50 protein-coding genes, 7 tRNA genes, 2 rRNA genes, 1 riboswitch and 1 other annotated feature (1 of these 61 running past the window's edge) are annotated in these 57,671 nt (G+C 38.9%); of the genes, 42 read left to right on the forward strand and 17 right to left on the reverse strand.

The genetic code is table 11. The features are described from left to right. The 12 genes from ACYQ03_RS02710 to dnaA all read right to left on the reverse strand — a co-directional run. Nucleotides 1–2,902 (reverse strand): 23S ribosomal RNA (locus tag ACYQ03_RS02710); the annotation flags it as partial. A gap of 124 nt (nt 2,903–3,026) precedes the next feature. Further along, nucleotides 3,027–3,102 (reverse strand) — tRNA-Ala (locus ACYQ03_RS02715). Nucleotides 3,103–3,108: 6 nt separating this feature from the next. Further along, nucleotides 3,109–3,185, reverse strand: a tRNA-Ile gene (locus tag ACYQ03_RS02720). Nucleotides 3,186–3,458: 273 nt separating this feature from the next. Next, nucleotides 3,459–4,988: ribosomal RNA gene (locus ACYQ03_RS02725) — 16S ribosomal RNA — on the reverse strand. A gap of 536 nt (nt 4,989–5,524) precedes the next feature. Beyond that, complete coding sequence (gyrA, locus tag ACYQ03_RS02730) at nt 5,525–7,957, reverse strand: DNA gyrase subunit A (protein WP_459907452.1); 2,433 nt, start codon at nt 7,955–7,957, stop codon at nt 5,525–5,527. Between the two features lie 232 nt (nt 7,958–8,189). Then, the gene (locus ACYQ03_RS02735; RefSeq protein WP_459907454.1) at nt 8,190–9,128 is read right to left on the reverse strand and encodes a methyltransferase; all 939 of its coding nucleotides are present in this window, start codon (nt 9,126–9,128) and stop codon (nt 8,190–8,192) included. A gap of 175 nt (nt 9,129–9,303) precedes the next feature. Beyond that, nucleotides 9,304–11,220: a DNA topoisomerase (ATP-hydrolyzing) subunit B gene (gyrB, locus tag ACYQ03_RS02740; protein ID WP_459907456.1), complete on the reverse strand. Its 1,917-nt coding sequence runs from the start codon at nt 11,218–11,220 to the stop codon at nt 9,304–9,306. A gap of 170 nt (nt 11,221–11,390) precedes the next feature. After that, nucleotides 11,391–11,651 (reverse strand): extracellular matrix regulator RemB, encoded by a 261-nt coding sequence (gene remB / locus ACYQ03_RS02745; RefSeq protein WP_459908716.1) that lies wholly within the window; start codon nt 11,649–11,651, stop codon nt 11,391–11,393. Continuing rightward, complete coding sequence (gene recF, locus ACYQ03_RS02750; RefSeq protein ID WP_459907457.1) at nt 11,651–12,766, reverse strand: DNA replication/repair protein RecF; 1,116 nt, start codon at nt 12,764–12,766, stop codon at nt 11,651–11,653. The genes remB and recF overlap by 1 nt, the downstream gene beginning before the upstream one ends. A gap of 10 nt (nt 12,767–12,776) precedes the next feature. Next, the gene (locus tag ACYQ03_RS02755; protein WP_459907459.1) at nt 12,777–12,989 is read right to left on the reverse strand and encodes an RNA-binding S4 domain-containing protein; all 213 of its coding nucleotides are present in this window, start codon (nt 12,987–12,989) and stop codon (nt 12,777–12,779) included. A gap of 13 nt (nt 12,990–13,002) precedes the next feature. After that, nucleotides 13,003–14,100 carry a DNA polymerase III subunit beta gene (dnaN, locus tag ACYQ03_RS02760; protein ID WP_459907461.1) on the reverse strand — a complete coding sequence of 366 codons (1,098 nt, stop codon included), beginning with the start codon at nt 14,098–14,100 and terminating at the stop codon, nt 13,003–13,005. Nucleotides 14,101–14,329: 229 nt separating this feature from the next. Beyond that, on the reverse strand, nt 14,330–15,655 hold the full coding sequence (gene dnaA, locus ACYQ03_RS02765; RefSeq protein ID WP_459907462.1) for a chromosomal replication initiator protein DnaA: 1,326 nt from the start codon (nt 15,653–15,655) through the stop codon (nt 14,330–14,332). A gap of 380 nt (nt 15,656–16,035) precedes the next feature. Between dnaA and rpmH the strand changes: the two genes are divergently transcribed. The 8 genes from rpmH to rsmG all read left to right on the forward strand — a co-directional run bounded on the left by rpmH (nt 16,036) and on the right by rsmG (nt 22,211). Beyond that, on the forward strand, nt 16,036–16,170 hold the full coding sequence (gene rpmH, locus ACYQ03_RS02770) for a 50S ribosomal protein L34 (RefSeq protein WP_459907464.1): 135 nt from the start codon (nt 16,036–16,038) through the stop codon (nt 16,168–16,170). Between the two features lie 87 nt (nt 16,171–16,257). Next, a complete protein-coding gene (rnpA, locus tag ACYQ03_RS02775; RefSeq protein WP_459907466.1) occupies nt 16,258–16,602 on the forward strand; it encodes a ribonuclease P protein component in 345 nt (114 codons plus the stop codon). Continuing rightward, a complete protein-coding gene (gene yidD, locus ACYQ03_RS02780; RefSeq protein WP_459907467.1) occupies nt 16,602–16,811 on the forward strand; it encodes a membrane protein insertion efficiency factor YidD in 210 nt (69 codons plus the stop codon). Before rnpA ends, yidD begins: the two co-directional genes overlap by 1 nt. A 28-nt stretch (nt 16,812–16,839) precedes the next feature. Beyond that, nucleotides 16,840–17,529 (forward strand): YidC/Oxa1 family membrane protein insertase, encoded by a 690-nt coding sequence (locus ACYQ03_RS02785; protein ID WP_459907469.1) that lies wholly within the window; start codon nt 16,840–16,842, stop codon nt 17,527–17,529. Further along, nucleotides 17,504–18,124 (forward strand): RNA-binding cell elongation regulator Jag/EloR, encoded by a 621-nt coding sequence (gene jag, locus ACYQ03_RS02790; RefSeq protein ID WP_459907470.1) that lies wholly within the window; start codon nt 17,504–17,506, stop codon nt 18,122–18,124. The genes ACYQ03_RS02785 and jag overlap by 26 nt, the downstream gene beginning before the upstream one ends. A 75-nt stretch (nt 18,125–18,199) precedes the next feature. Beyond that, nucleotides 18,200–19,585, forward strand: a complete 1,386-nt coding sequence (mnmE, locus tag ACYQ03_RS02795) for a tRNA uridine-5-carboxymethylaminomethyl(34) synthesis GTPase MnmE (RefSeq protein ID WP_459907472.1) — start codon at nt 18,200–18,202, stop codon at nt 19,583–19,585. 10 nt (nt 19,586–19,595) lie between these two features. Further along, nucleotides 19,596–21,488: a tRNA uridine-5-carboxymethylaminomethyl(34) synthesis enzyme MnmG gene (gene mnmG / locus ACYQ03_RS02800; RefSeq protein ID WP_459907474.1), complete on the forward strand. Its 1,893-nt coding sequence runs from the start codon at nt 19,596–19,598 to the stop codon at nt 21,486–21,488. Continuing rightward, nucleotides 21,489–22,211, forward strand: a complete 723-nt coding sequence (rsmG, locus tag ACYQ03_RS02805) for a 16S rRNA (guanine(527)-N(7))-methyltransferase RsmG (protein WP_459907475.1) — start codon at nt 21,489–21,491, stop codon at nt 22,209–22,211. Between the two features lie 97 nt (nt 22,212–22,308). On the opposite strand, the gene ACYQ03_RS02810 is transcribed toward rsmG, so the two are convergent. Beyond that, nucleotides 22,309–22,734 carry a GNAT family N-acetyltransferase gene (locus ACYQ03_RS02810; protein ID WP_459907476.1) on the reverse strand — a complete coding sequence of 142 codons (426 nt, stop codon included), beginning with the start codon at nt 22,732–22,734 and terminating at the stop codon, nt 22,309–22,311. Between the two features lie 219 nt (nt 22,735–22,953). On the opposite strand from ACYQ03_RS02810, the gene ACYQ03_RS02815 reads away from it, so the two are divergent. The 6 genes from ACYQ03_RS02815 to ACYQ03_RS02840 all read left to right on the forward strand — a co-directional run bounded on the left by ACYQ03_RS02815 (nt 22,954) and on the right by ACYQ03_RS02840 (nt 27,576). Beyond that, nucleotides 22,954–23,715 carry a ParA family protein gene (locus ACYQ03_RS02815; protein ID WP_459907478.1) on the forward strand — a complete coding sequence of 254 codons (762 nt, stop codon included), beginning with the start codon at nt 22,954–22,956 and terminating at the stop codon, nt 23,713–23,715. Then, nucleotides 23,708–24,604 carry a ParB/RepB/Spo0J family partition protein gene (locus ACYQ03_RS02820; RefSeq protein ID WP_459907480.1) on the forward strand — a complete coding sequence of 299 codons (897 nt, stop codon included), beginning with the start codon at nt 23,708–23,710 and terminating at the stop codon, nt 24,602–24,604. Before ACYQ03_RS02815 ends, ACYQ03_RS02820 begins: the two co-directional genes overlap by 8 nt. 77 nt (nt 24,605–24,681) lie before the next feature. Further along, complete coding sequence (locus tag ACYQ03_RS02825) at nt 24,682–25,383, forward strand: DUF554 domain-containing protein (RefSeq protein WP_459907482.1); 702 nt, start codon at nt 24,682–24,684, stop codon at nt 25,381–25,383. Nucleotides 25,384–25,473: 90 nt separating this feature from the next. Beyond that, nucleotides 25,474–26,331, forward strand: coding sequence for a DegV family protein (locus ACYQ03_RS02830; protein WP_459907483.1), 858 nt, complete (start codon nt 25,474–25,476; stop codon nt 26,329–26,331). 61 nt (nt 26,332–26,392) lie between these two features. Next, nucleotides 26,393–26,899: a DUF4446 family protein gene (locus ACYQ03_RS02835; protein WP_459907484.1), complete on the forward strand. Its 507-nt coding sequence runs from the start codon at nt 26,393–26,395 to the stop codon at nt 26,897–26,899. Between the two features lie 38 nt (nt 26,900–26,937). After that, entirely contained in the window at nt 26,938–27,576 is a 639-nt protein-coding gene (locus ACYQ03_RS02840; RefSeq protein WP_459907486.1) for a phosphoribosyltransferase, read from the forward strand. Between the two features lie 97 nt (nt 27,577–27,673). Here the strand turns inward: ACYQ03_RS02840 and yyaC are convergent, their stop codons facing one another. Beyond that, entirely contained in the window at nt 27,674–28,276 is a 603-nt protein-coding gene (yyaC, locus tag ACYQ03_RS02845) for a spore protease YyaC (RefSeq protein ID WP_459907488.1), read from the reverse strand. Between the two features lie 260 nt (nt 28,277–28,536). Here yyaC and ACYQ03_RS02850 point away from each other — a divergent pair, with 260 nt between their 5' ends. The 19 genes from ACYQ03_RS02850 to ACYQ03_RS02940 all read left to right on the forward strand — a co-directional run bounded on the left by ACYQ03_RS02850 (nt 28,537) and on the right by ACYQ03_RS02940 (nt 42,409). Next, the gene (locus tag ACYQ03_RS02850) at nt 28,537–29,589 is read left to right on the forward strand and encodes a YkvI family membrane protein (RefSeq protein WP_459907490.1); all 1,053 of its coding nucleotides are present in this window, start codon (nt 28,537–28,539) and stop codon (nt 29,587–29,589) included. Between the two features lie 106 nt (nt 29,590–29,695). Next, nucleotides 29,696–30,448 (forward strand): CvpA family protein, encoded by a 753-nt coding sequence (locus ACYQ03_RS02855; RefSeq protein ID WP_459908718.1) that lies wholly within the window; start codon nt 29,696–29,698, stop codon nt 30,446–30,448. Nucleotides 30,449–30,528: 80 nt separating this feature from the next. Continuing rightward, nucleotides 30,529–31,926, forward strand: coding sequence for an aminopeptidase (locus ACYQ03_RS02860; protein ID WP_459907491.1), 1,398 nt, complete (start codon nt 30,529–30,531; stop codon nt 31,924–31,926). A gap of 34 nt (nt 31,927–31,960) precedes the next feature. Continuing rightward, nucleotides 31,961–32,830, forward strand: a complete 870-nt coding sequence (locus ACYQ03_RS02865; protein ID WP_459907493.1) for a mechanosensitive ion channel family protein — start codon at nt 31,961–31,963, stop codon at nt 32,828–32,830. Further along, nucleotides 32,823–33,020, forward strand: coding sequence for a DUF951 domain-containing protein (locus tag ACYQ03_RS02870; RefSeq protein ID WP_459907495.1), 198 nt, complete (start codon nt 32,823–32,825; stop codon nt 33,018–33,020). The genes ACYQ03_RS02865 and ACYQ03_RS02870 overlap by 8 nt, the downstream gene beginning before the upstream one ends. A gap of 179 nt (nt 33,021–33,199) precedes the next feature. Beyond that, nucleotides 33,200–33,487 (forward strand): 30S ribosomal protein S6, encoded by a 288-nt coding sequence (gene rpsF / locus ACYQ03_RS02875; RefSeq protein WP_459907497.1) that lies wholly within the window; start codon nt 33,200–33,202, stop codon nt 33,485–33,487. Nucleotides 33,488–33,521: 34 nt separating this feature from the next. After that, nucleotides 33,522–33,938, forward strand: coding sequence for a single-stranded DNA-binding protein (locus ACYQ03_RS02880; RefSeq protein WP_459907498.1), 417 nt, complete (start codon nt 33,522–33,524; stop codon nt 33,936–33,938). Nucleotides 33,939–34,087: 149 nt separating this feature from the next. Continuing rightward, a complete protein-coding gene (gene rpsR, locus ACYQ03_RS02885; RefSeq protein WP_459907500.1) occupies nt 34,088–34,321 on the forward strand; it encodes a 30S ribosomal protein S18 in 234 nt (77 codons plus the stop codon). Nucleotides 34,322–34,525: 204 nt separating this feature from the next. Next, nucleotides 34,526–34,936, forward strand: a complete 411-nt coding sequence (locus tag ACYQ03_RS02890) for a MarR family winged helix-turn-helix transcriptional regulator (protein WP_459907502.1) — start codon at nt 34,526–34,528, stop codon at nt 34,934–34,936. 167 nt (nt 34,937–35,103) lie between these two features. Next, a complete protein-coding gene (locus ACYQ03_RS02895; RefSeq protein ID WP_459907504.1) occupies nt 35,104–36,066 on the forward strand; it encodes a YybS family protein in 963 nt (320 codons plus the stop codon). 22 nt (nt 36,067–36,088) lie between these two features. Then, nucleotides 36,089–36,538, forward strand: a complete 450-nt coding sequence (gene rplI / locus ACYQ03_RS02900) for a 50S ribosomal protein L9 (RefSeq protein WP_459907506.1) — start codon at nt 36,089–36,091, stop codon at nt 36,536–36,538. 49 nt (nt 36,539–36,587) lie between these two features. After that, entirely contained in the window at nt 36,588–38,537 is a 1,950-nt protein-coding gene (lonC, locus tag ACYQ03_RS02905) for a Lon family ATP-dependent protease (protein ID WP_459907507.1), read from the forward strand. 230 nt (nt 38,538–38,767) lie between these two features. Then, complete coding sequence (dnaB, locus tag ACYQ03_RS02910) at nt 38,768–40,090, forward strand: replicative DNA helicase (protein WP_459907509.1); 1,323 nt, start codon at nt 38,768–38,770, stop codon at nt 40,088–40,090. 370 nt (nt 40,091–40,460) lie between these two features. Continuing rightward, nucleotides 40,461–41,744 (forward strand): adenylosuccinate synthase, encoded by a 1,284-nt coding sequence (locus tag ACYQ03_RS02915; protein WP_459907510.1) that lies wholly within the window; start codon nt 40,461–40,463, stop codon nt 41,742–41,744. Nucleotides 41,745–41,901: 157 nt separating this feature from the next. After that, nucleotides 41,902–41,977: transfer RNA gene (locus ACYQ03_RS02920), tRNA-Lys, on the forward strand. Between the two features lie 14 nt (nt 41,978–41,991). Further along, a tRNA-Glu gene (locus tag ACYQ03_RS02925) sits at nt 41,992–42,067 on the forward strand. An 8-nt stretch (nt 42,068–42,075) separates the two neighbouring features. Then, nucleotides 42,076–42,151: transfer RNA gene (locus ACYQ03_RS02930), tRNA-Lys, on the forward strand. An 18-nt stretch (nt 42,152–42,169) separates the two neighbouring features. Then, nucleotides 42,170–42,245, forward strand: a tRNA-Glu gene (locus ACYQ03_RS02935). A gap of 89 nt (nt 42,246–42,334) precedes the next feature. Next, nucleotides 42,335–42,409, forward strand: a tRNA-Gly gene (locus tag ACYQ03_RS02940). A 112-nt stretch (nt 42,410–42,521) separates the two neighbouring features. On the opposite strand, the gene ACYQ03_RS02945 is transcribed toward ACYQ03_RS02940, so the two are convergent. Further along, a complete protein-coding gene (locus ACYQ03_RS02945) occupies nt 42,522–42,677 on the reverse strand; it encodes a hypothetical protein (RefSeq protein WP_459907512.1) in 156 nt (51 codons plus the stop codon). A 227-nt stretch (nt 42,678–42,904) separates the two neighbouring features. Continuing rightward, nucleotides 42,905–43,489 (reverse strand): DUF421 domain-containing protein, encoded by a 585-nt coding sequence (locus tag ACYQ03_RS02950; protein ID WP_459907513.1) that lies wholly within the window; start codon nt 43,487–43,489, stop codon nt 42,905–42,907. Nucleotides 43,490–43,670: 181 nt separating this feature from the next. Between ACYQ03_RS02950 and scfA the strand changes: the two genes are divergently transcribed. The 6 genes from scfA to murA all read left to right on the forward strand — a co-directional run bounded on the left by scfA (nt 43,671) and on the right by murA (nt 49,784). Next, the gene (gene scfA, locus ACYQ03_RS02955) at nt 43,671–43,814 is read left to right on the forward strand and encodes a six-cysteine ranthipeptide SCIFF (RefSeq protein ID WP_459907515.1); all 144 of its coding nucleotides are present in this window, start codon (nt 43,671–43,673) and stop codon (nt 43,812–43,814) included. A gap of 89 nt (nt 43,815–43,903) precedes the next feature. Beyond that, a complete protein-coding gene (gene scfB, locus ACYQ03_RS02960; protein ID WP_459907516.1) occupies nt 43,904–45,256 on the forward strand; it encodes a thioether cross-link-forming SCIFF peptide maturase in 1,353 nt (450 codons plus the stop codon). A 169-nt stretch (nt 45,257–45,425) separates the two neighbouring features. Further along, nucleotides 45,426–46,772 carry a peptidoglycan DD-metalloendopeptidase family protein gene (locus ACYQ03_RS02965; RefSeq protein ID WP_459907517.1) on the forward strand — a complete coding sequence of 449 codons (1,347 nt, stop codon included), beginning with the start codon at nt 45,426–45,428 and terminating at the stop codon, nt 46,770–46,772. 88 nt (nt 46,773–46,860) lie between these two features. Continuing rightward, the gene (locus tag ACYQ03_RS02970) at nt 46,861–47,439 is read left to right on the forward strand and encodes a tetratricopeptide repeat protein (RefSeq protein ID WP_459907519.1); all 579 of its coding nucleotides are present in this window, start codon (nt 46,861–46,863) and stop codon (nt 47,437–47,439) included. 95 nt (nt 47,440–47,534) lie between these two features. Continuing rightward, a complete protein-coding gene (locus ACYQ03_RS02975; protein WP_459907520.1) occupies nt 47,535–48,413 on the forward strand; it encodes a peptidase MA family metallohydrolase in 879 nt (292 codons plus the stop codon). 117 nt (nt 48,414–48,530) lie between these two features. Further along, the gene (murA, locus tag ACYQ03_RS02980; protein ID WP_459907522.1) at nt 48,531–49,784 is read left to right on the forward strand and encodes a UDP-N-acetylglucosamine 1-carboxyvinyltransferase; all 1,254 of its coding nucleotides are present in this window, start codon (nt 48,531–48,533) and stop codon (nt 49,782–49,784) included. Nucleotides 49,785–49,832: 48 nt separating this feature from the next. Here the strand turns inward: murA and ACYQ03_RS02985 are convergent, their stop codons facing one another. Beyond that, the gene (locus tag ACYQ03_RS02985; RefSeq protein WP_459907524.1) at nt 49,833–51,497 is read right to left on the reverse strand and encodes a Na/Pi cotransporter family protein; all 1,665 of its coding nucleotides are present in this window, start codon (nt 51,495–51,497) and stop codon (nt 49,833–49,835) included. A gap of 279 nt (nt 51,498–51,776) precedes the next feature. Here ACYQ03_RS02985 and rlmH point away from each other — a divergent pair, with 279 nt between their 5' ends. The 3 genes from rlmH to ACYQ03_RS03000 all read left to right on the forward strand — a co-directional run. Beyond that, a complete protein-coding gene (gene rlmH / locus ACYQ03_RS02990; protein WP_459907526.1) occupies nt 51,777–52,256 on the forward strand; it encodes a 23S rRNA (pseudouridine(1915)-N(3))-methyltransferase RlmH in 480 nt (159 codons plus the stop codon). A gap of 118 nt (nt 52,257–52,374) precedes the next feature. Further along, nucleotides 52,375–52,459: riboswitch (cyclic di-GMP riboswitch) on the forward strand. Nucleotides 52,460–52,763: 304 nt separating this feature from the next. Continuing rightward, entirely contained in the window at nt 52,764–55,703 is a 2,940-nt protein-coding gene (locus ACYQ03_RS02995; protein WP_459907528.1) for an HD domain-containing phosphohydrolase, read from the forward strand. 183 nt (nt 55,704–55,886) lie between these two features. Beyond that, nucleotides 55,887–56,096: a binding site (T-box leader), on the forward strand. A gap of 166 nt (nt 56,097–56,262) precedes the next feature. Then, nucleotides 56,263–57,671, forward strand: partial view of an LUD domain-containing protein gene (locus tag ACYQ03_RS03000; protein ID WP_459907529.1) — the 5' portion only. Its footprint extends 760 nt past the window's final position; 1,409 of the gene's 2,169 nt are visible here — the first part of the coding sequence; the start codon lies at nt 56,263–56,265; the stop codon falls past the right edge of the window.

The raw sequence follows: 57,671 nt of genomic DNA on the forward strand, positions 1-57,671 counted from the left end.
TGAAAACATTACTGCTCTTACACTTCCGGCCTATCTACCATGTAGTCTTCATGGGATCTTATCTACTTGCGTAGTGGGAAACCTCATCTTGAAGGGGGCTTCGTGCTTAGATGCTTTCAGCACTTATCCCTTCCGGACTTAGATACCCAGCACTACCGTTGGCACGATAGCTGGTACACCAGCGGTCCGTCCATCCCGGTCCTCTCGTACTAGGGACAGCTCTTCTCAAGTTTCCTGCGCCTGCGACGGATAGGGACCGAACTGTCTCACGACGTTCTGAACCCAGCTCACGTACCGCTTTAATGGGCGAACAGCCCAACCCTTGGGACCTACTTCAGCCCCAGGATGCGATGAGCCGACATCGAGGTGCCAAACCTCCCCGTCGATGTGGACTCTTGGGGGAGATAAGCCTGTTATCCCCGGGGTAGCTTTTATCCGTTGAGCGACGGCCCTTCCACTCAGAACCGCCGGATCACTAAGCCCTACTTTCGTACCAGCTCGACTTGTTGGTCTCGCTGTCAAGCTCCCTTTTGCCTTTACACTCTAACGTGCGATTTCCTTCCGCACTGAGGGAACCTTTGGGCGCCTCCGTTACCTTTTGGGAGGCGACCGCCCCAGTCAAACTGCCCACCTGACACTGTCCTAAAACCAGCTTCATGGTCTATAGTTAGAATTTCAATATCTAAAGGGTGGTATCCCAACGTTGACTCCACCTACACTGGCGTGCAAGTTTCTCAGTCTCCCACCTATCCTGTACATCAAATACCAAAACCCAATGTCAAGCTACAGTAAAGCTCCACGGGGTCTTTCTGTCCTGTCGCAGGTAGACGGCATCTTCACCGTCATTACAATTTCACCGAGCCCCTCGTTGAGACAGTGCCCAAATCGTTACGCCTTTCGTGCGGGTCAGAACTTACCTGACAAGGAATTTCGCTACCTTAGGACCGTTATAGTTACGGCCGCCGTTTACTGGGGCTTCGGTTCTATGCTTCGATTGCTCTAACATTTCCCCTTAACCTTCCAGCACCGGGCAGGCGTCAGCCCCTATACGTCAGCTTTCGCTTTAGCAGGGACCTGTGTTTTTGGTAAACAGTCGCTTGGGCCTTTTCTCTGCGGCCTCTTCTCGCTCCAAACGTGTGTTTTTCACGATATCGAGGCACCCCTTCTCCCGAAGTTACGGGGTCATTTTGCCGAGTTCCTTAACGAGGGTTCTCTCGCGCGCCTTAGGATTCTCACCCCACCTACCTGTGTCGGTTTGCGGTACGGGCACCAGCTTACCTCGTTAGAAGTTTTTCTTGGCAGTTTGGGATCAGTTACTTCGCTACTTGTTTTCGCTCCCCATCACCTCTCAGGATATGTGTAAGGCGGATTTGCCTACCTTACTCCCTACGGGCTTGGACCAGCTTTTCCAGCCGCTGGCTTAACTTACCCTCCTGCGTCACTCCATCCTCAAACGGTATCTGGTGGTATCGGATTCTCAACCGATTGTCCATCGCCTACGCCTTGCGGCCTCGGCTTAGGTCCCGACTTACTCTGGGCGGACGAACCTTCCCCAGAAAACCTTAGGTTTTCGGCGGGCAGGATTCTCACCTGCCTTTTCGCTTACTTATACCGGCATTCTCACTTCTTACTACTCCACAGCTCCTTACGGTACTGCTTCAACGCTGTAAGAACGCTCCCCTACCAATGTATTACTACATTCCAAAGCTTCGGTGATATACTTAGCCCCGTTACATTTTCGGCGCAGGGTCACTTGACCAGTGAGCTATTACGCACTCTTTAAATGGTGGCTGCTTCTAAGCCAACATCCTGGTTGTCTTAGCAACCCCACATCCTTTTCCACTTAGTATATCTTTGGGACCTTAGCTGTTGGTCTGGGCTGTTTCCCTTTTGACTACGAATCTTAGCACCCGCAGTCTGACTCCCGGTTACAATATAGCGGCATTCGGAGTTTGATTGGGTTCGGTAACCCGTGAAGGCCCCTAGCCCATTCAGTGCTCTACCTCCGCTATTCTCACACCGAGGCTAGCCCTAAAGCTATTTCGGGGAGAACCAGCTATCTCCTGGTTCGATTGGCATTTCACCCCTACCCACACCTCATCCGCCTCCTTTTCAACGAAGGTCGGTTCGAGCCTCCACTTTATTTTACTAAAGCTTCACTCTGGACATGGGTAGATCACCAGGTTTCGGGTCTACTCCAACGTACATATCGCCCTATTAAGACTTGCTTTCGCTTCGGCTCCGGCTTTTCTGCCTTAACCTGCACGTTAGATGTAACTCGCCGGTCCGTTCTACAAAAAGTACGCCATTACACTTTTAATGTGCTCTGACAGCTTGTAAGCATACGGTTTCAGGTTCTATTTCACTCCCCTCCCGGGGTGCTTTTCACCTTTCCCTCACGGTACTGGTTCACTATCGGTCGCTATGAGTATTTAGCCTTGGGGGGTGGTCCCCCCTGATTCCCACGGGGTTTCTCGTGTCCCGCGGTACTTGGGATTCCCTCTGCAAGTTTCATCCTTTCGTCTACAGGTGTTTTACCTTCTGTGCAGCACCTTTCCAGGTGTCTTCGACTAGGACTATTCTTCACGTGATGAGGGTCCCGCAACCCCAGATTTCCGAAGAAATCTGGTTTAGGCTCGCCCCTGTTCGCTCGCCGCTACTTGGGGGTTCGATGTTTCTTTCTTTTCCTCCGGGTACTTAGATGTTTCAGTTCCCCGGGTGCCCTCCTCTATGCCTATATATTCAGCATAGGGTGACGGAGGTTTACTCCGCCGGGTTGCCCCATTCGGGTATCCACGATTCAATGCCTGCTTGCGGCTCCTCGTGGCTTTTCGCAGCTTACCGCGCCCTTCTTCGGCCCTTAGCGCCAAGGCATCCACCGTATGCCCTTTCTTTCTTGACCAAATCTTACTTGCTTGTTTCGGCTCGGTTACTTTTGGTAACCTACTGAAATTGTTTTTATGTCGACGCTTTACTTGTTTCGCTGTTCAGTTTTCAAAGAACAATACAAATATTTTAGATAAAAATGGTGGAGACAAGCGGGATCGAACCGCTGACCCCCTGCTTGCAAGGCAGGTGCTCTCCCAGCTGAGCTATGCCCCCACGATATGGTGGGACTAGGTGGACTCGAACCACCGACCTCACGCTTATCAGGCGTGCGCTCTAACCGGCTGAGCTATAGTCCCGTAGCTTATTTGCATTTCTTTTGGGTCTAGTCTTTAGCTTTTAGCTATTAGACTGGATTTATATTTTACTTCAAGAGACACATTAAATCAACCGGAAGTTTCTGGTTGAAGCTATTGGCCTTTGTCTTGCCACTTAGCCTAAAAAGCTAATGGCTAAAGGCTCATAGCAAGATCCCAGAGGAATCCCCCCCGGGCCTTGGTCTCTCAAAACTAAACAGATTAGATGATGAATGTCCGACCTTAGATAATCAGCTGTTGCTGATTTCTCCTTAGAAAGGAGGTGATCCAGCCGCACCTTCCGATACGGCTACCTTGTTACGACTTCACCCCAATCATCGGCCCCACCTTCGACGGCTGCCTCCTTACGGTTAGCTCACCGGCTTCGGGTGTTGTCAACTTTCGTGGTGTGACGGGCGGTGTGTACAAGGCCCGGGAACGTATTCACCGCAGTATGCTGACCTGCGATTACTAGCGATTCCGACTTCATGTAGTCGAGTTGCAGACTACAATCCGAACTGGGACCGGCTTTCTCAGGTTTGCTCCACTTCACAGCTTCGCTTCCGTCTGTACCGGCCATTGTAGTACGTGTGTAGCCCAGGACATAAGGGGCATGATGATTTGACGTCATCCCCACCTTCCTCCGTTTTGTCAACGGCAGTCACATTAGAGTTCCCATCTTTACATGCTGGCAACTAATGTTAGGGGTTGCGCTCGTTGCGGGACTTAACCCAACATCTCACGACACGAGCTGACGACAACCATGCACCACCTGTCTCTCTGCTTAACCGAAGTCAAGAAAACGTATCTCTACGCCTTTCAGAGGATGTCAAGCCCTGGTAAGGTTCTTCGCGTTGCGTCGAATTAAACCACATACTCCACCGCTTGTGCGGGCCCCCGTCAATTCCTTTGAGTTTCAGTCTTGCGACCGTACTCCCCAGGCGGAGTGCTTATTGTGTTAACTGCGGCACTGCAGGGGTCGATACCCGCAACACCTAGCACTCATCGTTTACGGCGTGGACTACCAGGGTATCTAATCCTGTTCGCTCCCCACGCTTTCGCGCCTCAGTGTCAGTTACAGTCCAGAGAGCCGCCTTCGCCACTGGTATTCCTCCCAATATCTACGCATTTCACCGCTACACTGGGAATTCTGCTCCCCTCTCCTGCACTCAAGTCCACCAGTATCAGAGGCAATCACGGGGTTGAGCCCCGAACTTTCACCTCTAACTTAATGAACCACCTACGCGCCCTTTACGCCCAGTAAATCCGGACAACGCTCGCTCCCTACGTATTACCGCGGCTGCTGGCACGTAGTTAGCCGGAGCTTACTCTTCAGGTACCGTCACTGACTTCTTCCCTGAAAACAGAGGTTTACAACCCGAAGGCCTTCTTCCCTCACGCGGCGTTGCTCCGTCAGGCTTTCGCCCATTGCGGAAGATTCCCCACTGCTGCCTCCCGTAGGAGTCTGGGCCGTGTCTCAGTCCCAGTGTGGCCGATCGCCCTCTCAGGCCGGCTACCCATCGTCGCCTTGGTGGTCCTCTACACCACCAACTAGCTAATGGGACGCGGATCCATCTGATAGCGTATGCGCTTTCCTTGCAGAGTCATGCGACTCCGCAAGCGTATCCGGTATTAGCAGCCGTTTCCAGCTGTTATCCCGGTCTATCAGGCAGGTTATCCACGCGTTACTCACCCGTTCGCCACTAAAATTAGAAATCGCAAGCTTCATTCTAATCTCCGTTCGACTTGCATGTGTTAGGCACGCCGCCAGCGTTCGTCCTGAGCCAGGATCAAACTCTCCGTAAAATATTTTAAAAATATCTTAAAGAGTTTTGGCTCTTTACTTATCCTAGATTTACTCGCTAGCGTCATTTAATAACGCTTGACGAGGATGTTTTTTGTGGTCGTCTTAGTTTCGAGTGTCTTATCCCCGTTAGGGGGTATCTCGACTTTTGACTTGACCTGTTTTTCATCCATCATCTTCTGTTTAGTTTTCAAAGACCATTTTGTTTTAACTTGTCCCGATCTTGCGACCGGAACTTTATCTTACCACGACTTTCACTGTTATTTCAAGTGAAAGTTTTTGGTAAATTCACTTCTCAAAATGCTTTTTTATAATACCATTGATTTATAATTGAGTCAATGTGTTTTTCAACATATTTTACTTAACTTCTCAGTTATAACTCAACTTTTGTCGGCGGAGATAAATATAACATATCAAAATGATTTGTGTCAATATAGTTTTGATAAGATTACTTTATTGTTTTTATTAAACCTGTTTTTATTAAAAATTTGCTCGTTTAAAACAAAAGCCACCCTGATTAAGGTGGCTTTCTAATATACTATTGATCTTCATTAACAACTCTGGCAATGGCAACAATATGATCATTTTCCGACGTTCTCATCAATGTAACTCCCTGAGTATTTCTACCCATAGAGGAAACATCTTTAACAGGAAGCCTTATGATAATACCTTCAGCACTAATCATCATAGCCTCATCATCATCTTTTACTACCAAAACACCTACTACTGAGCCATTTCTTTTGGTGGTTTTAATATTTATAATCCCTTTACCACCACGAGTTTGTTTTCGGTATTCAACAAGTGGTGTCCGTTTACCATAGCCATTGGCAGTAACTGTAAGCAAATCTGCTCTCTCTCTAATTACTCCCATATTCACCACGTGATCGTTTTGGGTCAATGTTATCCCTTTTACCCCTCGGGTAACACGCCCCATTGGTCTTACATCTTCCTCTGAGAAACGTATGGCTACTCCGTCTTGGGTACACATAATGATTTCCTCTTTACCACGAGTTAATTCAACAGCAACCAATTTATCGTTTTCATCAAGGTTGATAGCAATTAATCCATCCCGCCGTGAGGAATTAAACTCTGTTAAAGCTGTCTTCTTTACAATACCATGTTTAGTAGCCATGAATAAGTAAGCCTCTTCTTCAAATTCCTTAATTGGGATTACAGTAGTTCCATATTCATCACTATCATAATTTAGCAAATTAATAATTGGTGTACCCTTTGCCGTTCTTGATGCCTCTGGTACTTCATAAACTTTAAGTCTATAAACCTTACCCTTATTCGTAAAAAACAATAGAAAATGGTGTGTGGAAGCTATAAAGATATCTCTGACAAAATCCTCTTCTTTGGTTCCCATAGCGGTAATTCCTTTACCGCCTCTTTTTTGGCTTTTATAGGTGTCCATTGAGATTCTCTTAATATAGCCTTGATTTGTAATGGTAACTACCATTTCTTCTTCTTCTATTAAATCTTCAATATCAAAATCACCAGCAGCATCATTACTAATAATAGTACGTCTGGTATCTGAAAATTTATCTTTAATAGCCAACAGTTCATCACGGATAATGGCTAATACCTTTTTCTCATCGGCTAAGATGGCACGCAAGTAATCAATCTTCTCCAATAATTCTTTGTATTCTTTTTCTAATTTTTCTACTTCAAGGGCTGTCAAGCTTCTTAAGCGCATTTCTACAATGGCCTCTGCTTGGATTTCTGTAAGGTTAAATTTACCCACTAGCCCTTGCTTAGCATCTTCGGTATTTTTAGATTCTCTAATGGTCTTTATAACTTCATCAAGGTTAGCTAAGGCAATACGCAATCCTTCAACAATGTGTGCCCTTGCTTCAGCTTTTTTTAACTCATATCTTGTTCTACGAGTAATAACATCCTTTTGATGTTCAAGATAGTGAAAAATCACTTGGGCAAGATTTAAAACTTTGGGCTCATTGTTCACTAAGGCAAGCATAATGATGCCAAAACTCTCCTGCATCTGTGTATGCTTATATAAAAGATTCAATATCACATTGGGATTGGTATCCTTCTTTAGTTCAATAACAATTCGCATACCCCTACGATCAGACTCATCTCGTAGGTCTGAAATACCCTCAATTTTCTTATCCTTGACTAAGTCAGCGATTTTTTCAATTAGTCTTGCTTTATTTACTTGGTAGGGAATTTCGTTAACTATAATAACTGATCGGCCATTTGCTTTGGTCTCTATGGTGGACTGGGCCCGAATTTTAATTGTTCCTCTACCAGTCCTATAAGCTTGACGTAAACCTTCCCTACCCATAATTGTGGCTCCGGTTGGAAAATCAGGTCCTTTTATTACCTTCATCAAATCATCCGGTGTAACTTGGGAATCCTCAATCATCATGAGGACTCCATCAATAACCTCACCAAGATTATGGGGTGGTATATTAGTTGCCATACCTACAGCAATACCAGAAGAACCATTTACTAATAAATTCGGTATCTTAGAGGGTAGGATAGTGGGTTCTTCTGTTCTATTGTCATAGTTAGGAGCAAAATCAACAGTTTCTTTATCTATGTCAGCCAACATTTCTAACGTAATCTTAGCCATTCGTGCTTCGGTATAACGCATAGCCGCTGCTGGATCCCCATCAACAGAACCAAAATTACCATGACCCTGTATTAAAGGATAACGACAAGCAAAATTTTGGGCTAAACGGACCATAGCATCATAGATAGATGAATCTCCATGGGGGTGAAAGTCTTGCATAACTTTACCAACAATACCAGCGCTTTTACGATAAGGTTTGTCAGGTGTTAATCCTAATTCATGCAGAGAGTAGAGAATTCTTCGATGAACAGGTTTTAGGCCATCTCGAACATCAGGTAAAGCTCTACCCACAATTACACTCATGGCATAATCTAAGTAGGAGTTTTTCATTTCATTGTTAATATCTAAAGGGATGACCTTACCAGTATGGGCAGTCATTTTTATTCCTCCAATAAAAACCAGGCTTACCTTTCCTTGACGTTATTAATTAGAGCAAAGATTGATCAAGCCTAATATACTTTAACAATTTTTATTTATTAACTGTAATCTAAAGCTGACACTAAGGCTAATGAACTAGTAAGTTTTTTAATACAAATAAATATCTTATTACAAGTTTTACCAAAAAAACTATATACTATATCAAAATCACTGGATTATTGAAGAATTACTTTTACTCTTTGGTTGCCATAATAATTTGTCTGTCATCTAACATCTGTATTTGGGCATCTTTATAGCCAGCTCGGGTTAACCAGTCAATATATTGCTCTCGAGTCCAGGTACCACCAGTTTCGGTATTTACAAGCATATTTACACCAAAGAGTTCTGCCCTTGGACTGATTCCACGGACGAAATCAAGGATAACCATACGCCCACCAGAAACTAAGGATTGATAAACTCGCTTAAATAATTCTACATTTTCTTTTTCGCCATAAATATGACAAATGTTACCTAAGAAAGCTAGATCAAAGGGGCCCTCTGCTACTCCTTCGGTAAAATCTCCAGGTACAAAGGTAATATTTTCACCTGGTAATATACCAGCAGCCATAACTGAGCATACTTCAGGTACATCCTGTACGGTTACCATAGCCCCTGCCTTAGCGAAGGGACGAGCATAATTTAAAGGACCTCCACCTAAATCAATAACACGTGTACCTAGGGCTAGGTCTTTTAAACAGATTTCAACAAGTTCATCGGCTACCTGTTTAGCACTCTTTTTCATGGCATACATAAAGCCTTTAATATCCATTTGATCTCTATCACGCTTGGCAGGTTTTCCTGTCTTTAAGACTTCCGGTAACTGACTCCAGGATTTGATAACATTGAATGTATGAATAATAGAATAGCCTATGTACTTTTCACTAGCTTCGTTATAAAAAATGTCCTTTGTCTCTTCTGTTAGAGCATATATATCGTCAGTTTTTTCTAGATAGTTCAAGGATAGCAAAGCTTCTAAAACCACCCAAAGGGCCCTTTGATCCAAGGAAAGATTACTGGTTATTTTTTCAATATGTTGAGGTTTATCCTTTAGCAAATCAAAAATACCAGTCTTAAGTGCTGTACCTACCACCAATAATTCCTGGGGCACCATAGCATTTTTTAAATTTGGCATTTTGATTCCTCCAGATCAACTAATTTAAACCTTTTAAAAAACTTGGCTTTGGCCAAGTTTTTTATACTATCAGAGAGTATAAGATTTTAAGGATGATAGTATTAAGAAAAGCTAAGGCTGGCGCTATAGGCTTGGCGCACCCTAAAGGGCACAAGCGAGCCAAGCTTTTCTAAAATTATATATCTAAATTTCTCACTAACCTAGCATTTTCTTGTATAAAATCTCTTCTTGGTTCTACACGATCACCCATTAGCATAGAAAATATAGCATCTGCCTCAATGGCATCATCCAGTGTAACCTGTAACATAGTTCTGGTATCCGGATCCATTGTGGTATCCCAAAGTTGATCTGGGTTCATTTCACCTAAGCCTTTGTATCTTTGAATATTTACCCGATCATGGCCTATTCTCTTTAGTAGTTCTTCTAACTCCTCGTCACTATAACAATAACTATCATGTTTCCCTTTACGAACACGGTATAGAGGTGGTTGTGCCGCATAAACATAGCCGGCTTCTATAAGTTGTCTCATGTAACGATAGAAAAAAGTCAATAGTAAGGTTCGGATGTGAGCACCGTCGACATCGGCATCAGTCATAATGACGATTTTGTGATAACGAGCCTTAGAAATATCAAAATCGTCACCTATACCTGTACCCATGGCAGTAATCATAGCCCTAATTTCTTCATTAGCGAGAATTCTATCTATCCGGGCCTTTTCTACATTAAGAATTTTACCCTTTAGTGGCATAATCGCTTGAAAACGTCGATCCCGACCTTGTTTTGCAGACCCCCCGGCTGAATCACCCTCAACCAAATATATTTCACATAAGCTTGGGTCTTTTTCTGAGCAATCCGCCAGTTTACCTGGTAAAGACATAGTTTCCAGTGCACTTTTTCTTCGTGTAAGTTCCCGTGCTTTACGTGCCGCTTCCCGAGCTCTGGCAGCTGTTATCCCTTTTTCAATAACTTTTTTAGCCACAGGTGGGTTTTCTACCAAATAAGTAGCTAATTTTTCAGCAAAGATAGAATCTACGATTCCTCTTACTTCACTGTTGCCTAGTTTTGTCTTGGTCTGACCCTCAAACTGAGGTTCTGGTACCTTTACACTTATAACAATAATGGCACCTTCCCGGATATCTTCTCCGGATAAATTTGCATCATTACTTTTTAAAATGCCGTTTTGTCTACCATAATCATTAATTACCCTAGTAAGGGCCGTCTTTAGGCCTACTTCGTGGGTTCCACCATCAATTGTATGAATGTTGTTCGCATAGGATAGCATTGTTTCTGTATAACCATCATTGTATTGAAGAGCAACTTCAACAACAATCTGTTCTTTTTCACCGGATACATATATCGGTTTTGGATGTATTGTTTGTTTATTTCGATTTAGATGCTTAACAAAATCCTTAATTCCGCCATCAAATTGAAAGACCTGCTCAAATATTGGGTCCTTTCGTTTATCTTGTAGGATAATTTTAATGCCTTTATTTAAATATGCCAGTTCTCTTAGTCTCTGGGTTAAAGTATCAACACTAAAAACTAATTCCTCAAATATTTCTGCATCAGGCTTAAAAGATACCTTGGTTCCTGTTACATTGCTATCCCCGATGACTGTTAATTCGGTGGTTGGAATACCCCGAGAATATTCCTGTCTATATATTTTTCCATCTGTCTTTATTTCTACAGATAGTTTTTCTGATAGAGCATTAACCACAGACACACCGACTCCGTGTAAACCACCAGAAACCTTGTAACCACCACCACCAAATTTTCCACCAGCATGAAGCATAGTTAATACTACTTCAACAGCTGGTCTTCCTACCTGGGGTTGTATACCCACAGGGATACCTCGACCATTGTCTTCAACCGAAATGGAATTGTCATCTTCTATGGTTACAATGATCTTATCACAATATCCGGCTAGTGCCTCGTCAATACTATTGTCTACGACTTCGTATACTAAATGATGCAGCCCCCGAGCACTGGTACTGCCAATGTACATACCGGGTCGGCGTCTTACAGCTTCTAAGCCCTCTAACACTTGTATTTGGTCAGCACTGTATTTATTGGTCTGTTGCTGTTGGTCCATATGAGTGACCTCCATCTATTCACATTGAAACCATATTATACCATATATAGTATTACCACTCAAGATTAATATTCTACTCAAAGATTGTGAAATTAATCTTAATCCTAATATACCACCGGATCTTGTTACTATTTTTACAATATAAAATAAAAAACCGTTATTCACGGTTTTTATTCTTCATCATTATTTTCTAAAATGTTATCAGATCTCTTTTTTAGAGTGGTGCAAGAAATAGGGGAAATATAGATCTCTTTGGTAGTTATTACAAAGGATTTCTCTTTTTCTTGATTGGAAATTGGTTGAATAAAGCCTTCATCTTTAGCGATTTCAATAAATTCCTTAGTTATCGTTGAATTTTTGGTACGGGCATCGAGTATCGCTATAATGTCTTTTTTTAAGACCACTACATCTCCACCTAAATGCAGAAACATCAAAATTCCTCCCTTTGCCTTAAACTACCAGCCTGAACTTGCCAGAGAATACCGGAACCCTTAATGGTTTCTTCTATCCCACCCGTAAAACTAGTTGTTATAAAGGTCTGTACCTTATTCATAACTTTATTAACAAGCATTGATTGTCGATCACGATCCAATTCGAATAAGACATCATCCAACAGTAATACTGGGTAATAACCAAATTCATGGTACCATAAATCCAACTGAGATAATTTTAACGATAGTGTTACTGTTCTTTGTTGTCCTTGGGAACCAAAAGTTTTGGCCTCAATCCCATTAATGGCTAAGGATAGATCATCACGGTGGGGCCCCAGTAGAGTTTGACATCTTAGTAGTTCAATTTTACGTAATTTTTTTGAAGAATTTAAGAATATCTGGTAAATTTTTTCTTCACTTAGCCCTGGTTCTAAAACTAAAGATGATAAATATTTTACTTGTAACTCTTCTGCTCCTCCGGTAAGGCTAAAATGAATTTTCCTTGCCAATGGAATTAATTTTTTTAAAACTTCTAGGCGAAGATAAATTACTTTGGCTCCATGCCTATAAAGCTGATCATCCCAAACTTCCAACATTTCTGGGTTTGAACGTCTATCTCTTATTTCTTTCAAAAGAGTATTTCTTTGATGAAGAACCCGAGAATATTGTCGCCAGATTTTACTATAGCCAGGACTTAGTTGCCCTACTTCAAAATCCAAAAAATGTCTTCTTTCCTGGGGTGATCCCTTTATTAAATATAAGTCTTCCGGTGAAAACATTACTACTCCAAAATGATCCAACTCTGAACGTGGTGTCTCTACACCATTGAAAAATAATTTTTTTGTTCGCTCTCCTATTTTCCAATGGATATGAAAAATTCGAGAAGTCAAACTAATCTCTGAATCAATTATGGTCTGCTTAGTTTGCCATTTAGAAATGTCTTTATCTCTTTCGGCCCGAAAGGAACGTCCCCTTAAAGAATAATAAATACCCTCTAACAAGTTTGTTTTTCCTTGGGCATTTGATCCAGTAATAATATTGATGGACGGATGAGGTATAAATATTGCTTCTGTATAATTACGGAAATTCCTCAGAGATAACTTTTGTACCCGCAAAATCTCACCTTCACATCACAACCAAAAAACTTCCGGCACCATCTACCATCACAACATCGTTATTTTTTAATTTTTTACCCCTTCTGGTCTCTATATTACCATTAACTTTAACAAGTCCTGATTGAATCAGAATTTTACTTTCTCCGCCGGAACCGGTAATATTAGCCCATTTTAAAAATTGATCTAGGCGTAACTCATCATTTACTTTAATTTGTTGGGTCAAAAAGTATCTCTCCTTAGGCAGTTCTTACAGGTAGCACTAGTGAAATGTAATCATCACTTTCGACTGGTCTTAATATCCCAGGACTGAGGGGTCCTGACATATCAAAATAAATATTATCACAACTAATGGCTCGCAGTGCATCAGTCAGATATACAGCATTAAAGGCTATTTGAATAGTATCTCCTTGTAAATAAACAGGAACTTCTTCATGTATTCTACCAACTTCTGTATTGGCAGTGATTACTAACTTTTCTTCCTCAATATTTAAACGAATAATTTGTGTGCCAACTCGAGCCAATAGTGATGCTCTTTCTGCAGCTTCAATAAGGTCTTTTGTTTTTACTCTAACTCTTGTTTTATAGCCTTGAGGTATAACTTGACGATAATTAGGGAATTGACCTTCAATTAGCCTAGAAATTAAGGTTGTGTCCTCCATACCAAAAGTTATTTGGTTTTCTCCAATGGAAATAGTGACTTGACGATCAGCAGCACCAATAACCCTAGTCAGCTCATTAAGAGTTTTACCAGGGATAATAATATTTATATCATCTTTGACAGATGGACTTTCAATTTGCCTCATTGCTAAACGATGTGTATCTGTAGCCACTAACCTTAAATTACCTTCTAGAATTTCCATCAATACACCCGTAAAGACTGGTCTATTTTCATCAGGAGATGTAGCAAAAAGAATTTGTCTTAGATATTCTTTTAATTTCTCTTCAGAAATGGTTAGAGAATTGTTGCTTTGTAATTTTGGAAAAATAGGATATTCTTCAGCGTCAAAACCATTAATTGTAATTTCAGATTGCCCATAACGAATAATTACATTGGTATCCTGATTTCTTTCAATCTGTATTGGTGAATCAGGTAATCTTCTTACTATTTCACTTAGATATTTGGCAGGCAAAACAATAGATCCTTCTTCCTGAGTTGTACAGGGGACAAAACACTGAATACCCATCTCAAGATCAGTTGCCTGTAATTCTAATCTATTGTCCTTAGCTACTAATAAGATACCAGATAAAATGGGCATGGGATTTTTGGTGGATACTGCCCTTTGAGCAGTGGTCACACCTTGAATTAGATTTTGACGGGTACAGATTATCTTCATAGCCTTCCCCCGTGTTTTATTATTTTATTTTTATATATTTTTATGTTCGTAGTAGTAATAGGGGCTGTGAATTTGTTTATATGCTACATTAGGCCTTACTACTGTTCATTTTTAGGTGTAAAAAAGCTGTGGAGAAAAAACCTGAAACTTATTCACAATAATAATGCACAAAAAAATAAAATCTTAATAAATCAACATTATTAACAAGAGTTATCAAACTCTATTCACATTAGTCACATATTCTTTTTTTCAATTCCTTTATGGTTTCTTGAAGCACAGGGTCATTTTGAAGATCAGCAATAATTTTATCGCAGGCATGTAAAACTGTAGTATGATCTCTACCGCCAAATTCGTCACCTATTTTAGGAAGAGAAAGGTCTGTTAATTCCCTAGCTAAATACATGGCAACCTGCCTGGGGAAAGCAACAGAACGGGTTCTCTTTTTGGCTTTTAAATCCTCAATTCTTAATCCATAAAAATCTGCAACTGTTTGCATAATTAGCGGAGCAGTAATAACTTTAGGTTTACTAGGTGAAATAACATCCTTTAATACTTTAGCTGCCAATTGAGGTGTAGCTTCTTTTTTTTCTAATGAAGAGAAGGCGCTTACCCTTGTTAATGCACCTTCCAGTTCCCGAATGTTAGATTGAATTTTATCTGCAATAAAAGCAATGGTATCATCAGGTATATTTGTTATTCCTTCTAATTGTGCTTTCTTTCTTAAAATAGCAACCCTTGTTTCATAATCTGGAGATTGCATATCAGTTATTAATCCCCATTCAAAACGTGAGCGAAGTCTATCTTCGAGGGTAGCAATTTCTTTAGGAGGTCGGTCGCTGGAGATAATGATCTGCTTATTAGCCTCATATAAGGTATTAAATGTATGGAAGAATTCTTCTTGAGTTGCTTCTTTCTTTTCTAGAAATTGAATATCATCGATTAATAGAATGTCCATACTACGGTATTTATTACGAAACTCTACTGTTTGATCATCCCTAATAGAGTTGATCAATTCATTTGTAAATTTTTCAGATGTAACGTAGGCAACCTTTAGATTGGGGTTATTTTCAAGAACATAATGACCAATGGCGTGCATTAAATGAGTTTTACCCAGACCTACACCACCATATATAAACAACGGATTATAAGCCCTTCCTGGAGATTCTGCTACAGCCAGTGAAGCTGCATGAGCAAAACGATTACTATTTCCAATAACGAAGGTATCAAAAGTATTTCTTGGATTTAGGATATTAGTATGAGTTTCGTCTGAGAACTTCTCCTTTGGTTTGGGCTGATCCACTTCCTGACCCGCCAAAATAAATTGAAGTGAAATGTCTTGATGCATGATGGCTTCATAAGCTTGTTTAATGATGGGTGAGTACCGATCTGCCAACCAACTCTTAGAAAAGTGATCCGGAACTTCTATTATAATTGTATTGTCATAGAAGGCCACCGGTTTGCATTTGGCAAGCCAGGTTTCAAATGAGTGCTTATTAACCTGTTTTTCCAAGCGAATTAGCACCTGTTCCCATCTGGCAAGGACATCGTTTTGCATGTTACTTAAGCAAACCTCCAAACTACTTATAAATTCCGGAAAAAAATCCCCTTATTAATAAGGGAATGTTGAAGTCACGTAATGTTTTGTTGAAAGGTATATAATATTTGAACAATCAACAACGTTGTACACAGTTTTATCCACAGCCTGTGTAAAAACTGGATAAATAAATTTATCCACAGATGTAAATCAATAATACCAAAACTAATAAAGGTTATCAACAGATAAATAATATTCACAGAGATTATGGATATCTATACAAGGTAAAAACAAAGGTGATTATCTTGACTAGGGGTAAGAAATTTTATATAATTTTCAGTGACTGTCTAGTATATCAATTTTTATTGACATACCAATTCGTTTAAAGGAGGTGTTTATACATGAAGCGCACATACCAACCTAAGAACCGTAGACATAAAAGGGTTCATGGTTTTCTAAAACGGATGTCTAGTAAGTCTGGCCAAAATGTACTTAAGAGAAGACGCTTAAAAGGTAGAAAACGTTTGTCAGCATAAGGCCGCTTAGGGTGGCCTTTTCCTAATTTGTATACGATTTTTGATAAGTGGTTAAGATAATTAATAAAACCTTTATTAGGATGACTTATGGAAGAAAAAATTGTTTCTCTAAAGAAAAATTCAGATTTTCGAAATGTATATCGTTTTGGCAATTCGGCGGCAAACCGTTATTTGGTATTGTATAAACTTCCTAATAAAGGCCATGGACGCAGGTTTGGTTTTTCTATTAGTAAAAAAGTTGGTAAAGCAGTTTGTCGAAATCGGATACGTCGAATATTAAAAGAAATATGCCGTTTGCATTTTGATCGTTTTCCGGATCATTATGATTATGTTTTTATTGTGCGCCAAACCTCTTCTGATCAAGATTATCATCAGATGGAAAAACATATTTGGCATGTTTTGGGTAGATTAATTAAACAGGAGAGGGATTAATGCGGCAGGTTGTTATACTGGGCCTAATATTTTACCAAAAGTTTATTTCTCCTTTAAAGCCACCTACTTGCCGATTTTATCCAACTTGTTCTCAATATTCAAAACAAGCAATCGAAAAGTATGGTGTAATTAAGGGTCTTTGGTTAACAATTAAAAGATTAGTAAAATGCCACCCCTTTCATCCAGGTGGATATGACCCGGTAAAATAACTGGTAAGGCTTTAAGGAGGTACACGTTTTGTTTGGATGGTTTGATTCCATAGTAAATGGAATGACAGCATTAATGAATTGGCTTTATGGGTTTACTAATACATTGGGGTTGCCAAGTTATGGCTTAGCCATTATTTTGTTAACTATTTTAATTAAAACAGCTTTATATCCCCTTTCCAAGAAACAAATGCATTCTATGGTGATGATGCAAAAAATTGCTCCTGAAGTAAAAGCTATACAGGAAAAATACAAGGGTAAAGATCCCCAAAAGATGCAGCAAAAAATCATGGAGCTGTATAAAGAAAATAATGTAAATCCAATGGCTGGCTGTTTGCCATTGCTCGTTCAAATGCCAATTTTAATTGCTCTTTATCGGGCTCTATATGCATTTCCATTTAAAAATCCAGACCATGCAAATTTTTTATGGGTTAGTTCTTTAAGTAATACTGGAGATATTGCATTAGCATTGTTAGCAGCAATTACTACATATCTACAATCTAAGTTAACTACTAATACCCAAGATCAAACCCAGAAAACGATGTTGTATACAATGCCATTATTTATCGGTTGGATCGCATATACAGTACCTGCAGGTTTGGCACTTTACTGGGTTGTATTTAATACTGTAGGAGCAATTCAACAGTGGTTTATAAATAAACAAACCCTGCAACTTAAAGAGGGGGTAACCGGAGTTGAAGGTAGTAGAAAAAGTAGGTAAGACAATTGATGAAGCCGTTGAATTGGGTCTTCAAGAATTTGGTGTTTTAAGGGACGAGGTTATTATTGAGGTACTAGAAGAACCTTCAAAGGGTTTATTCGGATTAATAGGTTCTCGTCCAGCCAAAATAAAGTTAACCTTAAAAGATAATCCGGTAAGACGTGCTGAACGTTTGTTGCATAATATTTTTAATGCAATGGAAATTCCAGTAGAAGTAAATATAAAAGAACAGGATCAGATGTTGAACGTTGCCATAGAAGGACCTGATTTAGGAGTATTAATAGGTCGCAGAGGAGAAACCTTGGATTCCTTGCAATACTTAATTAATTTAGCAATTAATAAAAATCAAGAACAACGGCGTAAAGTAATTCTTGATGTTGAAGGTTATCGCCATCGTCGGGAAGAAACTTTACAAAAGCTTGCTACAAGGTTGGCCGATAAAGCCAAACAAAGAGGTCGAAGTGTGGTACTGGAACCAATGAATTCACAGGAGAGAAGAATTATTCATACTGCTCTGCAAGGTAGAGATGATATTTATACCTTCAGTGAGGGTGAAGAGCCTTTTAGAAAAATTATTATTTCTCCTAAAAAATAATAGTATTAAAAACCCAGCACCATTAGGTTGCTGGGTTTTTATAAATAAAGTTACCAAATCCTTGGAGGTAAAAAATTGATAGACGATACCATTGTCGCCATTGCTACTGCACTAGGAGAAGGAAGTATTGGAGTTATCCGTATAAGTGGGCCAGATGCCATATCTATAGGTCACAAAGTTTTTCAACCCAAGGTAAATAAGGATTGGTACAAAAAGGATAATTACAAGATTATCTATGGACATGTGATTGATCCAACAACTGGGGAATTAATCGATGAAGTTTTACTTTCTATTATGAGGGGACCCAAAAGTTTTACTGCCGAGGATGTTATTGAGATAAGTTGTCATGGCGGGCTGGTTCCCTTAAGAAGAGTACTAGAGGTAATACTTAAATATGGAGCACGCTTAGCAGAACCTGGTGAATTTAGTAAAAGGGCATTTATCAATGGTCGACTGGATCTTGCACAAGCTGAATCGATTATTGATATTATTAGAGCTAGGACAGATGCAGGGGCTAAAATTGCCATAAATCAGCTGGGAGGAAAGCTTTCTAATAAGATTAATGGTCTACAACAGAATGTTTTAGGTTTACTGGCTAAGATTGAGGCAATGATTGATTTTCCTGAGGATGATATTCCAGAAGAAAATCTCGAAAAAATGAGCTTAGAATGTATGGATCTTATAAGAGAAATAGATTGCCTATTGGATCATGCAAATAGTGGAAGAATTTATAGAGAAGGACTTAAAACTGTTATTGTAGGAAAACCTAATGTTGGTAAATCATCTCTACTAAATGCCCTGCTTCAGGAACAACGGGCAATCGTAACTGATATACCTGGTACAACGAGAGATATAATTGAAGAAGTATTTAATATCAAGGGTATTCCACTAAAGCTTATTGATACGGCAGGTTTAAGAGAAACCCAGGATTTAGTTGAAAAAATTGGTGTGGAAAAATCTAGAGAACTACTAAACCAAGCTGATTTGGTACTATTAGTTTTAGATGCTTCTACTGGACTATCTAAAGAAGACATTAAGGTCATAGATTTAATTAGAGATAAAAAAGTTCTTATACTAATAAATAAAATTGATATAGCAGAAAATCAAATCAACTCTAAGGACTTAGATAGCATTATAAATTTTAGTGAAGTTATAGAAATATCAGCTCAAAAAGAAATTGGCCTGGACAATCTAGAGGAAGCTATTTTTAATCTAGTGGTGGAAGGAAAGATAACTGCAGTAGATAGTATTTTTGTTTCTAACACTAGACATAAACATGCACTGGAAAGAGCTAAGTACCATCTTTTGGAGGCCAGTAAAGCTTTAAAGGAATATATTCCGGCTGATTTGGTATCTATTGATTTGAAGTCTAGTTGGGAGATTTTGGGTGAAATAACTGGTAATAGTGTAACCGAAGATTTGATAGATAGAATATTTTCGGATTTTTGTATTGGCAAATGAGGTGGAAATCTTGCGCTATCATGCTGGCGATTATGATGTAATTATAGTTGGGGCTGGCCATGCCGGATGCGAGGCAGCCCTTGCATCTGCAAGAATGGGTTGCAAAACTTTAGTATTATCACTTAATTTAGATAATATTGCATTAATGCCTTGCAACCCAGCAGTCGGAGGACCGGCTAAGTCACATCTAGTAAAGGAAATAGATGCCCTAGGTGGACAAATGGGCCTAAATACCGATTTAGCTGCAATTCAAATGAGAATGTTAAACACAGGAAAAGGACCTGCTGTACATGCCTTAAGGGCCCAAGCAGATAAGATAAAATATCAACAGTTAATGAAAAAAACCTTAGAGACACAAGAAAACCTTGATGTTAAGCAATTGTTGGTAGAAGAAATTTTAGTAGAAAATGGGTGTATTAGAGGTGTGGTAACTCACATCGGTGCAGAATTTTCAGCACGAGCAGTAATAATTACCACGGGTACTTATTTAAAAGGAAGAATTATTATTGGTGATGTACATTTTCCTGGGGGTCCCAATAGTCAGTTTCCTTCTGTTAATCTTAGCACAAGTCTAAAAAGCTTAGGTTTGGAATTAGGGAGATTTAAAACTGGAACTCCTGCTAGAGTAGATCGTAGAACCATTGATTTTAATAAGATGACGATTCAGCCTGGTGATGAGGTACTACACAATTTTTCTTTTATTTCACCTGTGAAACATAGAGATCAAGTTCCCTGCTGGTTAACCTATACCACAGAAAAAACTCATGAGATTATTAGAAAAAATTTACACAGGTCTCCCCTTTATGCTGGTATTATTGAAGGAGTTGGGCCCCGTTACTGTCCATCTATAGAAGATAAAGTTGTACGTTTTTCTGATAAGCCCCAGCATCAAATATTTATTGAACCAGAAGGTCTTAGTACATACGAAATGTATGTTCAGGGTATGTCGACCAGTTTACCGCCTGATGTTCAGCTTGAAATGTTAAGGTCAATTCCAGGTATGGAACAATTGGAAATTATGAGGCCGGGCTATGCCATTGAATATGATTATATTATTCCAACCCAACTTAAAACAACGTTGGAAACAAAGGAAATCCAGGGATTATATTCAGCAGGACAGATTAATGGTACTTCTGGTTATGAGGAGGCAGCGGCCCAGGGGATTATGGCAGGTATTAATGCTGCCTTACAAATTAAAGAGAAAGATCCCTTTGACCTCTCTAGATCTGAAGCTTATATTGGGGTATTAATTGATGATCTTGTGGTAAAGGGAACCAACGAACCTTACCGTTTAATGACTGCTCGGGCTGAATATCGGTTATTACTCCGACAGGATAATGCAGACCTAAGACTAACACAGAAGGGTTACGAACTAGGTCTAGTTAGTGAAGCCCGTTATGAACAGTATATAAATAAATGGAGATTAATTAATAGTGAAATTGAAAGACTTAAGTCTATTACTATTCCAGCTAATGATCAGACCAATGAACTATTAAAGGATCTAGGATCAAGTGAGATTACCCAAAATACACCAGCCATTAATCTATTAAGAAGACCAGAGATCAAGTATAGCTCCTTAGCTATGCTAGATAAAGATTTTCCTGACCTCTTAACAGAAGTACTTGAAGAGGTAGAAATTGAAGTTAAATATGAAGGATATATTAAAAAACAATTGGCTCAGGTAGAAAGATTTGAAAAGTTAGAAAGTCGAGTATTAAGCAGTGACCATGATTATGAAAGTATTAAAGGCCTTTCATTAGAAGCTAGACAAAAACTTCAAAAATTTAAGCCAACTTCAATTGGTCAAGCTTCACGTATTTCTGGGGTTAGTCCTGCAGATATATCTGTCCTATTGGTTTGGTTAGAACAAGAAAAAAGAAAAGCAACTGGAGGTGAAGATTAAATGAGTGAAGTAACTGCCACCTTAAAGAAAGCAGCTGATGAGATTGGTTTAGTTTTATTAGAAGACCAAATTCATAGTTTTAATACTTATTACGAGCTAATTATTGATTGGAATAAAAAAATAAATCTTACTGCAATCACCGAGCCAAGGGAAGTGGCAGTAAAGCACTTTATAGATTCACTAACCTGTTTAAACACTATTCAGATTACCCCACATGCAAAAATACTAGATATTGGCACTGGGGCAGGTTTTCCAGGTATACCTTTAAAAATTTTTCGACCTGATTTAAGTATTACTTTAATGGACTCACTAAATAAGAGAGTAACATTTTTAAATGAAGTTATTAACAATTTAGGTCTTACGGAAATAAGGGCATTACATGATCGAGCAGAGGATTTTGGGCAGAAAAAAGAACATCGAGAAAAATACGATTATGTTATATCCAGGGCAGTGGCCCGTCTGGCAGTACTTTCAGAGTATTGCCTTCCCTGTGTAAAACTGGGTGGTTATTTTATATCACAAAAGGGCCCTGATATTGTTGATGAACTGAACGAAGCTAAAAAGGCAATACATATTTTAGGCGGTTCCTTGGAAAATACCCATAAATTGGAATTACCCATTATTAAAGACGGGAGATCTCTTATAGTTATTAAAAAAGATAAACTTACACCTTCTGAATACCCAAGAAAAGCAGGAACACCAGCTAAAAAGCCAATTATCTAGATAACTCCGGGGATTACCCCGGAGTTAAATGTTTCACGTGAAACCTTAAAAAATAATACCAAAAAACATAAAGAAAAACTCAAAACACATGACTTGGTTAGGAACTTAAACTCATAGTAATCGACAGACATCCTGTTTCTGGCTGTATTCTCTCATTAATATTAATGAAGCCACATTTCTGATAAAAATTATGTGCCTTTAAATTATCTTTATAAACCTCCACTTCTAGCTCATTTCTTATTGTTTTTGCCTTAGTTATTAGCTCTGAACCGATACCTTTTCCTTGGTGTTCTGGAGCAACAAATAGTGCCCCAATATAATTATTAATCAAGGAAATAAAACCCACTATTTTACCATCCAATAATTTTACATAAGTTTCTGCCATAGGTAGATATTTATCTTTTATATTCTTTCTTTCAGAAGCCCAGAAACTTGGGCTAATAAAGTCATGTGCCAAAATTGATGCATCATACCATATTTGAATTATTTCTTGGTCATCTGTATTTTTATATTCCCTTAACATTTTATTCCCCTTTTCATTGTTTCTATTATAAGACGCGAAAAAAACAAAAATGTTTCTGTTAATAAAATTATCTTCAATTAGGAAAGTATCATTCAAATATATAATGTTTCACGTGAAACATTTATTTAGTTCATGAGTCTTACATGTCCATTATTTTAGAAGGAAGAAAACAACCCTTTGTTGAATAGGGATATAGATTAAGACTTTGGGGGTGCTCAGTTGGGGAAAATAATTGCTATTGCTAATCAAAAAGGAGGAGTTGCAAAAACCACAACAGCAGTAAATGTGGGTGCGAGCCTCTCCCTGATGGGTCAACCTGTCCTATTAGTTGATATTGATCCACAGGGAAATGCCAGTAGTGGGTTAGGTGTAGATAAAACAAGTTTAGAATGTTGTGTTTATGATGTAATAATTAACGACATGCCACCAAAGGAAGCTATTATTCATAGCGATATAAAATACTTAGACGTACTACCCTCTACTATTCAATTGGCCGGTGCAGAGGTAGAGATGGTATCACTAATGGCAAGGGAACAAATATTGAAAAGAGCACTGACGCCATTAAAAAATAAGTACAATTATATTATTATCGATTGCCCACCTTCATTAGGATTATTAACATTAAATGCTCTAGCTGCGGCAGATTCCTTATTAATTCCTATACAATGTGAATTTTACGCCTTAGAAGGAGTCGGCCAATTAATGAATACTGTGCAACTAGTTCAAAAACACCTTAACCCTTCTTTAGAGATAGAGGGAGTATTGTTAACTATGTTTGATGCAAGACTAAACTTATCAATTCAGGTCGTCGATGAGGTGAAAAAGGTATTTGGAACTAAGGTGTTTAGAAATATTATTCCTAGAAATGTACGTTTAAGTGAAGCTCCCAGTCATGGTGTACCAGTTGTAATATATGATCCTAAATCAAAGGGTTCGGAGGCCTACCAAGAATTAGCCAAGGAAGTGATGGGTATTGAGTAAAAAAAGAGGTTTAGGAAAAGGTCTACAAGCACTCATGCCAGTTGCACAAGTTTTACCAGTATTAGAAGATATTACAAACTCAAATAGTGCACTTAAAGAAATTAGAGTTTCTGATATTAAACCAAATCCAAAGCAACCAAGGCTTCGTATCGACCCAGAGCGATTACAAGAATTAGTAAACTCTATTAAAGAGTATGGAGTTGTACAACCTGTAGTTGTCAGGGTACAGCCCGGTGGTGGCTACGAGTTAATAGCTGGGGAGCGAAGGTGGCGGGCATGTCAACAACTAAACATGGAATATATACCAGCTGTAATTTGTGAATATGGTGAGTTGCAATCCGCTGCCATTGCCCTAATTGAAAATCTACAAAGGGAAGATTTAAATCCCTTGGAAGAAGCAACTGCCTATAAAAGATTAATGGATGAATTCCAGTTAACACAAGATCAAGTGTCCCAGAGAGTAGGAAAAAGTAGACCTCAAATAACTAATATGATAAGATTACTAGCATTGCCAAACGAGATAAAGGTTAAATTAAGTGCTGGTGAAATATCCATGGGACATGCAAGACCTTTATTAAGTATTGAATCAAAGACTAAACAGATTGAGTTATGTGAATTAATTATTAAAAAACAACTATCAGTTCGTCAAGTTGAAGAATTAATTAAAAACATTCTTCATGGAGAAGCAGTAAAAGAAAAACCTAAAAAAGAAAAAAATAAGGACCCCCAGATTGTAGACCTGGAAGATCAACTAAGGGATACCCTTGGGACAAAGGTTCAAATTAAGACGAACCGACGCGGAGGAAAAATAGAAATCGATTATTATGATGATGCTGATCTAACTAGGTTGTTAGAATTACTTCTTAGTCAAGAGGATTTAATGGCTTAGTGTTTCACGTGAAACATTAAGCCATTCATTAATTAGTGATTGTTTCACGTGAAACAATGATTGTGGAGGAAATTAAAATGACTGGAACGATTGTAAATGCTGCAGCAATTATTGTAGGAACAGCTGTTGGTTTATTATTTAGAAAAGGCATAAATGAATCTATTAACAATATTGTAATGACTGGGATTGGATTGGCAGTTGCACTTATTGGTTTTAAGATGGCATTTAAAACAGAAAATGAGCTAATAGTCATTTTAAGTCTAGTAACCGGGGGTGTACTGGGAGAATTAATAAATATTGAAGGTTGGCTAAATAAGGCAGGTTTATTCCTAGAGTCAAAGGTTGGTGGGGGTAACGGCGATGGGGAAATTGCTAAGGCCTTTGTTACAGCAAGTTTGATTTATTGTGTTGGGGCGATGAGTATTATGGGTGCTTTGGAAGATGGATTGACCGGTAATGCTACTACCCTATATGCAAAATCATTATTAGATGGTACATCAGCAGTAGTATTTACGACCACTATGGGTTTTGGTGTGGCATTTTCAGCCATTCCGGTACTGATTTACCAGGGGGCCATCACACTGGCTGCCAGTGGAATAAAGGCCATGCTTACACCTTCTATGATAAATGAAATGACCGCAACAGGTGGTTTATTAATCGTAGGAATTGCCAGTAATATAATGGGCATTAAACCAATAAAAGTAGCCAATTTGATACCTGCAATTATTATGGCTGTGTTATTTTCATGGATATGGCCAATACTTAATATTGGAGTCTGATACCTTTGAGAATCAATTAAACTAGATATTTTTTAGCAGGGTCTAATTGTTGTAGTAAATAAGATAGAGTTTAAATAAGGGTGGGTTCAAATGGAAGAAAAGGTCGCTATAGTTACCGATAGTACCTGTGATTTAGATAAAGAAGCAGTAGATAAATACAATATATACGTCCTACCGCTTAAGGTAATTTACTCTGAACAAGAAGAATACATCGATAGAGTTAATATCGAGCCCCAAGAAATATATGATCGTATGCCAGGTGAAATTCCTTCTACCTCTCTCCCTTCTCCTGCTAGTATAGTAAATTTATTTAAAAAATTGGAGGCTGAAGGTTTTACTCATATTATTTCTATTCATATATCCAGTGGGTTAAGTGGTACATATAATGCAGTAAGGACTATAGCACGGGATTTTAAAAATATAATTATTGAAGTTATAGATTCTAAGGCTTTATCATTGGGGTTGGGAATTCCAGTTATTGAAGCAGCCAAGACATATAAAAAAACATTAAGTTTTGAAGCGGCTTTAAATAAAGCAAAGGACACTATTAACAATACTAAAATATTTTTTGTTGTAGCTACCCTCGATTACTTGAAAAAAGGAGGACGGATTGGTTACGTAGCTGGTACTATCGGTGAGATTATGCAAATAAAACCGATAATATCAATAAATGAAGAAGGAAAATACTATACCTTTGATAAAATAAGAGGTAGGAAAAAATCTTTACAAAGATTATTTGAAATTGCCAATGAGGATATTAAAGAAAATAAAAGAAATACGATCGCTGTAATGCATGGTGGTGCTCCTGAGGAAACAAAGGATTTATTACTTAGATTTAAAGATTTAAAGCAAATTACAAAGTATTATACAGGCCAAGTCGGTCCTGTGATTGGAGTCCATACTGGCCCAGGGTTAATAGGAGTCTGTATTTCCAAAGTCCATTACTAATAGGTATTACTTAAAAATTTTTGATTAATAATTTTATTGTCTTAAAGGTAGGTTAAGTTAAGTGAATGATATCTATCAGTTTATAGATCTAAATAATTCCTATATTGTTATAGGTTTATCTCTATTGATCATTTTATTATTAATAGTTCAACTTAGACTAAATCGAAAGTTTAATGAAGTTTCAAAGAAGTACAGACTTTTAACCCGTGGGCCATCAGGTTCAGACCTAGAAGAAATACTACAAAGATACACAGATGATGTATCACAAGTTATTGAAAATAATAAGGAACTCCTAAAGGAACATGAAATATTAAAAGAACAATTATTGCAGTGTGTTCATAATCCAGGATTAATTCGATTTAATGCATTTACCAATATGGGAAGCGATTTAAGTTTTTCCCTTGCCATGTTGGACCGTAGAGGTGACGGTGTTGTATTAACTGGATTATATGGTAGGGATGAAACAAGGCTATATGCAAAGCCAATTTTAAAAGGTAGTTCCGATTATAGTTTGACCGAAGAAGAAAAAAAGGCAATCCAAAGATCTCTTGAAAACATGAATATTTAAATTTCAAATAGCCCACCTTAAACCAAGGAGGGTTTTATTTGTTTAATAACAGGATAGATGCAGGTCAAAAATTAGCAGAGGCATTAATAGATAGGGGAATCAAAAAGGAGATTGTAATGGCAGTTCCTAGAGGTGGGGTAGTTGTAGGGGCTCAAATTGCGCAAAGACTACATATACCTATGGATATTATTATTCCTAAAAAAATAGGTGCACCTAGTAATCCAGAAGTTGCTATTGGAGCAGTTACTGAAGATGGAACCACTATTTTTAATCACTATTTACTAGAATATCTAAATTTAACGGAACAGGATTTAGCTCCTGTAGTTAAAAACATTATTGCTGAAATCAAAAGAAGGATGCAAATCTATAAGGGTAAGGCTAAATCAATAATCTTAAGGAGTAAAGATGTTATTCTTGTGGATGATGGAATTGCTACTGGTTCAACTATAATTGCCGCCTTAAAATCTATAAAAAGTGCCAAGTGCAAAAGTATTACTTTAGCAATACCAGTAGTAGCACCGGACGTAATAGAAAAACTTACCGCAGAAGTAGATAACTTAGTGTGTCTGTGTTCACAAGAACCATTTTATGCAGTAGGTCAATTTTATAAGAATTTTAATCAGATCAGCGATGATGAAGTAATCTCATTATTGGCAGGCACTAGAAATAGCTATTAGCCATTAGTTTATAGCTTTTATTCTGGGACACTAACAATATCCTAAAATATACTATTATAAGTGTAACAAAAAGCTAAAGGCTAACAAAACCCGAACTTTAACAGGTTCGGGTTTCGTTTATTAGATATGATGTTTTTAATAGGCCATCTTTTATTAGATTTGCTAATTTCATAACCATATTTAGACGGGTATTTTGTAAGACTAAGTATTCCATAAATCCACCTACATTGACTACACCAGTAATGTGTAATTGTCCGACAGCAGGCAATGATTTGTTAACACCTGCACCGGGTAATAAAGACCCGTCACCTATATTAACGCACCCTACATTTTCTAGATGACCTAGACAAGCATCAACGGCAATAATGGTGGCATTGGGATGGTTTTTTGCAATTTGTTTAAGTTTATCTGCCATATTACTGGCATGAACGGGTTCATCCAGGGTCCCATAGATTTTAAAGCCATGATCTGAACTATTGATCATTTGAGTCCCAACCAGTGGACCTAAACAATCTCCGGTAGAACGATCAGTTCCGATACAAACAATAACCACTTCGTAATCATTATTTACACCGTAGCCTCTAAGTCTGTTAGTTAGATTCATACTAAAAATATCAACAGCGAGGGGATCCTCGGCACTTATTCTAGTTTTCTGAGGCATAACTGTTTGAGAATGAATGTTATCTAAATTCAATGACATACAATCACGTCCCTTCAAAGCAAACCTAATATAGTTATTCCCCATAATCAATTATTTATTCAACAAATGCACAAAAAATTAGCTATTAGCCTCGGACCATGGGGTTTTAATAATCAGTAACAAGGGTCCAAAACTCATAAGCTAATTTATTTTTTATCTTTTGGTTCAGCTCTCCAGATATCTGGCATAGTTATTTAGGAAGTCTCCTAGTTATTTCTACGGTATTTCTTAATAGTATTCATAATATTAGGGGGGTATTCATGATAAACCAATCTAATCTTGGTTTAGTGATAAGATTAGTGGCTACCTATATGGGAGCGATTATTGGGGCGGGTTTTGCCTCAGGTCAAGAAATATTACAGTTTTTTATTTTATTTGGATACAAAGGTCTATTTGGGGTGATGGTAGCCACTGTATTTTTTGTATATTTAGGAGCCATGGTACTACGATTAAGTGTCCAATTAAGAGCGAGAAATTATCAGGAATTACTGGATTATCTACTTGGTCCTTGGGCAGGAAAGTTAATGGACCTAATAAGTATATTTATGTTAATGGCTGGACTTGCTATCATGTTATCAGGAACTGGTGCTGTAGTTCAGGAATATCTAAGCTTACCTGAGTGGATTGGCATAGGTTTGGCAGTATTTATTATTATTCTAGTTATATTACGTGGTTTAAATGGATTCTTGTCTATTAATGTTATACTTGTACCAATAAAGTTAGCAGCAGTATGTTTAATTGCCGGTCTTGCTCTAGCTCAAAAAGGATTACCACCGGAATTACCATATATTCATACTCATGGAGTTGGTGGCCATTGGTTATTAGCGAGCATTCTTTATGTATCGTATAATATGATTGTTCCCATGGCTGTTCTATCTACGACAGGTAGATCCATAACTGTAAAAATGGGCATTTGGGTAGGAATTATTGGTGGTATTGGCCTTGGAATAGCTGCGGCCATGGTAACATTGGGTGGGCTAGCTTTTTATCCGAAAATTTTAAATTATGAAGTGCCCGTACTTTATATGGCTTCCTGTGTTAGTAATATATTAAGACCAATTTTTGCTTTGCTGATTTGGGTTGCAATGCTAACCACAGCCATTGCCAATACCCATGGTTGTGCCAGTAGGTTTGCCCCAGAAGGAGGGAAACGCTATAGGTTTTATGGTATAGCCAGTTGCTTAATGGTATTACCCTTTACATATTTTGATTTTTCATTTTTGGTTCGCTTATTGTACCCTATATTTGGCTATGCTGGTCTTTTTTTGTTTGGAACCCTTTTGATTGTTCCTTTTATTAAGAACAGAAAGTGAAATTAACTAAGGGAGGATTACGACGAAGCAACATCGAACCAAAATTGGTTGGTATTTTCTAATCGGTTAACCAATGGAGGTGTAAAAAATTAATTGGCTCGATTATATTTTTATTATAATTTTAATTGTGTCAAGCCTAAGGGGTTTGTTTAATGGGGTTATCAAAAGTACTATTAAATTAGCAGTCATAGTGATTGCCTTCTATGCGGCGATTACCTATCATCAAGGCATTGCTCTCTGGTTGGCTGATCAATGGGGTTGGGCAGATACGCTTGCTCAAATGATAAAACCCCTGGTAAATTTACCGGGGGTTTTAAATAGTCCAGAAATATTGAAGCTGCCTGTTGATATTTTACAAAAATTAAGTACAGAAATACAATTACCAAGTTACTGGAGCAAAATTATTGATCAACTAGGGTGTATGGGACCAAACAAAACTGTCGGACAAGCATTGAACTTAATGTTAGCCCAAGCTATTTTGAAGATCCTGGCCTTTGTTGGTATATATATTATTGTAAAAACTATAATTGGCATCATTGCTTGGATGTTGATTATTATCTTACCCTTTAGCCCACTGGGACCCTTGGATAAATTCGGTGGGTTATTGTTGGGAGCAATCTGCGGGGTAATTATGATAATTGTTACGATCAGTATATTGATTTCCCTCCAGGGGCCAATAATTCTATTTGGCGCAACAGGCTTTTTGGGCACCTTGTCCCAAGGAATTGATCAATCATTAATGGCACAGAAATTAGGACCGATATTAAAAGAGTTAGCTTGGTACCCATTGTTACTACCAGAATTCGGTAGTGAATTTCTCTTTAAATACATACCTAAGGGGCCAGGTACCCAGGTGTAGGGAAATTTCTAATAAGTACAGGATATAATAAAATGTCAATAATAAATTAAGGTTCGAAACATGATAAAGGGGGATTTTAAATGAACGTAAAACCGGAAGAACTCATATACCACCGTAAAAATGCTTGGGAACAGGTAAATGAAGAAACAAAACAACAGATCTTAAATCTCTCGGAAGGGTATAAGCAATTTCTTAGTAATTGTAAAACAGAAAGAGCCTGTGTACGTCAAATTATAAATATGGCACAAATGAGAGGGTTTTTACCTATCAATCAATGTCAGAGTGTAGAAGCAGGTGATAAAGTAATTATCAGTAGTAAAGGAAAGGTTGTAGCACTGGCTGTTATCGGTCAGCAGGGACTAGACGAAGGTATTAGTCTGATAGGTTCTCATACCGATGCACCGAGGTTAGATCTTAAACCACATCCCTTATACCAAGAACATGATTTAGCCCTTTTTAAGACCCATTATTATGGAGGTATTAAAAAATACCAGTGGTTAGCTATTCCTTTAGCCCTTCATGGCGTTATCTATAAGGCTGACGGTCAAGTTGTAGATGTATCCATTGGGGACAGACCTAATGATCCCGTTTTTACCATTACAGATCTTTTACCCCATCTTGCTAAGGATCAAATGGTAAAGAAATTAACAGAAGCAGTTGAAGGTGAACAATTAAATATATTAATTGGTGGAATACCGCTTTCAGGTGGAGGAAAAGACAAAGCAGTAAAATTAAATGTATTAAAATTATTGTTTGAGAATTATGGCATTACAGAGGAAGACTTTATAAGTGCTGAATTAGAATTGGTACCAGCAGGACCTGCCCACGATGTTGGGCTAGACCGTAGTATGATAGGTGCCTACGGACAAGATGACCGTGTTTGTGTTTTTACCTCACTTCAAGCAATATTAGAAATAAATAACCCAAAAAGAACAGCTGTAGCATTGTTCATTGATAAAGAGGAAATTGGCAGCAACGGCAATACTGGCATGATGGGCAGGTTCTTACAGAATGCTGTAAGTGAAATTGGAATTAGAATGTACCAGTCCTTTAATGAATTTACTTTGTATAGGGTTTTTGAAAAATCTATTGCACTTTCAGCAGATGTTACAGCGGCTATGGATCCTAATTATGAAGGTGTAATGGAAAAAATGAATGCTGCTAGATTAGGTGGTGGAGTTGTAGTAACAAAATATACTGGTGCAAAGGGTAAATATCACACCAATGATGCCAATGCTGAATATGTTGCCTTTATTAGGAAGATGTTAAATCAGCATAATATTATTTGGCAAACCGGTGAACTTGGAAAAGTTGATCAGGGGGGCGGCGGCACCATTGCCTATATCATAGCGGAACTTGGCTTTGAAGTGATAGACTGTGGTGTACCTCTGTTGTCCATGCATGCTCCTATGGAGATTGCTAGCAAAGCCGATGTGTACGAGTGCTACAAAGCCTATAAAAATTTCTTTATGGCTTAATTTTAAAGGGCTAAATAGATAGAGAGGAGATTTCATGGAGTTAGCTAATTTAGTGGATTGGATATTGGGTCTATTTACCATTGAAGATATACAAAAAGCCTTAACCAATACCTTGAGAATTATCGCCACCTTAATCCTGGCCAAATTTATGATTAGTTTCGGTAGCAAGGTCACCGATAAGATATTTATTAATAAACAAGGAAAGTTTTTCAGTGATAATAGAGCTCAAACTTTAGCGGGATTACTAAAAAGTATACTGCGCTATGTTATTTACTTTGTAGCTACTATGTCAATTATAGAGGTCTTTGTTCCTAATGCTGCCAAAACAATACTGGCAGGTGCTGGTATATTAGGTTTGGCAGTAGGATTTGGTGCTCAAAACCTAGTAAGAGATATCATAACTGGTTTCTTTATTTTATTTGAAGATCAATATTCCGTAGGAGAATATGTTACAATAGCTGGTGTTACTGGTACAGTGGAGGAAATTGGTATGAGGGTTACCAAAGTAAGGGAAACTGCTGGACAACTCCACATTATCCCCAATGGTAGTATTAGTCAAGTGGCCAATTATAATCGGGGTAGTATGTTATCAATGGTTGAAATAGGTATTGCCTATGAGGAAAATATTGATAAGGCAATAAAAGTGTTAGTAAATATGTGTGATGTATTTGCTAAGAGGTGGGCTGAGGACCTAGTAGAAGGTCCCAGTGTAGTTGGGGTTGTAAGGTTTGGTGAATTTGATGTGGTGCTCAGGGTTACTGCTAAAACCAAACCTATGCGTCAGTGGGAAATTGAAAGACAGCTGAGAAAGAGCATTAAGGAGGCATTTGATCAAGAGGGAATCGAAATTCCTTACCCACGAAGGGTGTTATTGAACACTGCTGGAGGTGGTTCTGTTGCATAAGTATCAAGTAGGGGATGTGGTACGTACTCGTAAGGCTCATCCCTGTGGAGGGGATACTTGGGAGGTCATGAGGACTGGGGTAGATTTTCGTATCAAGTGTCAGAAATGTGGTCGTGTTCTTATGTTGCCAAGGGCGAAATTTGAAAAGAGTGTAAAAGTTGTCGTAAGTAGTGCAGGAGGAAATGAATAAGAAGAGGCTGCAGAATCTGCTACTCATAGGCAAAGGAAGTTGTTTTGGATTTTCCTATCAACCCCTTGCCCTTTATACATAATGGTGATATAATTTTACAGTGCCTTTTAGAGGTATTTTTTCCACCCTGCTCTATCAAGGGATAGGGCCGTTAGTCCGTGGGGAGGAGGTGAACTATTGTGCGCAACTACGAAGTAATGTACATCATTAAACCCGATGTTGAAGAGGAAAAATTAACTGCATTGGTTGAAAAATTTAAGGCTCTTGTAGAAGAGAAAGGCGCAGAAGTTAGTAAGGTTGACAAATGGGGTAAGCGTCGTCTGGCCTATGAGATCGATAAGATCAAAGAAGGCATCTATGTATTAATGCAGTTTAAAGCAGAACCTGCAGCTTCTGCTGAACTTGACAGGGTTATGAAAATTAATGATGATATAGTTCGTCACATGATTGTTCGCGAAGGCGAATAATAATTGAGAGAACAAACCCAAGGCGGTGTTTTTAGTGCTCAATAGAATTATCTTGATTGGGCGTCTGACCCGGGATCCAGAACTACGCTACACCACAAATGGTATTGCTGTGGCGCGTATGACAATAGCTGTTGATCGCCCGCAGTTCAATAGAGAAAGAGAAAAAGAAACGGATTTTATAGATATCGTTGTTTGGCAAAAGCAGGCTGAAACCTGTGCCAACAATTTGGGCAAAGGCCGTTTGATTGCGGTGGAAGGTCGTTTGCAGATCCGTTCTTATGATGATAAGCAAGGCATTAGGCGTAAGACTGCCGAAGTTGTTGCAGACTCTATTCGTTTCCTTGATTGGCCTAAAGATCGGGATAATCAAGGCGGTGGCCATTATGATAGTGGTAGTGCTGGTGGTTTTGGAAGTGAAATTAGCTTTAACGGAGATGACATACCGTTCTAGGGTTAGACATGTCATATAGGGAAATGAAAAATTCCGACATGCATAAGGTAAACGAAGGCTGAGCTGTACCTTGAGATAAATTTGACTTTGCCTTGGCCAGTTTTTTACGCATACCGGAAAGACCAGTACCCGAATAAGGAGGGAAAACTGTGAAACGTGAGCGTGGACGTAGAGGTAGAAAACGCGTTTGTAGCTTTTGTGTAGATAAAGCAACTACCATTGACTATAAAGAAACTTCCAAACTAAGAAAGTACATTACCGAGCGTGGTAAAATTTTGCCTCGTCGTATTTCTGGTAACTGTGCTCATCACCAACGTATGTTGACCAGTGCTATAAAAAGAGCCCGCAACATTGCGCTATTACCCTTTAGCACAGAAGCATAAGATATTAAGGATGGGGAAACAATTCCTCATCCTTTTTAATTTAACTGTTAGTCTTTGTTTAAGAAGGTTAGCGTTTAATGCTCGGCTGTATTTTCCTATGACTGTGAATGAATTAAATGAAAATATAATTTTATTAAGGTCTAATGGATAATACTAAGGGATAGAGTATAATAGTTCAAAAATTCAAGGGGTCTATTAGCTAATATGGAAAAAGAACTTGTCTCTAGTCTATATATGTCCTATAAAAAGGTACAAATATTATTTGCTTCTATTGCAGAGCAAATGGGCTTAGATCCTGCGCCCTTACTTGCTTTAAAAAGATTATGGGATCAAGATGGTCTTACTATTACTGAACTGAGTGATAAATTATTTTTGAAGGCCAGTACCATTACTTCTTTAATCGATCGTATGGAAAGGGATGGGTTGGTCCATAGGGAAAGAAATCAGGATGATAGAAGAGTAGTAAGGGTTTACTTAACCAATAAGGCTAAAGAACTAAAGGAACAATACCCCGGCTTAGACCGTCTTATTAATGAGAAAATAGCTGGCAAAATGTCTGATAAAGAAATAGAAAATTTAGTAACACTATTAAAAAAGTTAGAAACTTTATTATAAAAGAAAGCTGCTGACCACAGGTTAGCAGTTTTTATGTAGATACAATAAACCACCTTAACGTCTTATTTAACCAATGTCACCAACAAATAACACGGCTCAAAGGCAGGAAATATGCGTAGTACCAGCGAATCTTTAGTTGTTTTATGAAAAGAAGGGGTGAATATTTTTTGTCTTCTTTTAGAGATACACGGGCCCTAGTGGATGGTGCTTTTATGGCAGGTCTTACAGCAATGCTAGGCTTACTGGGGATGTTTATACCCCCATTTTTTTTGATTATTAGTATAATAATGCCTTTGCCTTTAGCTGTACTGGTAAGACGGAGAGACCTAAAGGTGGCAATTTTATCACTGGTGGTAACGGGTCTTTTAATGATGATTCTTTATCCAGATCCTTTACAGGTGCTGGTAATGTTTATTCAGTTTGGACCACTGGGTTTAGTGCTAGGATTATTATATAAGAATTATGTATCTCCTAGTCATGCACTACTAACATTATCTGTGGTTTCCGTTGTTGCATCATTAATCGTTATTACACTAAGTGTTTTAGTAACAGGATTAAGTCTGGAAATGATTCAAGCAACCTTAAACCAATCATTAGATAAAATTTTTACCATGTATCAAGAAACTGGTTACCCTGTCCCCACAGAACAGCAAGAATTAATGAGAGCAAGCATGAAAACTTCTATTTTATTACTACCATCTGCTTATCTTATTTTTGCAGTATTTACTTCAGCTCTGACCTACATTGTAGGTGGTAAGGTGTTAAAAAGGCTTAATTACCAAGTCAATAAATTACCTCCCTTTAGTCAATGGAAATTACCCTGGTATACTATCTGGGGTATTATCATTGGATTAATATTTTTATTGGTTGGTAAAAACTTTGACTTGCCCGTTATTAAAGTGATTGGCCAGAATATATTGATGATCTTTGGATTTACCTTTTTTGTTATCGGAGTGTCTGTGGTTAGCCATTTTTATAAAAAAGTACCTTTTTCAAAGCCATTTAAAACAGTTCTTTTAGTATTGCTAATTTTATACATCAGCATCATGTATACCGCAGTTATACTACTGGGTGTGTTTGACACTATTTTAAACCTTCGTCGTCCAAGAACAAAGAAAAGTATTGAATGATCAAAATAAAGGGGGATTATTAATGCAGGTTGTTTTGTTACAAGATGTTAATAAGCTAGGCAAGAAAGGTGATATTGTTAATGTTTCTGAGGGCTACGCCAGAAACTTTTTATATCCTAAAAACTTTGCAGCACCAGCCACTGATAGTAAACTAAAAGAATTGAAAACCCAAAAACAAAACCAGGCTGCAAAAAAACAAAGAGAAGAACAAGAGGCTAAAGAACTGGCAGCTAAGATCAGCGACCTAACAGTTGTTCTAAAAGCAAAAGTTGGTGAGGCAGGACGTCTTTTTGGGGCCATTAACAATAAAGATATTGCCGATGGATTAAAGGAACAACATAATTATGTTATCGATAAAAAGAAGATTATATTAAAAGAACCCATTAAAAGTTTAGGAAATTATAAAATTACAGTTAAAATCCATCCCGTAGCCCAAGCTGATATTAATGTTGAAGTGACGGCTGTGGAGTAATAATATCAAGAACCGGGACAGGATTAGGCGTTTGAAAGGAGCAACCATCATGAAAATTTTCCTCGAAAGGTTCAAGAACAGCACCAATGATCAGGAGTCCCAAAAATTATGTGACCAGGAGGATAATTTGCAGCGACAGGTTACTGCCATATATAATCTATTAAGTCAGCTACATGGTTCGGACAAATTGGTACTCCTAGCCGGTAAGTTGGATGCCTTACCATTGATGCGTTCGGAAAAAATAGAGGAAAGAGTACTAGCCCTACAAAAGCTGGTATTTGAAGATCCAACATATGAAGTATTGCCTACCATAGAAGAGATCCCGGCCGTTATAGAATCTTTACAAGACGAAATAGCTGATACTATTGCCCGACGTACTGTTGAGGATGAGTTAGAGAAAAAAATTGGGGAAAAGATGAGTCAGCGACACGAAGATTATATTCGTGAGATTAAAATGCAAATTATCAAGGAAAATGCTGGCCCAGAAAATGCTCAAACATTAAAAAAACTAGCTATATTGGAAAAGCTTGACTCAAAAAAATTGGCCACATCAGCTATGGAAATCCTTAGACCAGAAAACTTTTCTGAAGTGGTGGGCCAGGAAAGAGCAGTCAAAGCACTATTAGCTAAACTTACTTCCCCTTTTCCGCAACATATTATACTTTATGGACCTCCCGGTGTTGGTAAAACAACCGCAGCTCGACTAGCCTTGGAAGTGGCTAAAGGGATAAAGGGGGCCCCCTTTGCAAAGGATGCTCCCTTTGTGGAGGTAGATGGTACTACCCTTCGCTGGGACCCACGGGAAGTAACTAACCCGTTACTGGGATCTGTGCATGATCCGATCTATCAGGGCGCCCGCCGAGATTTAGCTGAAACTGGTACTCCAGAACCAAAGCTAGGTTTAGTTACCGATGCCCATGGTGGAATTTTGTTTATTGATGAAGTGGGAGAGTTGGATACATCCCTGCAAAATAAACTTCTGAAAGTGTTAGAAGATAAACGAGTCTTTTTTGATTCAGCATATTATGACCCAAGTGATACCAATGTACCTCAATATATCAAAAAAATCTTTAAAGAAGGTGCACCAGCAGATTTTGTTTTAATTGGAGCAACTACCAGGGATCCAGAGGATATTAACCCAGCTGTTCGTTCCAGATGTGCAGAAGTTTTCTTTGAGCCCCTTACCCCTTCTGCTATACAAAATATTATTAAGCAATCAGCAAAGAAATTAAGTGTAAACATGGACCAACAAATTCCGGAGGTTATTTCTGAGTACACCATTGAAGGTAGAAAGGCCATTAACATACTAGCTGATGCATATGGATTAGCATGCTTCCGCCAACAACAAGAGCAACCTGACAAGCCCATTCATATTACAACACAGGATGTTTATGAAGTGGTTCAAGTTAGTAGGTTAACACCATATGTGACTCAAAAAGCTACCAATGAGAAGGAAATTGGTAAAATATTTGGGCTAGGTGTTGCTGGTTTTCTTGGATCTGTGTTGGAGATTGAAGCAGTGGCCTTCCCAGCCCGCAACCCAGCCCAGGGAAATATTCGTTTTAATGATACTGCGGGCAGTATGGCTAAGGATTCTGTATTTAATGCTGCTTCTGTCATCCGTAAAATTACCGGAGAAGATATTAGTGATTATGACATTCATGTTAACGTTGTGGGTGGTGGACGCATTGACGGACCTTCTGCTGGTGTAGCCATTATGCTAGCGATGTTAAGTGCTATACAAAATAAGCCAATTTTTCAGGATATTGCCGTAACTGGAGAGCTATCCATTCAAGGAAAGGTTCGAGCTGTTGGTGGTGTTTTTGAGAAAATCTACGGTGCAAAGCAGGCTGGGATAAGTAAAGTCTTTATACCCCATGAGAATAGTAATGATGTACCTTTAGATTTAAAAGGAATTGAGATTATTTGTGTCCAAAATGTGGAAGAAATATTGAAGCATATATTACCTATAAATAATAAAGCAATTAAAGCTAGTTAGTTGAAGTCATGCAGACCCGGTGATAACAAACCATTATGAAAATACATGACTGACTCCAGTCATATAATTATTTTCATTCTTTGATGGTGCCATTAACGGCAAGTGAGTCTATTATCAAAAGTGCCCCATATAAATTAAGCTGGCTCATGGCACAAGGCCACTGCCAATAGTCATCTTTAAGCTGATGGATGACGGCTGAAGGCTGATGGCTATGACCAAGAGGAGTGCCTATGTTAGATCGAGTGCCACCCCAGAATATAGAGGCAGAACAATCAGTATTAGGAGCAATGCTTCTGGAGAGGGAAGCCATTTTTCGCGTAATGGAATTCCTAAAGCCCGAAGATTTTTATCGAGACAGCCATCGGATCATCTATGAAGTTATTCTGGAGTTAGCAGAAACAGGGAATCCTGTAGACTTGATTACTGTTACAAACTCATTACGAGACAAGGGTGACCTAGAGAAAATCGGTGGGGTAACCTATGTAGCCACTCTTGCTAACCTTGTGCCTACTGCAGCCAATGCAGAATACTATGCCCGTATTGTGGAGGAAAAGGCCCTTTCTCGGGCCCTTATCTCCGTTACTACCCGTATTTCTTCAAGAGGGTATGAAGGATCAGAAAATCCAGAGGAACTTTTAGATGAAGCTGAGCGATCCATTCTAGAACTTGCCCAACGACGTAGTACAGATAGTTTTACTCCTATCAAAGATATTTTGATAAAGACCTTTGAGGATATTGAACATGTCTATAGCAATAGGGGAAAAATTACTGGTGTACCTACGGGCTTCCTTGAATTGGATAACATGACTAATGGTTTTCAACCAGGTGATTTAGCTATTCTGGCTGCGCGCCCCAGTATGGGGAAAACGGCCTTTGCAATTCTATGTGGTCAATTTGCTGCTTTAAAACACCAAGTACCAGTAGCAATTTTTAGTTTAGAAATGTCCAAGGAACAGCTTGTGCAACGGATGTTGTGTTCTGAAGCCATGGTGGATGCCCATAAAGTTCGGACAGGGAATATTGCCGATGAGGATTGGAATAAATTAAGTGAAGCTGCTAGACACTTGTCCCGGGCCCCCATCTATTTGGATGATACTGGTGCAGCGACAGTAAGAGAAGTTAGATCCAAATGCAGGAGATTAAAGGTTGAAAAGGGACTTGGGTTAGTTATTATTGACTACCTACAGTTAATGTCAGGTGGTAAACGTATAGAAAATAGACAGCAAGAAATTGCTGATATTTCTAGAAAACTAAAGGGCTTGGCCAAAGAACTTAACGTACCAGTTTTGGCGTTATCTCAGTTAAGTCGTGCTGTGGAAAGCCGTACAGATAAGCGACCTATGATGTCAGATTTACGTGAAAGTGGTAGTATTGAGCAGGATGCAGATATTATCATGTTTATTTACCGGGATGAGTATTATAATCCTGATTCAGAAAAGAAAGGAATTGCAGAAATCATTATTGCCAAGCAGCGAAATGGTTCTGTGGGGAATATTGAATTAGGTTTCTTTAAGGAGTTTGTAAAATTCGTTAATTTAGCTAAAAGAGAGTAACCAAAGTGGATTGTAACAAATAGTACAAAATCTTCATAATGAATATTGTATTTTCCAGGGTTAAGATGTTGACAATATGAAGAAACTGGGTTAGTATATTCCTGTTTGGGGAATACTTGCTATTACTACCTTTAGTTCAATAAACTTAACGCTGGAGGATTTTGCGGATACTCAAATGGATAACTTTTTAAGTTTCTATTTGGGTTATTTTTATTTTATCGGAAAGAATAACTACAATAATAAGCAGATAAATTACCAGATGAGTATTGCCTAAACCTTTTTATTCGCAGAGTTAGTGAATAAAAGTTCTTATAAAAAATTTGGTACAATTCATTGATTAAAAACCGTAGGTTTTAGGAGGTGCACTTTTGTGTCAACAGTAGTAATTATCGGTGCCCAATGGGGTGACGAAGGAAAGGGCAAAATTACAGATTTTTTAGCCGAAGAAGCAGACATTATTGTGCGTTACCAAGGCGGCAATAATGCCGGACACACTGTTGTGGTGGATGATGGTGAATTTAAACTTCACTTGATTCCCTCAGGAATTTTACATCCCGAAAAGTTATGCGTTATTGGTAATGGTGTTGTTATTGACCCTAAGGTTCTAAAAGAAGAGCTAGATTCCTTAGCAGAAAGAGGTGTTCGAACCGGAAAATTATGTGTTAGCCAACGTGCCCACATAATTATGCCTTACCACCGTCAACTGGATGCTGTGGAAGAAGAACAAAAAGGTGATAGCAAGATTGGTACAACTAAGAGGGGAATTGGTCCAACCTATACCGATAAAGCTTCCCGGGTTGGTATAAGGGTTGTAGATCTCATCGACAAAGAAGAGTTTCCGAAGTTACTTAAGAAAAATATTGAATGCAAAAACGATCTCTTTGAAAAATTATATAACACAAAGGGTTTTGAATACGAGGAAGTATTGTCTGAGTATCAAGGCTATGCAGAAATGCTTGAACCAATGTCCGAAGATGTTTCACTGTTGGTTCACGATGCGATTAAGGAAGGAAAGAACGTGCTGTTTGAAGGTGCTCAAGGTACATTGCTAGATCTGGATCATGGCACCTACCCCTATGTAACTTCCTCCCACCCCACAGCCGCTGCTGCATGTCTAGGTAGTGGAATTGGACCTACAAAAATTAACCGTGCTCTAGGTATTGTTAAGGCATATACAACCCGTGTCGGAGAAGGTCCTTTCCCCACTGAATTGAATGATGGACTGGGTGAAGAAATTAGAAAAAATGGCAATGAATATGGTACCACTACTGGTCGCCCCCGTCGTTGTGGTTGGTTTGATGCTGTCATTGTACGTTATGCTGCCCGTATAAGTGGCTTGGATAGCTTAGCAATAACCAAACTGGATGTTTTAACTGGCTTACCAGTAATAAAACTCTGCTCGGGCTACCGTTATAAAGGAGAGATTATACGTGAATTCCCAGCCTCTTTAAAGGAACTGGCGAAGTGTGATCCAGTATATGAAGAGTTCCCCGGCTGGAGTGAAGATATTTCTAATGTCTCTCGTTATGAAGACCTGCCAGAGAATGCAAAACGTTACTTAGAACGCATTATCGAGTTAACCGAAGTTAAGATTGCTCTCATAAGCGTTGGTGTAAAACGTAGCCAAACCATTATTCTAGAAAACTTATTTTAAATAAATTGAAGGGCCCTTCGGGGCCCCTAAATTTTCCAAAACATAATCATACAACTATGTAAATAAATTAAGGACAAGTTTTAAGGTTAAAATTGTTGACACGTGGGTTATTTATGCTGTAATATATCACATGTGAGGTTTGCGGCAGCAAATAAATGATCCATTAGCTCAGTTGGTAGAGCACCTGACTTTTAATCAGGGTGTCCCGCGTTCGAGTCGCGGATGGATCACCAAACATCTCCAAACCGGCCCCTTGGTCAAGTGGTCTAAGACACCGCCCTTTCACGGCGGTAACACGGGTTCGAATCCCGTAGGGGTCACCACAATAAATGATCCATTAGCTCAGTTGGTAGAGCACCTGACTTTTAATCAGGGTGTCCCGCGTTCGAGTCGCGGATGGATCACCAAATTCCTACATCTCAAATGGCCCCTTGGTCAAGTGGTCTAAGACACCGCCCTTTCACGGCGGTAACACGGGTTCGAATCCCGTAGGGGTCACCATTTATTATAAAGATAAATTAAGGCTTGGTGTCAGCCAAGTTTTTTAATGTTTACAGATATTGACACAATGGATATAATAATGTATATAGGCGGGTGTAGCTCAATGGTAGAGCATCAGCTTCCCAAGCTGAGGGTTGCGAGTTCGATCCTCGTCACCCGCTCCAGTAAAATCAAGGCCTCTGGGGATTTACTTAATCCTTTGGAGGCCTTTTTGGTGCCTAATGGGACAAAAAGGATAAGTCTAATTTTCTTATTAGCTTTTTCAACCTTTGGAATCTAATAATACCATTCAGGAGGGAGTGGTATTGTTTGAGAGTCAGTATTTTCCTTTTTATTCTTGCCCACTGTTTTATTTGCTGCTTTAAACTCTGCAACATCTACTCCCGAATTAATAACTGTTTCTTCATTAATATCTTCCTTTACTTGCTTCATTAAGTTACTCCTTTCGGACAACCCGTATCATCTAGCTTGAGGTGTACCGGTTGTTAGTTCATAGTTTAAGAATGATGAGTTAAATCATGTCTTGAATAATATCTTTGGGCAAATGGACATGGTTTTTTTCATGTTCACCAATGAGCCATTTCTCACTAAGGCTTATCAATAAGCTTTATAATTTAAACCAAAATTAGCAAGACAATAAGAAAATCCGGAGAGGTCAACTACTGCAATTTATCCGGTGGTTGATAATTATGATTTTTTATTCTGACCTCATCAAAAATTGTAAATTCAGGAGTTGGTGAAGCTGCTTGTATTTGTGGACCTAAAAAGTTCATCATTTTTTTGAATTCACCTATTGTCAAAGGTTGAGCATCATAAAACAATTCATATCCTATCTGTCCATTAGGTTCTAGAGTTGCTGTTTTTACATCAGTTATCTTCTTTATACCTTTCTGTCTAAGACGAATTTCCAACTTATCTACTGTTAAACGAACCTTTCTAAGATTCTCGTTTATAGTTTGACCATCTTCAATAAGCGTAACTGCTTCACCCACTATAAGTTTTTCATAGAAATTAAATTTTAGTGATAGAAACTCGTTAAGTATCAAGAGTAGAATAAAGATTCCAGCAGCTATTATAGTTTTCCATACGCTTTTTTCTACTATTGGTTGTACAATAATACTTCCAATTGAAATCATTACTACTGTTGTTGGTATTGTTAGTTGGCTTATTGTTTTCCTTCCAGCAAGCCTTAGTAGAAATAAACCCGCTGTAGCTAGTATTATAGATTTCCAAATTACATCCATTCTTGAACACCCTTTTTAACTTATTTACATCATATTTTTCCCAAGTAAGGTATTAGGATTCTCAAAAGTACATTTTATTTTACGCAATTACCCTTTACTGCCACATCCTAAAACCAAGTTCTTCTTGCCTTGGACAAACTAGGTGCCTTATAATGGAATGCGGAAAGGGGATGAGAGACTAATGAAACACATTAAGACCTTAAATAAGAACTCCTTAAAAGCGACTCTAAAAACCGGTGGATGCGGAGAATGTGTTACTTCTTGCCAATCTGCTTGCAAAACCTCTTGTACTGTAGGCAACCAAGTATGTGCTAAGCAGTCCTAAAGCAATCAGAGGGATACCGCAAAAACAACCTTGTCTCCTTGGGATCCTTTTCCCTCTGGGGATAAGGTAATTTTTTTTTGGAGGATTTTATGATACACAGATATGAATTTGATGGGGTAAAGATCGTATTGGATGTACACAGTGGTTCTGTCCATGTGGTGGATGAACTTGTATGGGACATTCTGGGTGACTACCAATTACTCACAAGGGAAGAGTTAGAGCAAAAGTTAGCGGATAAATATTCCCCCAGTGAAATTAAACAAGCATTGGAGGAAGTAAAGTCGTTGGTGGATGAAGGTTTTCTCTTTAGCACTGATCCCCATCAGGAAGGTTATCAGCCAAGAAGAGACAAAGTTGTCAAGGCCCTTTGTCTTCATGCAGCCCATGATTGCAACTTGCGCTGCAAATACTGTTTTGCCGGTGAGGGAAAATTTGGTGGGCCTACCGGACTGTTATCTGAGGATATTGGTCGTGCTGCCATTGATTTTCTCATCCAACAATCTGCAAATCGTAAACACATTGAGATAGACTTTTTTGGTGGAGAGCCTTTACTAAACTTTAAAGTAATTAAGAAGCTCGTACCCTACGGTAGGGAACGAGCCAAAGAGGCTGGAAAAGAGCTAAAGTACACTGTAACTACCAATGGAGTTTTATTAAATCAAGAAGTGCAACAGTTCCTTATCGAAAACCAAATGGCTGCAGTATTAAGCTTGGATGGTCGGCCAGAAGTTCAGAATCGCATGAGGCCAGCTCCAAGTGGCAGAGGTTCCTATGATAAGGTGGTCAATGCCTTTAAGGATTATGTTCAACTTCAACCCCCAGCGGGCTATTATATCCGAGGCACTTTTACTCGACACAACCTAGATTTTAGTCAGGATGTCTCGCATATGGCCGAGTTAGGGTTTAAGGATGTCTCAGTCGAACCAGTTGTGGCAGATTATGACGCTGACTATGCCTTTAAAGAAGAAGATATTCCAGTAATTATGGAAGAATACGAGAATTTAACCCGTCAGCTCCTAGCACGGATAAATGCAGGAGAACCGCTTAATTTTTTCCACTTTAATATAGACCTTAATGGGGGACCCTGCTTGCCCAAACGTTTATCCGGTTGTGGTGCTGGTTACGAGTACCTAGCAGTGACTCCCGAGGGGGATCTCTACCCCTGTCACCAATTTGTGGGAAAACCAGAATTCTTATTGGGTAACGTGAAAGATGGCATACACGGGCAGGAGATAATAGAGGAATTCCGTCAAGCTCATATTTATAATAAGAAAGAATGTATCGACTGCTGGGCTAAGTTCTACTGTAGCGGTGGTTGCCATGCCAATGCCCATGCCTTTAACAATGACATGTTAAAACCATACCAACTTGGCTGTCTGTTGGCTAAGAAACGTTTTGAATGTGCTATTTATTTAAAAGTAAAACAATCAGGATTAGCCTAACAATCAGCCCCCTGTTGTCTAACGGGGGGCTGATTGTTCTCAATAGTTTACTTAATCAGAAAAAAATGGTATAATAGTTCCGGTTTATTTTGCCTTTCTACGACATATTTAGCCAATTTAATAAGCTCCTTAAATAGCAACAGCATAAATAGTCGAAAGGGGATGACTCATGGTATTTGAAGAAAAAATAACGCACCTTAAAACATGGTTAGGGAAACAACCCAAAGCCCTAAAGCAAGGGATTTCTGTATTATTGGTGTTAGGATTAGTAGTGGGAGGCTTTTCCTTTGTAAAGGCCCAAAATGCCTGTGCAGTGGCAGTTAATGGTCAAGTTGTGGCAGTTGTTCAAGATCAAACTAAAGCAGAAACGGTCGTTAACTCGTTAATTAAAGAAAACCAAACAAAGGGAACCAATGTTAAACCACTACAGAGTATTACATATCAAACAACTGAAAAAAACAATAACGTTATTAGTGAAGAAGAGCTCAAGGAACTACTTGCAGAAGAATTAACCTTTGAGGCAACTGCCAGCGGTATAAAGGTAAACAATGGTTTGAAGGTTGCTGTTAGGGATAAGGCTACCGCGGAGAAGGTATTAGAGGAGCTAAAAAACGAATATAAGCTTGGTCCAGAATTTACAGTAGCTTTCCGAGAAACGGTAAACGTTGTAAATGTACCAGTGGAAACTAGCAAGATTTTATCGTTAGAAGATGCCATTAAGCGCCTTAAAGGGGAAAGTGGAGTACCCCGCTACCATACAGTTAAAGAAGGCGAAACCCTTTGGGATATTGCAAACAAATTTAATGTAAGTCCCGAAGAATTGCAAGCTGCAAATCCCAACTTTACTCCGGAAAGAATGCAGATTGGTCAGAAAATAAAGATGGTGGGTGTGGCAGATCCGCTTATCAATGTAGAAGCTATGGCTGAAAAGACCGTCAAAGAAGAGACAGCTTTGCCGCAGCAAATGAGGAAGAATTCAACGCTTCCCTTTGGACAAAGTCGGGTTGTACAGAAAGCTGAGCATGGTCTAAAGGAAGTTACCTATAAGATTATAGCTGTTAATGGACTGGAAATTGAACGTGAAGTCGTTAATGTAAATGTAATTAAAGAAGCAAAACCACTAATTGTAGAGCGTAGTGCTCAAACGATGGTTGCATCCCGTGGTGCTAGACCCTCCGGGGCAATTATTTCCCCCTTTGGTCAAAGGAATGGACGTATGCATACTGGAGTTGATTTAGCCAAGTCCTATGGGACCCCAGTGGGAGCTTATAATTCTGGTAGTGTGGTGCGGGCAGGTTGGTACGGAGCATATGGTAACTGTGTAGACATTAATCACGGAAATGGTGTAGTTACCAGATACGCACACCTTTCTACCATTAGTGTAAATGTAGGCCAATCCGTTGAAAAGGGTCAAAGCATTGGTAAAGTAGGTTCCACAGGAAGATCCACCGGACCCCATTTACATTTTGAAGTGATTGTGAATGGAACACCCAGGAACCCAGTCGGCTATATATAAGACGTTACAAACCACCCGTTTGTTACACGGGTGGTTTACTTTTTTCAAACAATTTGTTATGATTGTCCATAGCAGTTAAAGGTATGAGGTGATACAGTTGTTCTTCTTTAGGAGGAAAAGACAAAAGAAAATACAGAAAATTGTTCTAGGTATCTTGGCGGCTGTACTGTCGTTGGGACTTATAGCCTCATCAATAGCTTGGTCAGGTCTGGGCGGATCTAATAATCAATCAGGCATACCGACTACACTGGAAGAAAGAATAGAGAATTTGGAACAACAAGCTAAGAAAAATCCAGAGGATAAAGGTTTATTAGCTTCCCTTGCCTCCTATTATACACAAGCAGGCCAACTGGATAAGGCCAGTGAAGCTTATCAAAAAGTTGTAAAGATAGACCCTAAAGATATTTCGGCACGCCAAAACCTAGCACTACTGTACTACACCCAAGGCAAATTAGATGCTGCTGAGCAGGAATTAAAAAATGCCTTGGCAGTAAAGCCGGATGATGGCGATTTAAATTTCCAGTATGCGAAGCTTTTGGCAGAAAAGAAAGATTATCAGACAGCTATAACTTATATGGGGAAATTCCTGAACTCCCAAGATAAAGGACCCAAAGCAGAGGAAGCTCGTAAATCCATAGAAGCTTGGAAGGTGAAAGCCGGGCAATAATTGCCTGGCTTCTTTTTATTTCCACTTGGACTAGTTATCAAACAATACTATAATTATAACTGATTAATTAGTAAGATAGGATGGAGGTGCTAAATATGCCTCAAATGGAGAAAAGGAATATTTCTATAAACAAGTATTTAGGGATAACCCTTGCTGCCGTATTGATTTTGGCGGCTTTTTTTATGAAGCTACCCTATTTTGTTAAGAACAGCAGCTATATTATCTATAGGGAAGGATTCAGACAGAAAGCTTTGTGGACAACCAGATCCATGCATACCCTTTCTGGAGATCATTTCAAGCTTCGCTTTAGCCAGGGAAATGTTAAGGATGCAGAATTGGTTCTTGCCACCGCAGAAAAATTCTACGCTCCCATAGCTGAAAAGTATGGTTATACTGGCAAAGGTAAAATACCAATTATTGTATATTCCTCAAGAGCCGAATTGAATCGTAACTTTGGTTGGGAAGCCAATGAAAGTGCCATGGGAGTTTACTGGGCGGGTGTTATTCGAATACTTTCCCCCCATATATGGATAGATGAGGATGATCCGAATTTGTATCGAGAAGAGTTTGTTCATTCTGGGCCGATGGCCCATGAATTTACACACCTAGTGGTTGACTATATTACATCGGGGAACTATACGCGCTGGTTTACAGAGGGTATAGCTCAATACGAAGAATACAAATTAACAGGCTTTGAATTTGATAAACTTCAGGCATCTTTAGATCAACCCTTGTATAGGTTAGCTGAGATGAATGCATATTTTGACGATCTACCAAACCAACCCTTAGCTTATCGTCAGTCTTACCTGGCAGTCCGCTATATAGCGGAAGTATACGGAGAAGATACACTGAAGGTAATATTACAGAACTTAGCCCAGGGAAATAAAACGGAGACTGTGTTGGAGAAGGTTTTAGGTGTTAATATGAAGGACTTTGAGGAAAATTACATTAATTGGGCAAAGGAAAAAGAATAACCTCTGAATTTGTAGGACTTTTGGCCAGAAATTGATAAAAAAGCAGGAATTACCACACCCTCAGAGAATATATTTTAGTTGATCGGGGAGCGATTTATATTTAGGAGGTCTAAACATTTGAGCAAACTCATAATCACAGGAGGACAACCGCTCCATGGTAAGGTTAAAGTAAGTGGTGCTAAAAACGCTTCCCTCGCTATTTTATGCGGTGCATTATTGGCGGAGGATGAGGTTGTATTAGATAACGTCCCGGATATCAGTGATGTTCGGATTTTATTAGAGATAATGGGAACCATGGGTGTTAAGGTTCGCTGGTTAGGAGAGGAAACTTTATCTCTTAGAAGCCCGAAAAATATCGAGGACGAGGCTCCTTATGAATTGGTGAAGCAACTTAGGGCGTCAAACTTATTATTGGGACCTATGCTCACTCGTTATGGAAAAGCATCGATATCATTACCGGGGGGCTGCAACATTGGTATACGTCCCATGGATCTGCATTTTAAAGGGCTAATCAACCTTGGTGCAGAGATGAATCTAGAACGGGGTATTATACAGGGTAAAACAGGTAGATTAACGGGTTCAAGGGTTTATTTGGATTTTCCTAGCGTAGGAGCCACCGAAAACATTATCATGGCTGCTTGTTTGGCTGATGGTCAAACAGTCATTGAAAATGCAGCTAAGGAACCAGAAATTGTTGATTTGGCAAACTTTTTAAATGCCCTCGGGGCAAAGGTGCGTGGAGCGGGGACAGATTTAATTAAAATTGAAGGACAACACTTATTGAAAGGTGGCCGCTATACCATTATTCCTGACAGAATTGAAGCAGGAACCTTTATGGTTGCAGCGGCGGCGACTAGAGGGAAAGTTATTTTAGAGAGTGTTATACCTAGGCATCTGGAACCCCTAACTGCTAAATTAAGGGAAGCAAATGTTGAAGTTGAAGTGAGTGAGGATACCATTTGTGTGAATGCCGCTAATATAGAGGCTAAAAGTATTGATATTAAAACCATGCCATATCCTGGCTTTCCTACTGACATGCAATCTCAAATGATGGCTTTTTTGTCCACCGTACCTGGCACTAGTATTATCGTAGAAAATATCTTTGAAAATCGTTTCAGAGTGGCAGATGAGATAAAGAGGATGGGCGCAAACATTAAGGTTGAAGGAAGGATGGCTGTTATTGAAGGGGTAGCTTCCTTACAGGGAGCAAAGGTTAAAGCATCTGACCTTCGGGCCGGCGCAGCCTTGGTTATAGCAGCATTAATGGCCAAAGGTGAAACTGAAATTGGCGATGTACACTATATTGATCGTGGCTATGCAAATCTAGAGCCAAAGCTTACCTCCCTTGGTGCCCTTATAAGAAGATCATAAGTAATGCAAAAACTAACTATGGGCGTGCCTGCTGGTACGCCCTTGCTTTTATGAAATAGGAATGGGGTTAGGTTTGGTATGTTCAGCTATGACGGCTTCAGCTATGTTTACAGCATGATCACCTATTCGTTCAAGATTACTTGCAATATCAACGAAAAAGATTCCTGCATCACCGGTACATATTTTTTCATTTAAACGCCCAATATGTGATTGGCGCAGATCGTACTCCATCTTATCAATTTGCTTTTCTTTTGCCAGTACTGTTTTGGCAAGTTCCTTATTATTACTAATAAGGGATTCAAGGGCATCATTAAAAGTTTCTAATGTTAATTGAAACATATGATTTAGCTCACCCCTTGCTTCTTCTGAGAGCCTAACTTTCTTTTCAACACGGAATTCAAGTAATTCAATAATATTTTCCGCATGATCCCCCACTCGCTCAATGTCTCGTATTGTATTCATTAGTCGATTGTGTTCTTCAGATTCAAGTGTACTTAAAGGCTTTGTTGAGAGCTCCACCAAATACTCTGTAATCAACTTATCTAATCGATTAATAGCTTTTTCATATTCCAAGGCAAGGGTTGAGTGTTTCTTTTCCTTAGTATTTAAAAAATTAATTGCTTCAGAGACTGCATCCCTTGCATATTCACCCATGCGCTGGATTTCTTTCTTTGCTTGTCCCAAAGCGATTGACGGAGAGCGTTCAATAAACATTGGATTTAAATATTTAATATTTGAATCGACAAAAATGTCTTCACCGGGAATAATTTTTATCACGATCCATGCAAGTAATGCTATAAATGGAAATTGAATAATGGTATTAGAAATATTAAAAATACCATGGGCAAAGGCAATTGTCATTTCAGGATTTAAATCCAGAGCTATCTGTAAATAGCTGATCATTTTTGTAAATAGCCCTAAAATAATTAAAAAAATGATTGTGCCAATTATGTTGAACAACACATGAACTGAGGCTACTCTCCTAGCTGATACTGAAGCACCGATGGAAGCTAAGACGGCGGTTATAGTTGTCCCAATATTATCCCCAAATAAAACTGGTAGGGCCGCATTCAAACTAATAGCTCCTTGCGAGTATAATTGCTGTAATATCCCGATTGTTGCACTGGAACTTTGAACAATAACTGTAAATACTGTACCTACCAATACACCAAGCAAGGGGTGATCACTCATATTAAGCGTTAGTTGTTGAAACTCTTCTAAAGACCTAAGTGGCTTCATACCACTGCTCATTAGTTCTAAGCCAAAGAACAATGCCCCAAATCCAAAGATAATTTGACCTAAATGGCTTATATTCTTGCTGCGGAAAAAAAATAGGAGAAAGGAACCCAATGCAATAATTGGCAGGGCATATTCGCCAAGGTCAATCCCGATAATAAAAGCGGTGACAGTGGTACCAATATTTGCCCCCATAATAACACCAATGGCCTGTCTAAGTGTCATGAATCCTGCACTAACCAATGCTACAGTTAGCACGGTGGTACCTGAACTGGACTGAATTAATATCGTAATAAACATGCCGGCTAACACACCCATCAAAGGGTTTGTTGTAAAACGGTCTAAAATGTCTTTTAATCGATCTCCTGCTGCCGCCTGAAGACCATCCCCCATGTATTTAATACCAAATAAAAAGATACCCAGACCTCCCAAAAACTCAAACAGCATTTCCTGAATATTAAAGTCCAATAATATCACACCTTTATTTTTTGCTATTACCTCTGCTTATTGTTTAGGTGAAAACCTTATCCTATATTGTTACTCTATTTTCATTGCCTATGCTATTCTTTTTTAACAAACAATAGTAAAGGGATATACTTGCAAAAAAGTAGATATTAATTTAACATGGCTATAGTTTAAAATATCATAACTTTCATAATATAATTGCCATAAAAAATGATTTGGCTGCCAAGTAGAGATGGAGTTAATAGATTAGAATAACTAACAAATGGAATTATAAGATAAGGTTGTTGATTTATGAAGATTACTGTCCTATGTGTTGGGAAGCTTAAAGAGAAATATCTGGTAGAAGGAATTAAAGAATACACTAAGCGTATGACACCCTTCGCCAAGGTTGAGATAATAGAAGTGGCTGATGAACCCTGCCCGGATAATGCCTCCCAGGCCCTTGAAGAAAAAATCCGCCAGAAGGAGGCAGACAAATTATTAAAAAAGTTACGACCAGATACCTTTTTAATTATTTTGGACCTAAAGGGTAAAATGCTGTCCTCCGAAGAAATGGCCAGAAAAATCCAAGACTTAGCTATCTCCGGCAAAAGCGACATAACCTTTATCATCGGAGGCTCCATCGGTCTGGCCCCGACACTTGTCCAACGGGCTAACCTCCTCCTATCCTTATCTAACCTTACCTTTCCCCACCAATTAGTAAGACTGTTGTTAATGGAACAGATCTACCGTTGGTTTAAGATAATACACAATGAACCATACCATAAATAACGGCGAAAAAATCCGGCATCTTTATTTTGGCGGCTTAGAAAATTATTGGTTTGGATTTCAATTTTCCCAGGGGTTTGTTGAATATATGTTCGAAAAATGATAAGCTTACTAAGGTACATTATTCCAAGGATAACTTATCGAAAGATAAGGACGTGAAACCATGGGTGTAAAACCGTGAGGGTTATGATCGCCGGGTTACCAAATAAGAAAAGGATACTATCTAAAAGGTAATCTAAGGTAGTATCCTTTTTAGTATTAAAAACTATAAGTTGAGTGTTAAGCTTTTATTCTTCTAGATGCTCTAAAAATAATTATCTGGATTTTTGTTTAACATTTTTTAAATATTATGATAAAATTTTGACTTGCTCTATTAGAATTGCACTAACTAGTTATCAACTGTATTTCCAGTTACCTATGTGTTTATCACTACCTAAGTACTACATTAACTCCAATTAGAATTATTATAATAAGTCCTGAGATTATGAACTAGATCTGGGGAGGATGTACATGGTAGACAAGCATAAGGCTGACCCAGTGCCTCTTTTTAAATGGATATGGAGATCATTCCTAAGGACTGCTTTGATTCCCTTACTTATGGTTGAACTTGTTTTTGTAGGAATTTATTTTTACTCAAGTGTCTGGAGTAAACAAGAGAATATCATAGTAATCAGAGAAACTGCGAGGAATGAACTGAAAGATATTTCTCAACAACAAGCAGATATCATTGAGCAGCAGATGATCAGGGTTCAACACCTAACAGAATTCTATCAAAGACAAACCGCCATAGCTTTAGCAAAACCTGCTAGTTTAAGCAAAGAAGATGCCAAGAGGCTGGCCTATGATAAATCTGGAGCCTATTATACCACTAGGGATAAAACTTCCGGTGGGGTTGCAGTTTACTATTCTGGATATGTTACGGTGGGGGAACTAGAGAGGCAAAAGGTTGCTAAACTATTAACATTAGAGCCATTAATGAAGGATATCCTGCACACAGAAAAATTAGTTGATTCTTTATACTTTAACTCCTTTGACTCATTAAACGTTATCTACCCCTATTTTGAAGTACTCAAGCAATATCCCCCTAAAATGAATATACCAACCTATAACTTTTATTATCAGGCAGACCTTCAAAATAACCCAGATAAAAAGATTAAATGGACAGAGGTCTATCTAGACCCAGCGGGACACGGTTGGATGACCTCTTGTATAGCTCCGGTATACAAAGGGAACTATTTGGAGGGTGTTGTCGGCATAGACATAACGGTAGATACTATTATTAACCGTATTTTAACCCTACAAATCCCTTGGCAGGGTTATGGTATACTCCTGAGCCAAGAAGGTAAAATTCTTGCTTTACCTAAACAGGGAGAAGAGGATTTTAACCTTAAAGAACTAACGAACCATCATTATACTGAGACTGTCAAGAGAGATATGACAAAATCTGAGACCTTCCGCTTAAGTCAACACCCAGAGCTCAATAAATTTAGTGATGAAGTTAATAGTAAAGCAACTGGACTAACAAACGTGAAACTTAGGGGTAAACAATACCTGGTTTCATGGTCCACCGTTCCCGAAACCAATTGGAAACTTTTAATCCTTGCTCCTGAGCAAAAAATTTATGCTCCGGCCAATCAACTGAGTGCAGACCTAAATAAGGTTGGTACCATGATGATAGGTGGGCTAGTGTTGTTCTATATGGTTTTCTTTTTCTTTCTTTATAAGAAATCTCGCCAAATGAGTAAGTACATTTCTCAACCTTTACTTGATCTGAATAACGTGGTGCATAGGATTGGGGCTGGAGAATATCAACAGCTAATTAGAGAGTACCCTGTAATAGAACTCAATGAAACTGCATTGGGACTTATGAATATGGGAAACCAACTGGCCAAAGCGACCAATCAGTTAGTAGAACGGGAATCGGAGCTAAGATATCACAAAGAAAATCTTGAACAGTTAGTAGAAGAACGCACAAATAATCTCAAAAATATGAATAAGGAATTGATCAACGAGATTAACATACGACAAATGGTCGAATATGCTTTGCGAGAAAGTGAAGCTCGCTATCGTCGACTGGCGGAAAATTCACCAGATGTTATTTTCCGGATAACGTTAAATCTATCTCCCCAGTTTGAATATATTAGCCCGGCAGTAAATGACATAGCTGGCTATCATCCGAGTGCTTTCTATGGTTCTGGCTATAGGCTTTTAGAAAAACATATTGACCCGGATGACCTTGTTACTGCTAGAAGATTTTTACCTGGCAAGGACTGTATAGAAAATACCCTTCGCTGGTTGCACCCTGATGGGAGAACACGGTGGTTGGAATATAAGTATGTAAGGGTTTATGATGACAATGATCAGTGCATAGCTCTTGAGGGGGTTGTACGTGATATAACAGACAGAAAAAAAGCCGAGCAAAGGCTTAAATATTTAAGTCAGCACGACTCACTGACTGGACTCTACAACAGAGCCTATTTCGAACAAGAACTACTTAAATTAAAGGATTATTGCCACTTGCCGATCAGTATTATTGTCGGTGATGTCAACGGGTTAAAGTTAATTAACGATAGTTTTGGTCATCAGTATGGAGATAACCTTCTCAAAGAGGCTGCCAAGATTATTAAAATGTCTGTGGAAAAAAATGATGTAGTTGCGAGAATTGGTGGAGATGAGTTTTCTGTGTTGCTAGTTGATTACGATAAAGAAAATGCAGAAAAGGTGATAGGGAAAATTAATCAAAATCTCAATAATTACAATCAAAGTAACCTGGATCTACCATTAAGCATCTCTATTGGTGTGGCTACAAACAAAGGTGAAAAACTGACTCTAGAGGAATTGTTTAAAATTGCAGACGATCATATGTATAGGGAGAAGTTGCATACCAGGCAGAGCAACCGTAGTGCATTGGTTAGAACCTTAATGAAGGCATTGGAGGCTAGAGATTACCTTACTGAAGGTCATGGCGAACGGCTGCAAGAATTAACGATGAAATTAGCCGAAGCCTTGAATCTGCCCAAAAATAAGCTAGTAGATGTTCAATTACTCGCCAAGTTTCATGATATAGGCAAAGTAGGTATTCCCGATCAAATTTTGCATAAGCCTGAAAAGCTGAATTCTGAAGAGTGTAATGAAATACAAAGACACTCTGAGATAGGCTACCGTATTGCCAAGTCAGCACCTGAGTTAGAAACAATCGCTGAATTGATACTAAGACATCATGAATGGTGGAATGGCAAAGGTTATCCACTGGGCCTAAAGGGCGAAGAGATTCCTTTAGAATGCAGAATTTTATCAATAGTAGATGCTTATGACGCCATGACCAATGACCGCCCATACCGTAAGGCTATAAGTCACGAAGAAGCGGTGGCTGAGCTGCAAAATTGCGCAGGGGAACAATTTGACCCCAGTTTAGTGCCAACCTTTATTTATATTGCCAGTAAAATTTAAAATCATAATGCTAGAAGGCTTCTTATAACTCTAAGGGTTAGAGAAGCCTTTTTAAATCGCTTTGTGTTTGAAGTAGGAATTCCAGTCCCTAGATTAGACTAATTGACGGATTATTCGCGAAATTATTTATATGTATTGACACGTCAGTTCGACATGCATATAATTAGCACATGAATAAATATTGGAAATGCGTTGATGGGGAGCAGTAAGTGATGTAACTCTTCAGAGAGCCGTTGGTGGTGAAAGACGGTGAGCCAAGTTTCTGAATCTCGCCCCAGAGTGTTCATTGGAAAATAGTACTTTGAACCGGGTATGCCCGTTATAGCTAATAAGAGGGTAAGTATCTTTACTTATCAACTAGGGTGGTAACGCGGGAAACCTCTCGTCCCTTATGGGATGGGAGGTTTATATATTTTTAGAGTAATTTAACAGTTAATCATAGGGAACTCCAACCCAAAAATAAACATAATATTCCGGAAATCTAGAAGGGGGTATTGTGTATAAATTTTAGATATAAAAAAATGAAAATTATTTTTAAGCCAATAGGAGGTGTGTTTTTATGGTACAGAGCTACAAAATCCAACGAAGTAAAGTTACTTTAGGACTTCAGAATATGGATTCCCGTAAAGGGCGATTTAGAGCTTTCAACGCAATAAGGCCTGCCATGAAAAAAATGGTGTTGAATTACCCTCAACTTTCAGAAACCTTGCGGGGTATTAAAGAATATAGTGTTGGCCACCTTGAAGAAATGGTTGCCAAAGCTAAACATTCCTTAGAGAACAAAGGCTGTCGCGTGCATGTGGCAGAAACCACTGAAGAAGCCCAAAATTACATATTAAATCTAATATCCCAAGGGATCGTAGTAAAATCGAAAACTAACGCCGGAAAAGAAATAAATATAGCTCATGTCCTTGAAGAACGAGGACTCCAAGTAATTGAAACAGATCTTGGCGATCGAATTAACCAGTTAGCCCATAGTGAAGCAAGCCACTCATTGGCTCCGGCAATTCATATTCCCATCGAAAAAGTTGCCGAAATTTTTTCTGAAGAGGCTGGGGTTACTCTTGAATGTACCCATGAAGCCCTGGTGGTAGCAGCACGTAATGGGCTGCGGGATTATCTAATTAGGGCAGATGTGGGGATTTCCGGTGCCAATGCAATAGCAGCGGATACTGGTAGTGTTTTTGTCACAGAGAATGAAGGTAATATACGTGCTGTAACCATGATGCCCAAAATTCACATAGTTATTGCAGGGGTGGAAAAAATCGTTCCCACACTAGAAGATGCAATGCAGGTGGTACGGTCAGCCGCCGTTTATGGGGTGGGTCAAGATATAGGTACCTATGTTTCTGTGATTTCTGGCGTTAGTTCTTGTACTGACCCGGAGTTAGAGGCCCTAACTGGTGGCCAGGGTCCAAAGGAAGTTCATGTAGTGTTACTTAAGCACGGTCGAACTGAGGCCATTGAAAATGGCTTCGCTGAATCCCTCTATTGTATTAACTGTGGCAGTTGTCTTAATTTTTGTCCAATATATGCTGAGATAGGTGAGAAATACGGCTACAAATATTTGGGTGGACGGGGACTGGTCTTTACTGCCTTTCACGGAAACTTGCAGAAAACAGTGGAAAACGGTTTGTCTCTCTGTATCGGCTGTCAAAAGTGCAAGACCTCCTGTCCGGTGCAAATGGATACTCCTGAAATGCTAAAACGACTAAGACAAAAACTGGTGGATAAAGAAGGCTTGGAGTGGAAAAAAGAAAAAGTTTTTTCTCTTTTGTCCAATCCGAAAACCTTGCCTAAAGTATCTAAGTTGGCCTCCACGGTGGGGGGAGTGTTTTTAAAAGGTTCTTCAAGTGGCATAACACCCAGATTTTCTCTACCTGCACTGGGTCTGCCCGGGGAACGCTTGTTACCTAAAGTCAAAGAAAAATCCTTTATGCAAACAGCAAAACCAAAACAGTTACCTAA

The sequence above is a fragment of the Desulfotomaculum defluvii genome, from assembly GCF_054657375.1.

Coding starts and splice junctions, on each gene's coding strand:
- gyrA (WP_459907452.1), bottom strand. CDS start 7,957: ATGACTGCCCATACTGGTAAGGTCATCCCTTTAGATATTAACAATGAA.
- ACYQ03_RS02735 (WP_459907454.1), bottom strand. CDS start 9,128: ATGCCAAATTTAAAAAATGCTATGGTGCCCCAGGAATTATTGGTGGTA.
- gyrB (WP_459907456.1), bottom strand. CDS start 11,220: ATGGACCAACAGCAACAGACCAATAAATACAGTGCTGACCAAATACAA.
- remB (WP_459908716.1), bottom strand. CDS start 11,651: ATGTTTCTGCATTTAGGTGGAGATGTAGTGGTCTTAAAAAAAGACATT.
- dnaN (WP_459907461.1), bottom strand. CDS start 14,100: ATGAAGATAATCTGTACCCGTCAAAATCTAATTCAAGGTGTGACCACT.
- dnaA (WP_459907462.1), bottom strand. CDS start 15,655: ATGCAAAACGATGTCCTTGCCAGATGGGAACAGGTGCTAATTCGCTTG.
- rpmH (WP_459907464.1), top strand. CDS start 16,036: ATGAAGCGCACATACCAACCTAAGAACCGTAGACATAAAAGGGTTCAT.
- rnpA (WP_459907466.1), top strand. CDS start 16,258: ATGGAAGAAAAAATTGTTTCTCTAAAGAAAAATTCAGATTTTCGAAAT.
- yidD (WP_459907467.1), top strand. CDS start 16,602: ATGCGGCAGGTTGTTATACTGGGCCTAATATTTTACCAAAAGTTTATT.
- rsmG (WP_459907475.1), top strand. CDS start 21,489: ATGAGTGAAGTAACTGCCACCTTAAAGAAAGCAGCTGATGAGATTGGT.
- ACYQ03_RS02810 (WP_459907476.1), bottom strand. CDS start 22,734: ATGTTAAGGGAATATAAAAATACAGATGACCAAGAAATAATTCAAATA.
- ACYQ03_RS02825 (WP_459907482.1), top strand. CDS start 24,682: ATGACTGGAACGATTGTAAATGCTGCAGCAATTATTGTAGGAACAGCT.
- ACYQ03_RS02830 (WP_459907483.1), top strand. CDS start 25,474: ATGGAAGAAAAGGTCGCTATAGTTACCGATAGTACCTGTGATTTAGAT.
- yyaC (WP_459907488.1), bottom strand. CDS start 28,276: ATGTCATTGAATTTAGATAACATTCATTCTCAAACAGTTATGCCTCAG.
- ACYQ03_RS02850 (WP_459907490.1), top strand. CDS start 28,537: ATGATAAACCAATCTAATCTTGGTTTAGTGATAAGATTAGTGGCTACC.
- ACYQ03_RS02860 (WP_459907491.1), top strand. CDS start 30,529: ATGAACGTAAAACCGGAAGAACTCATATACCACCGTAAAAATGCTTGG.
- ACYQ03_RS02865 (WP_459907493.1), top strand. CDS start 31,961: ATGGAGTTAGCTAATTTAGTGGATTGGATATTGGGTCTATTTACCATT.
- ACYQ03_RS02890 (WP_459907502.1), top strand. CDS start 34,526: ATGGAAAAAGAACTTGTCTCTAGTCTATATATGTCCTATAAAAAGGTA.
- rplI (WP_459907506.1), top strand. CDS start 36,089: ATGCAGGTTGTTTTGTTACAAGATGTTAATAAGCTAGGCAAGAAAGGT.
- lonC (WP_459907507.1), top strand. CDS start 36,588: ATGAAAATTTTCCTCGAAAGGTTCAAGAACAGCACCAATGATCAGGAG.
- dnaB (WP_459907509.1), top strand. CDS start 38,768: ATGTTAGATCGAGTGCCACCCCAGAATATAGAGGCAGAACAATCAGTA.
- ACYQ03_RS02945 (WP_459907512.1), bottom strand. CDS start 42,677: ATGAAGCAAGTAAAGGAAGATATTAATGAAGAAACAGTTATTAATTCG.
- ACYQ03_RS02950 (WP_459907513.1), bottom strand. CDS start 43,489: ATGGATGTAATTTGGAAATCTATAATACTAGCTACAGCGGGTTTATTT.
- scfA (WP_459907515.1), top strand. CDS start 43,671: ATGAAACACATTAAGACCTTAAATAAGAACTCCTTAAAAGCGACTCTA.
- scfB (WP_459907516.1), top strand. CDS start 43,904: ATGATACACAGATATGAATTTGATGGGGTAAAGATCGTATTGGATGTA.
- ACYQ03_RS02965 (WP_459907517.1), top strand. CDS start 45,426: ATGGTATTTGAAGAAAAAATAACGCACCTTAAAACATGGTTAGGGAAA.
- ACYQ03_RS02975 (WP_459907520.1), top strand. CDS start 47,535: ATGCCTCAAATGGAGAAAAGGAATATTTCTATAAACAAGTATTTAGGG.
- rlmH (WP_459907526.1), top strand. CDS start 51,777: ATGAAGATTACTGTCCTATGTGTTGGGAAGCTTAAAGAGAAATATCTG.
- ACYQ03_RS02995 (WP_459907528.1), top strand. CDS start 52,764: ATGGTAGACAAGCATAAGGCTGACCCAGTGCCTCTTTTTAAATGGATA.